At 45.2% G+C, this 42122-nt stretch carries 38 protein-coding genes; 18 read left to right on the top strand and 20 right to left on the bottom strand.

Features of this window, described 5'->3' with window-relative positions:
- Positions 1-165 precede the first annotated feature (165 nt).
- The 4 genes from pyrF to ACEW9J_RS19085 form a co-directional block, all read right to left on the bottom strand.
- Positions 166-903 carry an orotidine-5'-phosphate decarboxylase gene (gene pyrF, locus ACEW9J_RS19100; RefSeq protein WP_373546682.1) on the bottom strand — a complete coding sequence of 246 codons (738 nt, stop codon included), beginning with the start codon at positions 901-903 and terminating at the stop codon, positions 166-168.
- A 247-nt stretch (positions 904-1150) separates the two neighbouring features.
- Positions 1151-1879 (bottom strand): response regulator transcription factor, encoded by a 729-nt coding sequence (locus ACEW9J_RS19095; RefSeq protein WP_373546679.1) that lies wholly within the window; start codon positions 1877-1879, stop codon positions 1151-1153.
- Positions 1880-2596: 717 nt separating this feature from the next.
- Positions 2597-4441, bottom strand: coding sequence for an ABC transporter ATP-binding protein (locus tag ACEW9J_RS19090; RefSeq protein ID WP_373546678.1), 1845 nt, complete (start codon positions 4439-4441; stop codon positions 2597-2599).
- Between the two features lie 145 nt (positions 4442-4586).
- Positions 4587-5180: a hypothetical protein gene (locus tag ACEW9J_RS19085; protein WP_373546677.1), complete on the bottom strand. Its 594-nt coding sequence runs from the start codon at positions 5178-5180 to the stop codon at positions 4587-4589.
- A gap of 670 nt (positions 5181-5850) precedes the next feature.
- Between ACEW9J_RS19085 and ACEW9J_RS19080 the strand changes: the two genes are divergently transcribed.
- Complete coding sequence (locus ACEW9J_RS19080; RefSeq protein WP_373546676.1) at positions 5851-6558, top strand: GAF domain-containing protein; 708 nt, start codon at positions 5851-5853, stop codon at positions 6556-6558.
- Positions 6483-7220, top strand: coding sequence for a GAF domain-containing protein (locus tag ACEW9J_RS19075; protein WP_373546675.1), 738 nt, complete (start codon positions 6483-6485; stop codon positions 7218-7220). Before ACEW9J_RS19080 ends, ACEW9J_RS19075 begins: the two co-directional genes overlap by 76 nt.
- A gap of 187 nt (positions 7221-7407) precedes the next feature.
- Here the strand turns inward: ACEW9J_RS19075 and ACEW9J_RS19070 are convergent, their stop codons facing one another.
- The 4 genes from ACEW9J_RS19070 to ACEW9J_RS19055 form a co-directional block, all read right to left on the bottom strand.
- Positions 7408-8139 carry a PEP-CTERM sorting domain-containing protein gene (locus ACEW9J_RS19070; protein WP_373546674.1) on the bottom strand — a complete coding sequence of 244 codons (732 nt, stop codon included), beginning with the start codon at positions 8137-8139 and terminating at the stop codon, positions 7408-7410.
- Positions 8140-8522: 383 nt separating this feature from the next.
- A complete protein-coding gene (locus tag ACEW9J_RS19065) occupies positions 8523-8759 on the bottom strand; it encodes a hypothetical protein (protein ID WP_373546673.1) in 237 nt (78 codons plus the stop codon).
- Between the two features lie 42 nt (positions 8760-8801).
- Positions 8802-9761: a DUF362 domain-containing protein gene (locus ACEW9J_RS19060; protein ID WP_373546672.1), complete on the bottom strand. Its 960-nt coding sequence runs from the start codon at positions 9759-9761 to the stop codon at positions 8802-8804.
- A 115-nt stretch (positions 9762-9876) separates the two neighbouring features.
- A complete protein-coding gene (locus tag ACEW9J_RS19055) occupies positions 9877-10548 on the bottom strand; it encodes a class I SAM-dependent methyltransferase (RefSeq protein WP_373546671.1) in 672 nt (223 codons plus the stop codon).
- Positions 10549-10637: 89 nt separating this feature from the next.
- Between ACEW9J_RS19055 and ACEW9J_RS19050 the strand changes: the two genes are divergently transcribed.
- Both ACEW9J_RS19050 and ACEW9J_RS19045 read left to right on the top strand, forming a co-directional pair.
- Positions 10638-12269 carry an NAD(P)/FAD-dependent oxidoreductase gene (locus ACEW9J_RS19050; RefSeq protein ID WP_373546670.1) on the top strand — a complete coding sequence of 544 codons (1632 nt, stop codon included), beginning with the start codon at positions 10638-10640 and terminating at the stop codon, positions 12267-12269.
- Positions 12270-12284: 15 nt separating this feature from the next.
- Positions 12285-13883, top strand: coding sequence for a pseudouridine synthase (locus tag ACEW9J_RS19045; RefSeq protein ID WP_373546669.1), 1599 nt, complete (start codon positions 12285-12287; stop codon positions 13881-13883).
- A gap of 212 nt (positions 13884-14095) precedes the next feature.
- Here ACEW9J_RS19045 and ACEW9J_RS19040 read toward each other — a convergent pair whose 3' ends face one another.
- From ACEW9J_RS19040 to ACEW9J_RS19030, 3 genes are all read right to left on the bottom strand, one after another.
- A complete protein-coding gene (locus tag ACEW9J_RS19040; RefSeq protein ID WP_373546668.1) occupies positions 14096-14281 on the bottom strand; it encodes a PEP-CTERM sorting domain-containing protein in 186 nt (61 codons plus the stop codon).
- Positions 14282-14320: 39 nt separating this feature from the next.
- Positions 14321-14788 (bottom strand): hypothetical protein, encoded by a 468-nt coding sequence (locus ACEW9J_RS19035; RefSeq protein WP_373546667.1) that lies wholly within the window; start codon positions 14786-14788, stop codon positions 14321-14323.
- Between the two features lie 171 nt (positions 14789-14959).
- A complete protein-coding gene (locus ACEW9J_RS19030; protein ID WP_373546666.1) occupies positions 14960-15571 on the bottom strand; it encodes a Uma2 family endonuclease in 612 nt (203 codons plus the stop codon).
- Positions 15572-15727: 156 nt separating this feature from the next.
- Here ACEW9J_RS19030 and ACEW9J_RS19025 point away from each other — a divergent pair, with 156 nt between their 5' ends.
- From ACEW9J_RS19025 to ACEW9J_RS19005, 5 genes are all read left to right on the top strand, one after another.
- On the top strand, positions 15728-16717 hold the full coding sequence (locus ACEW9J_RS19025) for an alpha-ketoacid dehydrogenase subunit beta (RefSeq protein ID WP_373546665.1): 990 nt from the start codon (positions 15728-15730) through the stop codon (positions 16715-16717).
- 110 nt (positions 16718-16827) lie between these two features.
- On the top strand, positions 16828-18231 hold the full coding sequence (gene secD, locus ACEW9J_RS19020; protein ID WP_373546664.1) for a protein translocase subunit SecD: 1404 nt from the start codon (positions 16828-16830) through the stop codon (positions 18229-18231).
- Positions 18232-18247: 16 nt separating this feature from the next.
- Positions 18248-19207: a protein translocase subunit SecF gene (secF, locus tag ACEW9J_RS19015; protein ID WP_373546663.1), complete on the top strand. Its 960-nt coding sequence runs from the start codon at positions 18248-18250 to the stop codon at positions 19205-19207.
- Positions 19208-19221: 14 nt separating this feature from the next.
- The gene (locus ACEW9J_RS19010) at positions 19222-19641 is read left to right on the top strand and encodes a hypothetical protein (RefSeq protein WP_373546662.1); all 420 of its coding nucleotides are present in this window, start codon (positions 19222-19224) and stop codon (positions 19639-19641) included.
- Positions 19642-19734: 93 nt separating this feature from the next.
- Positions 19735-21075 carry a (Fe-S)-binding protein gene (locus ACEW9J_RS19005; RefSeq protein WP_373546661.1) on the top strand — a complete coding sequence of 447 codons (1341 nt, stop codon included), beginning with the start codon at positions 19735-19737 and terminating at the stop codon, positions 21073-21075.
- Here the strand turns inward: ACEW9J_RS19005 and ACEW9J_RS19000 are convergent.
- Positions 21064-21807 (bottom strand): SDR family oxidoreductase, encoded by a 744-nt coding sequence (locus tag ACEW9J_RS19000; protein ID WP_373546660.1) that lies wholly within the window; start codon positions 21805-21807, stop codon positions 21064-21066. The two genes, ACEW9J_RS19005 and ACEW9J_RS19000, sit on opposite strands and share 12 nt — an antisense overlap.
- A gap of 92 nt (positions 21808-21899) precedes the next feature.
- Here ACEW9J_RS19000 and ACEW9J_RS18995 point away from each other — a divergent pair, with 92 nt between their 5' ends.
- Positions 21900-22826: a LysR family transcriptional regulator gene (locus ACEW9J_RS18995; RefSeq protein ID WP_373546659.1), complete on the top strand. Its 927-nt coding sequence runs from the start codon at positions 21900-21902 to the stop codon at positions 22824-22826.
- 74 nt (positions 22827-22900) lie between these two features.
- Here ACEW9J_RS18995 and ACEW9J_RS18990 read toward each other — a convergent pair whose 3' ends face one another.
- On the bottom strand, positions 22901-24292 hold the full coding sequence (locus ACEW9J_RS18990) for a dolichyl-phosphate-mannose--protein mannosyltransferase (protein ID WP_373546658.1): 1392 nt from the start codon (positions 24290-24292) through the stop codon (positions 22901-22903).
- A gap of 12 nt (positions 24293-24304) precedes the next feature.
- A complete protein-coding gene (locus ACEW9J_RS18985) occupies positions 24305-25129 on the bottom strand; it encodes a DUF3153 domain-containing protein (RefSeq protein WP_373546657.1) in 825 nt (274 codons plus the stop codon).
- A gap of 387 nt (positions 25130-25516) precedes the next feature.
- Between ACEW9J_RS18985 and nusB the strand changes: the two genes are divergently transcribed.
- The 6 genes from nusB to ACEW9J_RS18955 all read left to right on the top strand — a co-directional run bounded on the left by nusB (position 25517) and on the right by ACEW9J_RS18955 (position 31086).
- Complete coding sequence (gene nusB, locus ACEW9J_RS18980) at positions 25517-26158, top strand: transcription antitermination factor NusB (RefSeq protein ID WP_373546656.1); 642 nt, start codon at positions 25517-25519, stop codon at positions 26156-26158.
- A gap of 85 nt (positions 26159-26243) precedes the next feature.
- Positions 26244-27752, top strand: a complete 1509-nt coding sequence (gene ftsY, locus ACEW9J_RS18975; RefSeq protein WP_373546655.1) for a signal recognition particle-docking protein FtsY — start codon at positions 26244-26246, stop codon at positions 27750-27752.
- Between the two features lie 12 nt (positions 27753-27764).
- Positions 27765-29138: a SpoIIE family protein phosphatase gene (locus tag ACEW9J_RS18970; protein WP_373546681.1), complete on the top strand. Its 1374-nt coding sequence runs from the start codon at positions 27765-27767 to the stop codon at positions 29136-29138.
- Between the two features lie 69 nt (positions 29139-29207).
- Positions 29208-30206 (top strand): sodium-dependent bicarbonate transport family permease, encoded by a 999-nt coding sequence (locus tag ACEW9J_RS18965; protein ID WP_373546654.1) that lies wholly within the window; start codon positions 29208-29210, stop codon positions 30204-30206.
- A gap of 2 nt (positions 30207-30208) precedes the next feature.
- On the top strand, positions 30209-30496 hold the full coding sequence (locus tag ACEW9J_RS18960; protein WP_373546653.1) for a P-II family nitrogen regulator: 288 nt from the start codon (positions 30209-30211) through the stop codon (positions 30494-30496).
- 188 nt (positions 30497-30684) lie between these two features.
- Positions 30685-31086 carry a fasciclin domain-containing protein gene (locus tag ACEW9J_RS18955; protein ID WP_373546652.1) on the top strand — a complete coding sequence of 134 codons (402 nt, stop codon included), beginning with the start codon at positions 30685-30687 and terminating at the stop codon, positions 31084-31086.
- Positions 31087-31363: 277 nt separating this feature from the next.
- On the opposite strand, the gene ACEW9J_RS18950 is transcribed toward ACEW9J_RS18955, so the two are convergent.
- From ACEW9J_RS18950 to ACEW9J_RS18930, 5 genes are all read right to left on the bottom strand, one after another.
- Positions 31364-32380, bottom strand: a complete 1017-nt coding sequence (locus ACEW9J_RS18950; protein WP_373546680.1) for an NAD(P)/FAD-dependent oxidoreductase — start codon at positions 32378-32380, stop codon at positions 31364-31366.
- Positions 32381-32552: 172 nt separating this feature from the next.
- Positions 32553-33158: a DedA family protein gene (locus tag ACEW9J_RS18945; protein ID WP_373546651.1), complete on the bottom strand. Its 606-nt coding sequence runs from the start codon at positions 33156-33158 to the stop codon at positions 32553-32555.
- 167 nt (positions 33159-33325) lie between these two features.
- Positions 33326-34609 (bottom strand): CO2 hydration protein, encoded by a 1284-nt coding sequence (locus ACEW9J_RS18940; RefSeq protein WP_373546650.1) that lies wholly within the window; start codon positions 34607-34609, stop codon positions 33326-33328.
- 178 nt (positions 34610-34787) lie between these two features.
- Complete coding sequence (locus ACEW9J_RS18935) at positions 34788-36266, bottom strand: NADH-quinone oxidoreductase subunit M (protein ID WP_373546649.1); 1479 nt, start codon at positions 36264-36266, stop codon at positions 34788-34790.
- Between the two features lie 106 nt (positions 36267-36372).
- Positions 36373-38205 (bottom strand): NAD(P)H-quinone oxidoreductase subunit F, encoded by a 1833-nt coding sequence (locus tag ACEW9J_RS18930; protein WP_373546648.1) that lies wholly within the window; start codon positions 38203-38205, stop codon positions 36373-36375.
- Between the two features lie 360 nt (positions 38206-38565).
- On the opposite strand from ACEW9J_RS18930, the gene ACEW9J_RS18925 reads away from it, so the two are divergent.
- Together ACEW9J_RS18925 and ACEW9J_RS18920 are read left to right on the top strand one after the other, a co-directional pair.
- Complete coding sequence (locus ACEW9J_RS18925; protein ID WP_373546647.1) at positions 38566-39777, top strand: alpha/beta hydrolase; 1212 nt, start codon at positions 38566-38568, stop codon at positions 39775-39777.
- Positions 39778-39949: 172 nt separating this feature from the next.
- Positions 39950-40531, top strand: a complete 582-nt coding sequence (locus ACEW9J_RS18920; RefSeq protein WP_373546646.1) for a hypothetical protein — start codon at positions 39950-39952, stop codon at positions 40529-40531.
- Positions 40532-40768: 237 nt separating this feature from the next.
- Here ACEW9J_RS18920 and ACEW9J_RS18915 read toward each other — a convergent pair.
- Positions 40769-42122 (bottom strand): response regulator (locus ACEW9J_RS18915; RefSeq protein ID WP_373546645.1); only part of this gene is annotated, 1354 nt, incomplete at its 5' end.

The following is a 42122-nucleotide window of genomic DNA, read 5'->3' as shown; positions in this document are numbered from 1 at the left end:
TGTTCTCTCAACATTTGAGCTGTCTGTGCCCAACGACCATAGTCTACTCTTAACATCTTTGCGTTGACCTCAATTTACTCCTCAGAATCAGATTGTCTCATACTTTGAAAACTATGGGTTTGAAGTTGGACGGGGTTTAGTAACTTTATTTTGATGCAATGTGGGTTAACTAAATAATTCGGCAATGGTATTTTGGATTTCACATGCGGCGATATAAGGATCCGGTGCTGATTTGATCGGTCTACCAACGACGATATAATCTGCCCCATTCATAAATGCTGTTTTGACATCCACCGTTCTTTTTTGATCGTCGCTCTGTTCCTCGGTATTATCTACTGGTCTGATGCCAGGAGTAACTACCAAAAAATTTGCATCCAAATCGGCTCTGAGAGCCTTGGCTTCGCGTCCAGACGAAATCACCCCATCACAACCGATCGTTAGGGCACGTTTGGCTCTAGACAGCACTAGAGCATCAGGATCGCAGTCGAAGCCCAGGTCGTTGAGGTCGCCGCGATCGAGACTAGTCAATACTGTCACGGCAAGAATCTTTAAATCTTTTTTCTCGCGCACGGCAGCTTTTAAGATTTCATCATTGCCATGAACGGTCACAAAACTGATGCCGCGATTGGTTAGTTGTTTGACTGCCGAGCCGACAGTCTGGGGCACATCAAAAAATTTCAGATCGACAAAAACTTTTTTATCGCGGGCGAGTAACCAATCGATCGTTTCAAAGTATTTACCACCCAAAAACATCTCTAGTCCTAGCTTGTAGAACATCACAGCATCACCAAGCTGTTCGACGATTTGCTGCGCTCGATCGCTAGTTTCGACATCCAAAGCAAAAATCAGTCTCTCTTTTGGGTCGATATTTTTTTGAGATAAATAGGATCGATCGTCTGACATGACATTTACGGCAACATAACAAAGATATTCATCTTTTACTTTAGCTGTAAAAGCGATCGCCAGTAAAAAGTTGGGGCAATTTAGAAATTGCCCCAATCTCCCTCGTAACAACTTCACTTGCAATCTAACTTGTCTCGATCGATCTGGAAGGAAGCTCAAGGGCGCGAACCGCAACTGTCAACACTATGCCTATTGCAGGCTGTGCCAACAGCTTCGCGCAAGTCACAAGCTGTCAACTGTCAACTATTTACCCTCTAGCTTCAGCAGCTCTCTGTTCGTCCTGAGTTTGCGGTGGACGATAACCATGCTCGAAGGCAAATCTAACTAGTTGCGATCTATTTTCTAGGTTCAGTTTGGTAAGAATATTGCTCAGGTGAGTTTGGACGGTGCGAGGACTGATAAATAGCCGTTGACTGATTTGTTTATTAGTCAAGCCTTGGATCACTTCCCAGAATACTCGTGCTTCAGCCGGAGTTAATGGTAGATCTTCTTCTGGCTCGGGATCTTTAGCTTTTGCTGAAGATCCTGAGAGATTGTCTCCATATTCATTTCCTTCACTATCTTCAGGGACTTTTTGCATCAAGCGCACCATCTCCGAGTGAATCCGCCGCGAACGTTCTAGTTGGGCTTCAATTTTAGCGAGTAGTTCCAGTGGCTCAAACGGCTTGGTGATGTAGTCATCAGCACCAATATAGTGGCCCTGAATCCGATCTTCGAGATCCTTTTTGGCTGTTAAAAAGATAAATGGTACCAATTGTCCAGGTCTAGTCGCACGAAGGCGACGGCAGAACTCTAACCCATCCATTCCTGGCATCATGATATCTGACACGACCAGATCTGGTGGATCTTGAGCAAAAAGTTTTAACCCCTGGACTCCAGAGATAACTACACGTACAGAATAGCCACGCTTTTCTAAGTAGCGTGTCAGCACGGTTTGGAGAGTTTTATCGTCGTCTACTAATAATATTTTTTTCACGTTTGGATCCTTGGGGTCACAACGATTTGTCAGAGAAACAGGGTAAGAAGATGAATTGATGAATTTAACAGTGGAATTTATCTACTTTAATTTCAGGTCAAGAGTTTGTGTGTGCTAACGATCGTTTTCAATCTGGAAAGACAGTCACTCAGTCACAGCCAGTCAATCCACCGCTGATTATTACACGGTAGTTCTTGGCTAGATTGCAATCGCTTGCTTGCGTACATGTTCCCACATATAACTATACAACCAGGAAAGTTCCCGCCGACGACTGAGTTGCACATCGCCATCGATGTGACCATTCGATCGTTCTTGATAATCCTATCATTCCCTTGATTTAGGGAGATAGCACAGGTGCTGGTATTTGTGTTGCGGCTGGATGGGTGTTTGACATGGCTATGACTAAGGTACATGCCGAAAAAAGTGAGATCGGGCGATCTAAAATATCTGCAAAATGCGCTCTAAGGATTGAGCAATGCCGAACTACGCCGATCGATGGGAAAATTCGTTCGCGTAGCGTGAGCTTTGCTCAATCGTCTAACATCCGATCGCGATAGACTTCCCACTTTTATGCAAATGCTCGAAACCTAAAACCTAAAACCTAAAACCTAAAACCTAAAACCTAAAACCTAAAGCCTAAAACCTAAAACCTAAAACCTAAAACCTAAAGCCTAAAACCTAAAACCTAAAACCTAAAGCCTAAAGCCTAAAGCCTAATCACTGATAACCTGCTGCTTGCAGCGAAAACAGATGAGCATACCGTCCAGCAGCTGCTAATAGCTGCTCGTGACTACCTTGTTCGATAATGCGCCCATTTGCCATCACCAGAATTTTATCAGCCATTCTCACTGTCGAAAATCGATGGGAAATTAACACAACCATGCGATCTTGAGTGAGAGCGCGGAAATGATTAAAAATATTCATCTCTGCTTCAGCATCCATCGCCGCAGTTGGTTCATCGAGGATCAGGATATCTGCATCCGATCGCATAAAAGCCCGCGCCAGAGCGATTTTTTGCCATTGTCCGCCAGATAGTTCTTGTCCGCCTTTAAACCATTTGCCCAGTTGGGTATCAAATCCTTGGGGTAGCACATCGATGAAAGGTTTTGCCATGCCTTTATTGGCTGCGATCTCCCACTCTTGGCGATCTTCGAGATGCTCGACATCACCTACGCCGACATTCTCCCCTACTGTAAATTGATATTGAACAAAGTTCTGAAAAATCACCCCGATTCTGCGTCTCAATACATCGATATCCCAGTCTTTTAGATCCACACCATCTAGTAAGATCCTGCCACTAGTGGGTGTATAAAGATTGGTTAAAAGCTTAATTAGCGTAGTTTTACCAGAGCCATTTTCACCGACGATCGCGAGTTTTTCGCCTAGTGGCAGATGCAATGAGATATTATCTAAAACAAGCTGCTGACTGCCTGGATAGCTGAAGGAAACATGCTCAAACCGAATCCCCTCCTGAATTGTCCCCTGAGTGACTTTTCCCTGAGATTGGGGCATGGGCTGTTCTAAAAATTCGTAGAGATTGGCAAGATAGAGGTTGTCTTCGTACATCCCGCCGATCGATGTCAGTGCTGAGGCAAAGGTTGACTGTCCCTGGCGAAATACTACCAAATACATTGTCATTTCGCCCAAGCTAATTATCCCCGATATCGCTTCAATTACAATCCAAGCATAAGCAGCATAAAAAGCAACTGTACTCAGTAAGCCTAGCAAATAGCCCCACCAGCCCTTCTTAATCGTCAGATTGCGATCTTCCTCATACAGTAGGTTAAAGATATCGCGGTAACGCTGCAACAGCACTGCACCGAGCTGATAAAGCTGTACCTCTTTGGCATAATCTTCTCTGGCGAGTAATGTCTCTAAATAGTGTTGCTGACGGGTTTCGGGCGATCGCCACCTAAACAACCGAAAGGCATGTTCGGAAAATCGAGTTTCGGCAATAAATGACGGAATTGCCGCTACAATTAGCACCAGCACCGCCCACCCCGAAAATTGCCACAGCAAACCACTAAAAGTCAATAATGTCAGCGCAGACTGACACAGCCCAAAGGTACGGGTAATCAGGGATAGCGGGCGACTAGATGCTTGAGATCTAGCCTGACTCATCTTGTCATAAAATTCTGAGTCTTCAAAATGTGTCAGATCTAGTGTTAGGGCTTTTTCGAGAATCAATTCATTGACGCGTTGAGCCAGTAATACCCGGAGTAATGATTGGCACACTACCAAACCCTTTTGAGCAGCGGCTAATAAGACAATCGCGATCGCTTCGAGACAGACATAATTAATCGCTGTCTGGCGATCGATCGTCAAGCCACTCCGGTTTGCCAATACCACGCTATCAACAATTAACTTCCCGACGAGGGCAACTGCACCTGGTAATAATCCACCGATTAGAGCTAAAACTGCTAGGGCTAGAGTTAGCGCATGGCTGGTATTCCAGACTAATGTTAAAGCTTTGCTGCTGTAACGAAATACCGATAGAGACTGACGAATGCTCTTACCTGCTAGTTTCAATCTCCGCCAGTTATTTTTTTTCTTTCTATTCATCTTTTCGTTAGCATCACCGCTGGGCTAAAAAATTATCGCTTGAACCCAGAGCCATCAAGGCTTGATGATAGTTTAAATGAAATCAATGATGTAGGTAGACTGACACCCGCGCCTCAACATCTTCTGAGGGCGTAAATTCTCTGTTTCAGCGAAACCCACTTTGCTCTGTGGTACCGATCGACCACACACCCGCCATCATCAAACCGACTAAGCCCCATTTTATTGGTAACTTTTGGCTAGTTTCATCGAGATCGCGCTGCACTCCCCGCCGATGCCGCCGCTGCAATGTCGTAATCAGCACAGACAGCCCAAAAACATATGCTGGCGTCGAAGCTTCGATCGCCGAAACCAACACGGGCACACCTAATTTGACTGCTGTTTGTCCGGTGTAGAGAGCTACTAAATTAATTAACTCGATCGTGATAAATACGGGTAAAGCCTGTTTAATCTTGGGTAAGTCTTCGAGCAGTGTCGATCGCACTTCTTTTATCGCTAGACTACTCAATCCACTGAAAATAATCCCAGTGGCGATCGATAGAAATGCTCCAAAAAAGTCAGTTCGATCGAAGATATATTTTTCGATCGGTAACACGATAGTTTGAAGTCCGGCAGCGATCGACATTAGGTACAGCGCATCCCACCTATTACTAAACTTATCGATCGAACATAGCCCAACAGAAGCGACTATTAATGAGAAAATCTCCAGATAATTATTTACAGCAATTAAATATCCAAACAACCAATAACTAGTAACAATTAGAAAGATCGGAGTCAGGTTCCAATAAGCAGCAACGGTAACATAATCACTGCAATCTAGAGCACGAAAGTAGAAGAATTGACTCAGTAGGATACGATCTTTCTCAAACGATCGAAGATAGTATCTAGTCTTCTTTTAACACCTTGTCTCTAGCTGAATTTTCCCTCATAATTTAGATAGTGTTATCAATACCCTAACACACTAAATAGCTCGACCCGTTGGCGGAGCCTCTCGGAACGAGAATCGAGCATAAAATATGCCAATTGCTTGATATTACAGATTATGTATATTCCAGGTTATTTATTATCCAATATAAAATTACCGCTCGGAGGTCGGGTTCGAGTTGTTGGGTGGATGATGCCGTCTCCCTCACGAATCGCCCTAGCTCCGATCCGAGAAATAGACGGAGATCGCTCAGTAACATTACTTGCACGAGCTACGCAATATTACTGAGCAGGAAAAATAGATTATGCTACACTATTAAAAAATACGCAATTGTAATCAGACGATCTGTTCGGACATAGAGGAGTCACGATCGAATGACTGTCCGAACAAACCCAGCAAAGCTAATGTATTAAAACATACAAGCTAGTTTGCACTGGTGTTCGCAGTAAATTTGACTATTATTCATTCTGATGGCTCAGTTATAACTATGTTGACCAATCTGATCTCTATAATCCATAATTGTTCGCAAGAGGAAGACATTCTCACTGCTAGTGTAGAAAGCGTCAAACAAGCTCTGGAATGCGATCGTGCCGTAGTGTATAGCTTACAGCCACAGAGTTTAGGGAAGGTTGTCGCTGAGGCGGTAGCTCCAGGATTTCCCCGCACGATCGAAACAACTATCGAAGATCCCTGCTTTCTATCGCGACATATAGATACTTACCGCCAGGGGCGAATCAATGCGATCGAGAATATCTACGAAGCACGGATTGCACCTTGTTATATCGAAACGCTCGAAAAAATTGCAGTTAAAGCTAATCTAGTCGTACCGATTTTGTTACCAGACGGTCAGCTATATGGCTTATTAATTTTGCATCAGTGTTCCCAACCTCGGAGCTGGAAACCCGAAGAAGTTGCCCTCACAGCCCAACTGGGATTACAAATAGGTTGGGCATTAGACAATGCAGTGAGATGGTCGGAGTGCCAGAAAATTCACTCCTCGCTCGATCGGCAAAAGCATTATAGTGACCTATTAGTAACGGCTACCCGCAAGATTCACCAAGGCAACACTCGCGTTGAAGTATTGGACATCGCTACCGCTCAAGCTCAAGCTATCTTGGGGTGCGATCGATCGTCTATGCGTTCTCCCAACCAAATCAAGGTAAGATCGTCGCTGAATCGACATTACCAGCTTTAGCACCGATTAAAGGGATGACGATCCAAGATCCCTGTTTTGAACCTGACTATATTGACAAATATCAGTCTGAGGGAGTCCAGTCGATGGATAATATCAATACAGCGGGAATTAGTGCTTATTTTATTGATATTTTGGCAAAAATTGCAGTCAAGGCAAATATCACAGTTCCAATTCTCGGTAGTTACAACGAGTTATTTGGATTGTTGGTAGTGCATCAATGTTTTAACTATCGTCAGTGGCAAGATGCAGAAATAGAGTTCCTCAGACAGATTGGAATTCAAACTGGTTTGGCTCTGCTCAAAGCACAGTATCAAGAAGAAACAATCGTGATGAAATCTTCGCTCAAGCGAGCTGGAATAGTCAAAGAAACAATTGCTACTGCCGATACTCAAATCCAGCACGTAAAAGAGTCGATAACTAACTCTGTCCAAAATCTAGATGAAGCAAAACATCTGATGCGCTTACTCAGCCATGAAGTGATTAACCTCACCGAAAAGTTTTCTAGTGAAGATATCAACCTAATTCGGATTATCGCCAAAAAATTGCAGAGTAATACTGACACAGCCACAGTTGGAACGCTCTCACTGCAATCCAATGTTGCCGAATTAGAAACAGCGATCGACTCAGCAATTAAAGTATATAAATCCCGAACTTATAATTAGTAGACCCCTTGCTAAAATTCGGGGCAATTCACATACTCTCCCAATCCTTATTTTCAAGCATTATCAAAATTTAAGCCAGCAACAAAATCCGCATAGACGGACTAACTAGATTAGTCTGTGTATGCGGATTTTTTAGGTATAGGTCAGACGTTTTGTCTTCAAATCCAATTTTAGCATCAAACTTATCTTACTTTTGAGTAACTGCCAATTTCTTTCTCATCCGCACAGCGGCTGTCCCACCAACTAGTGTCCCGATAATGGTAAAAGGTTCGGGGACTGCTGTAGTAGGAGGAGGAGTAGGAGTCTCGGTAAATGTCGAAGCCAAGACACTATATCCGCCTGCTCCACTACGACTAGAAATATCATTGAAATTCATATTGAATGAATCTGTGTTCACCGTACCAAAAGAATTGGACACAGTAGTACCCACAGTCCCACTGGCAGCGAAACCTACAGAGTTACCATTAAACGTACGTAAAAACTGGGAACCGTTTCCAGCCTTGACGCTCGTACCATTGGTAAAAGCAAAAATAAGATCGCTATTAAGCGTGTAGGTATTTGAGGAACCAACTTGTGTAAAAGTTGCTGACGGGGAAGAATTAAGACCGTAAACAGTATTAGTCGGGAAACCTGACGTGCCAAAGTCACCAGTAGCTGAACTGACACTGACTATTGGGGGAATGTTATTGCTGAAATTGACAGTAAATGATGGATTACTAGCGTTAGCAAAGAAATCACTTGTTGCGCCTGTAAATGTCAGTGCTCCGTTGTCGAGCCTTACAGCATGAGCTGGTGCCGCCGCAATACCAACGCTTGCGCCGATCGCGAGTGTGCCGATCGCGAACATTTGCGTTAAACTATTAGACTTAGGAGAAGTTTCAGTCGAGTTAGATCCGGTGTTAAATTGTTTAACTTGCATATTTAATCTTAATTCGGGGTTTTCAAGACGTTAGATTCTGGTTCTGGCGCATCTCCACACCTGGACTCGACAATGTACGCGATTGTCAACCCAGAAAGTTTTGCAAGAGCTGAGAGCTTACTCTCAATTACTGCAAAATATCAGTGAAGATATCTACTGTTAGACTTAGGATCGGCTCACTAATTACAACTGCACTGTCGGCATGTAACGTCAAGCTCAACTAAATCTAGCGTATGCAAGCTTACGTTCGCATAAAGTTTAGACATCTACAATGTCTTTCGAGCCAAGTAGGTCTAAGCTGTAAAATTTCTTGGTTGACAACTATACTTGCTGAGATGAATGTAGTCTATTAAATAAATAGCCAGCAAGCAGGGAATCCACATCTAATAATTAGGTAATTCCACACTTGTGCAACCGACAACATCATGATATGCAGCTACGCTAAATTGCCGATCCGAACGTCCGAGATTTGGCGTAATCACCTCAGTAATATTACTGAACTTGGGATGTTCCCAAATTTGAGCGGTAGTAATTGTCGCTACCAAAAAATGTTGGTTTTGGTATGTTGGCCGATCGATCGTGAGATCGATATCCACTACAAAGGGGTAAAGTCTAGGCACAGCTAGATTTTACCCCTTGATTTTTGCAAGATGTAAGTGAACTTATTTTTGATAGGCTCCCATCGGTTCTTTAATCAACCGAATGTACAGATGACGGAAAGTAGATTTAATCACTCGCGGGAGGGCAAAATCGATCGGCATCAAAGCTTCTGGCAATTTCCAATCGCTACAACTGAGATCGGCTGGGCGCATCAGGGGAAACTCGATCGAGTCCAGCGCGGGAGCTAATCCCAAGCGTTGCGCCGCAGCCGCAGTCGGTACCAAGTGCGCCTCCACATTCAAAACTGCTAACATAGCGACATCGAGAGCAAATACATCCGCAGCGGCACCTAAAACGCCCAATAACCTTGGTTCGCCACTACTGGGGCCATTTCCTTCATGACCGACGATCCCATCGATGATAGTCAGATTTGGGTCGATCGCGCGAGCAGTTTCGACGAGCATTTCACCAAATCTCTCGGCACTTTTACCCGCTTCCATGTGCCACCAAGCTTTCATCTTGCCAGGAACGCAACCAAACAAATTTTTTACGCCCAGAGTCATCGTGAGCTGCATGTGTGATTTGACTTTGGGTAAATTAATGACCACATCAGCTTCGATCGCTTCCTTACTCAGCAGCAGATGATTAAACTCTGTACTAGCTGTGTTGTAACGTTTGCCATGAAATTCAACTACAGGTAAATCTAATTCCGCCATCATCGGCAAATAACCATTGGATTTAGCCACTCCCATCGCACTCCCAAAAGCTGGACTATCGCCAAAAAATGGTTTACCACCAGCTTCAATCACTAACTCCGCGACACATCTGACTAATTCGGGACGAGTGACACATTCTTTGGTCGGACGCGCACCAGTTAATAAGTTAGGCTTGAGCAAGACTCGATCTCCAGGTTTGACAAAAGCACCGATGCCACCCAATGGGGCGAGTACTGCTGCTACTGACTCGCGCAGTTGTGCGGCTTCGTAAGATGTAGCGCGAATCAGGCTGACGGTTGGGGACATAGTTAATAGTTGATAGTTGATAGTTGATAGCGAGGGTTTTAAGGTGGGATCTAAATCCCCATCCTAAAAACCCAATTATCAATTATCAATTAATTTAATCAGTCAGTGTAGCCTTTCATCTGGATCGTCGCTCGTAAACAATCCGAAACCGTCTAGCTGGAGTAGGATCGAAGTGGTCGATCGAATCCTCAAAAGATCGCTGCGTTAGCCCAGTATCGACAAATCTATTTAACTCATCCTTGGCAAGTGGAAAGGGTAAATTCTCGCAAGCATCTTCAGGATCGCGACCGCGACAGACTACTAATAATTTACCCTCGATCGCAACAAAAGTACCGATGCACTCGATCGCCTTTGGGCGAATATTTGCAGGTAGTGCTTGAATGGTATAAATCTCAATAACGAGATCGAAACTAAACTTCCACTCGGCTGGAGCGGCAAATAAATCGATGGCTTGATAATTGACTGGCGATGTGGGAAATCGCTGATGACACCAATCAATCGCAGTTGGAGATAGATCGAATGCTGTTACTTTAGCACCGAGTCCAGCTAGATATTCGGCATCGTCACCCAGCCCACAGCCAACAACTAATACCCGTAAATCTTGGAGGCTTAATTGAGATCTTTTAATCCAGTCTAGCAGCCACGGATTGACAGATCGATCGGCCCACGGAATGGCATCGAGATTTCCTTGAGCTTCGGCATATAGAGTTTCAAACCATCCTGTGTAGTCGCTTCGACTATAGGCTGTGGTAGATAATTCACGAACGCGCGATCGAGAGTTAGTCATATCTTGTTTTGAGTAGCATCATGCAGCAACTCTAACCATTGTGACAAAATAAGAGTAGATCTCGCCCAACTGTCCAGGATAAAACGTTCATGCTCCGCCTCTCTGAAGTCAAACTCCCACTCGATCGTACTGAAGCAGATATTCAGTCGGCTATTCTCAAGAAACTATCGATCGCTCCTAAGGATCTAATTCGCTACACCATCTTCAAACGTAGCTATGATGCCCGTAAGCGTGGCGCAGTTTCATTTGTCTATATTATCGATGTCGAGACGACTAGAGAGCAGCAGTTACTTCAAAGGTTCAAGAAGGATAGTCACGTTGTCCCGACACCTGATACTAGCTATCGCTATGTCACCCAAACTACTAAAATAGAACAACGTCCGATCGTGATTGGCTGTGGGCCATGTGGGATGTTTGCGGGGTTATTATTGGCACAGATGGGATTTCGGCCGATCGTTTTAGAGCGTGGCAAAGCGGTACACGATCGATCTGTCGATACTTTTGGCTTCTGGAGCAAGGCAAAATTCAATCCAGAATCCAATGCTCAATTTGGCGAAGGTGGCGCGGGGACTTTTTCTGATGGTAAGCTGTATAGCCGGATCAAAGATGCCCAACATCATGGGCGCAAAGTCCTCGCGGAACTGGTTAGTGCTGGTGCTGCACCAGAAATCCTCTACATCAATAAACCCCATATCGGCACCTATCGACTAGTAAAAATAGTTGAAAATATCCGCCACACGATCGAATCTCTCGGTGGTGAAATCCGCTTCCAAAGTCGGGTAGAAAATATTCAGATCGAAGATGGGCAAGTCTGCGGCGTTACGCTGGCAAATGGTGAATATATCCCTAGCAACCATGTGGTTCTTGCCGTCGGACATAGTGCCCGCGATACCTTTGAGATGCTCCATCACGCGGGAGTATTTATCGAACCCAAGCCCTTCTCGATCGGGTTTCGTGTCGAACATCCCCAAACAGTCATCGATAAATGTAGACTGGGATCTCAGGCAGGACATCCGATGCTCGGTGCGGCTGATTATAGCTTGGTACATCACTGCAATAATGGTCGATCGGTTTATAGCTTTTGTATGTGCCCTGGGGGGCAAGTTGTCGCCGCAACATCCGAGGTGGGGCGAGTTGTCACCAATGGGATGAGCCAGTATGAGCGTAGTGGCAAAAATGCTAATAGTGGCATCGTTGTCGGGATTACACCAGCGGATTATCCTGGTAGTCCGATCGCTGGGATTGAATTTCAGCGTCGATTGGAGGAGAAGGCTTTTGAGTTGGGAGGCGGTACCTACAAGGCTCCAGGACAACTGGTAGGTGACTTTTTGGCGGGGGTGCCCTCTGTGCAACTAGGAGCTGTCAAGCCGTCTTATAAACCAGGTGTAAATCTGTGCGATTTGAGTTCGTGTTTGCCCGATTATGCGATCGAGGCGATTCGGGAAGCTATTCCCGCTTTTGACAAACAGCTCGATGGTTTTGCCATGCACGATGCGGTGCTAACTGGCGTGGAAACCCGCACTTCATCACCGATTTGTATCAAGCGTGGGGACGACTATCAAAGTCTCAACACCAAAGGTTTATACCCCGCAGGTGAAGGGGCTGGATATGCGGGGGGTATTCTTTCTGCTGGTGTAGATGGGATCAAAGTCGCTGAAGCTGTGGCTCTGAGTATTCAAAAAACAGTCAATGTTTCCCGTAATCGATCGACAATAATTTAGGAACAGAGCCTTTTCATGATGCTCGATCGTCACTTTTCTGAGCTAACACCCAATCCTAACCCAACTTATTACTACACAGGTTATTGTCCCCAAAGTGGCGAACTATTAAGATTGCCACGCACACAGGAAGTAGAGCAGATTGCGCGTAATCTCATGGCGCAATTGTCACGAGATCGTCGTTCCACTCGTGAAGGTAAAATGTATGGCGTGTTATTGGTAGAGACAAATACAACCGAACATTACTCGATTAAGGCTTTTTCGGGGCTACTCAATAGTGAGGCTGTCGTGGCTGGATGGGTACCGCCAATTCCTGGGCGCGATCGAGTCGCGATCGATGAAGCTGCTACGCTGGAAGATCTAGCGACGATGAAGCAAGAATTAATCGATTTAGATCGAGCGACAGAAAGAGAGCAGTATCGATCGTTAACAGTAGAATTTACAGCCAAACTAGAAAAATTAGCGATCGCACATCGTCAGCGCAAGGCATTTCGACAGCAAGAGCGCGAAAGATTCGATCTCGCTGAGAGGATCGAACTAGTAGCAGCTCTCGATCGACTAGCAGCCCAAAGCCGCCAGGACGGACGAGAACGCCGTCAACTCAAACAAGAGCGCGATGCAATTTTACAGCCACTCCAGGTAGTTATAGACCAGCATGACGATCGAATTCGCCAACTCAAACAGCAGCGTAAAATCCGATCGCGTCAACTTCAGGAGCAGATGCACGATGCCTATCGGTTGATGAATTTTTTGGGGACATCTAGCTCGTTGCGAGAATTAATGCCCGCAGGTATTCCCACAGGGACGGGCGACTGTTGTGCGCCCAAATTGCTTCACTATGCAGCTACCCATCAGCTTAAACCGATCGCGATGGCGGAATTTTGGTGGGGCGAGGATCGTCAAGATAAGATTCAGGGTGAATTTTATGGAGCTTGTCAGGATCGGTGTCAGCCGTTGATCGGGTTTATGCTGGCGGGGTTGTCAACGCCATCTAATTTGGATTTGTCGATCGTTTATGAGGATGAATATCTAATTGCTGTTGATAAACCTGCGGGATTATTGTCTGTACCTGGGCGGACGATCGATCGACAGGATAGTGTGGTGACTCGGTTGCGATTATATCCCGAAATTTATGCCGTTCATCGACTCGATCGAGATACTTCGGGGCTATTATTATTAGCACGAGATAAAGTCACTTATCGCCATCTGAGTCAGCAGTTCGAGCAGCGACAGACATATAAGGTATATGAAGCAATTTTGGGCGGGAGAATTGACGTAGAGCAAGGATCGATCGAGTTACCATTATGGGGCGATCCTGTCGATCGACCGCGCCAGAAAGTAGACTTTAATTTAGGTAAGCCCAGTCTGACGAAGTTCCAGGTATTGGGGCAAATCGACGGCTACACGCGAGTCGAGTTTTTTCCAGTCACGGGACGGACACATCAATTGCGCGTCCATGCAGCCGATCCTCAAGGGCTAGGGGTGACGATTTTGGGCGATCGGCTCTACGGCTGTCAGGCAGATGTCGAACGATTGCATCTCCACGCCAGAGAACTGAGTTTTATCCATCCGCAGACATTTACACGAGTTGAGATTCAAACTCAATGCCCGTTTTGAATATAGGATCTAATTGACTATCGGTGCAATCGACATTGATGAAGGGCGGGCATGAAGCGGCGTTTTTATGCGGGGGTTCCCCCCGCATAAAAAAACGACAAGACAGCACCGCCCCTACCGGTTAACTTTACTCACTAAGCTTACTCACCAAGATGTGTAGGGGTGCCCCTCGTGGGTACCCTCACCATCTAGAACATAGCACTTGTTCAGATCTATGAGATATCTTCTTTATCCAGCTTGGCTTTGGCTAGCTTCCGCTTGAGCGCGACACCATATCCCGCACTAAAAAGTGTCCCCAATACTGTAAATGGTTCGGGAACAGCCGTAGCACTAGCTGCACTAACATTGATATTGTCAAACTGATGGAATGGGCGAGCTTGAGTCCAGTCAACAGACACTAAATCAGTGAAGTTACTAAAGTTGAATGTTGTCAGACCTCATGCACTACTGGTAAAGGTTTGAGCGGTAGTACTATTATCAGCGCTCAAACCGCTAAAGGTGACAGGTGTTGAGGTACGACTATTAAGAAGATTCGCTAGGTCGATCGATGATAGTGTAAACGCACCACCACCAACTTGGGTTAAACGAATTACTCCATTAGCAGGATTGTTAAAAAGAGCTGTCGAGCCTGGGGATGCTACCGATTGAGTACCCCAAACGCCGAGTTGAAAACGTTGATTGCCGACTTGACTAACTGTAAAACCATTTTCAGTGTAAGTGGTTCCTACATCATTAAGAATAGGATTGTTCACTGCTAAACTTTCAAAATTAAGAACGGCAGATTGAGCGGGAGCGGCAGCAACGACAGACAAAGCTGAAAAACTAGTCAGCAACAAGGCTTTAGCGATTTTGGGCGGGTAAGTTGTTGCATTGTTTTTCGGGGGATTAAGCGTAAAACGGGACAAAATTGAGCTGTGCTGCAAGAACATCAGGCGCGGCAGATCGAAGATCCATTCGGAGCCAAGTTTTTGTAGCGTCTAAAGGATACTATACCCACGTTGAGATCGCAAGTATCCATAAGACTTCGACAATCAAACAAGGATAACTAATAAACTTTGTGGTACGCGAGGATCGAATTACCATATTCTGCTCAGACTTAGCACAAAACCTGGCATCACATCCTCACAGCTAATTGACAGTGGTGATTCTAACACTTCTATAGCTTGCTCTAAGCGATAGATCTCGACCTTTCGATCCTGGGGATTGACAAGCAGCCCCAATCTTACACCCAGCCGCTGGTATTCAGTCATTTTGGCTCGAACGGTGCTCAACCTGTCAGTAGTCGAACGTAACTCAATCACAAAATCGGGAACTACTGGAATAAACCCGACGATATTTACGCCTTCCAAACGAGACTTTTCAATCCAAGATACATCTGGCGATAGTTTCCCCCCATCGATTGCTGTGAAATCATAGCCAGTTGAAGAATCAAATGTTTCGCCTAGATTGGTGAGATCGTTCCAATTCCAAACTCTGGCAAACAAACTCCCATTTCTTTTACCAGTCTCACCACCAGTCGGAGCCATTACAATCAATTCTCTATTTCGGGTCAATTCAAGGCGTAGATCGGGATTATCAGCACAGAGAATATCAAATTGTGCTGGAGTAACCATCAGAGTTGTATTGCTGACATCAAGCAATAGCGATTTAGTATTTAGGGGTGGGGTAGGAGTAGTAGCAATCGTCATAAAATTACCAAACGTTTGCGGTCATCAAATTATATCACTTTTCCCCTTTTCCCCTTTTCCCCTACTGCACCATCCAATTTAACCGCCCACGAGCTGATTAGCCACTCGGTTTCTGTTAGAGTGAGATCTGAGAAATTCAAATATTGTAAACCTAGCATGGCAGAAACTCTATTTTTTAATGCCCTACGTGCCGCGATCGATGAAGAGATGGCGCGGGATTCAGCAGTATTTGTGATGGGTGAAGATGTCGGACACTACGGCGGTTCGTACAAAGTTACCAAAGACCTCTATAAGAAGTATGGAGACATGCGGGTACTAGACACCCCGATCGCCGAAAATAGTTTTACAGGGATGGCTGTAGGTGCTGCAATGACTGGATTGCGCCCGATTATTGAAGGGATGAACATGGGCTTTTTGCTCCTTGCCTTCAACCAGATTTCCAATAATGCGGGGATGCTCCGCTACACATCTGGTGGTAATTTTACAATCCCCCTAGTCATTCGCGGGCCTGGTGGTGTGGGCAGACAATTGGGTGCAGAACACTCTCAACGGTTAGAAGCTTATTTCCAAGCCGTGCCTGGTTTGAAAATTGTGGCTTGTTCGACTCCCCGCAATGCTAAAGGACTCCTAAAATCGGCAATTAGAGACGAGAATCCGGTCTTATTCTTCGAGCACGTCTTGCTCTACAACCTCAAAGAAGACTTACCAGATGAAGAGTATCTATTGCCGCTAGATCAGGCTGAAATCGTCCGCCCAGGCAAAGATGTCACCATCCTTACTTACTCGCGGATGCGTCACCACTGCACCCAAGCGATGAAAACCTTGACAGAGAAAGGTTCTGATTGCGATCCAGAAATTATCGATCTAATTTCACTCAAACCGTTAGATATGGAGACAATTGGGGCATCTATTAAGAAGACGCACAAAGTAATTATCGTCGAGGAGTGTATGCGGACGGGGGGCATCGGCGCAGAATTAGTCGCCTCGATTAACGATCGTTTCTTTGATGAACTGGATGCACCTGTCTTGCGGATGTCGTCACAGGATATTCCCACGCCTTACAATGGAAAGTTAGAATACCTGACAATTATTCAACCACCACAGATCGTTGACGCGATCGAAAAAATGGTTGATGGCAAACTGTAGCACAGCAGGGAGTCAGTAGTTCGGAGGGATAGACAAGTAATTTTCGATCGATCGTCTGCCCCTTCCGAACTTCGAGCTACATTTAAAATAACTAAACTTTTATATTTATTATGCAAAAACAGCGAGTTATTTTAGGCTTAATTATAGTCTTACTGATCGCTGCGATTACTCTGCTAGTCAACAAGCCCATGCGCTTGGGACTCGATTTACAAGGAGGTTCGCAACTAACTATTCAGGTGAAACCAACCAAAGATCATCCTACTATTACGCAACTAGATCTCGATGCCGTTCAAAAGGTGGTCGAAAATCGGATCAATGGTTTAGGTGTATCTGAAGCACTGATCCAATCTGCTGGGAATAATCAGATTTTAGTCCAGTTACCTGGTGTCAACGATCCTCAACAAGCAGAAAGAGTTTTGGGCGGTACCGCCCAACTCGAATTTCGCGAACAAAAAGCGGGGACAGAGGGACAACTAGGTGCAGAGTCGGCTGTATTGAGAGCAGCCAAAGACCAGCAAGCAATCCTCAAAAAAACTAAATCTACAGATAAGCAAGCGATCGCCGAAACTCAAGCAGCGATCGAGAAGCAATATACTGAAATTGATAAATTATTCAACAAAGCAGTAATTACTGGTAAACAACTTACAAACGCCAGCCCGCAACCTTTATCTGCGGACTCCTGGGAAGTGGCACTAGAATTTGATAGTGCTGGGGGTGAGGCTTTTGCGAAGATGACAAAAAGCCTAGCTGGAACTGGTAGATCGATCGGCGTATTCTTAGATAATGACCCAATTAGTACCCCAACTGTCGGCCCGACATTTGCTGGGACTGGGATTACTGGTGGTAAGGCGGTAATTACCGGAAACTTTACTACCGAAACAGCCCAAAATTTAGCCGTTCAGCTCCGAGGTGGTTCGCTCCCAGTCCCCGTCGAAATCGTCGAGAACCGAGTAGTTGGTGCCACATTGGGACGAGATAGCATTCAAAGCAGTATCTATGCTGGCATCGGTGGATTGGTATTGGTCGCCATCTTTATGGGTGTCTACTATCGCGTACCAGGGCTAGTAGCGGACTTTGCGCTGGTGATTTACTCACTGCTATCGTTAGCCGCTTTCAATCTGCTGGACGTAACCTTGACACTCCCAGGGATTGCTGGGTTTATTCTCAGTATCGGGATGGCTGTAGATGCCAACGTCCTGATCTTCGAGCGTACCCGCGAAGAGCTTCAGACGGGTAAAACTTTGTACAAGTCGGTAGAATCTGGTTTTCACCGCGCTTTCGATAGTATTTTGGACAGCCACGTTACAACACTGATTTCCTGTGGTGCCTTATTTTTCTTAGGTTCGGGACTAGTCAAAGGATATGCCGTGACTTTAGCTGTTGGGGTCGCAATTAGCTTTTTCACCTCTCTAACTTGTACGCGGACATTTCTGTTGTTATTAGTATTAGGTTTTCCAGCTCTGCGCCAAAAAACCCAACTATTCGCACCAAATGTACCCAGTTTAACTAAATAAATAAGACTCAACTCCCATGAAGAAATTCAGTGTTACTAAACAACGTAAATGGTGGTGGCTTTTATCCAGTGCTGTGATTTTGACAGGGATTATCTCGATGATCTTGTCATGGACAAATCCCGAGATTGGATCGCCGTTACGTCGAGGATTAGATTTTACAGGTGGATCGAAATTACAGTATGAATTGGACTGTTCTATTCCCAATAATTGTAAACGAATCGAAATTGCCACTGTTCGCGAAATCGTCAAAAATCAAGGTATTGTTGACCCGATTATCCAATTAGTAGGTAAAGATTTAACTGGACTGTCGATTAGAACCAAGGATCTGAAGGTTGATGCTAGAACTAAATTAGAAGCAGCTCTCAGTGAGAAAATCGGCAAATTCGATCCCAACAAAACCCAGAGTGATACTGTAGGGCCAACCCTGGGTCAAGAATTGTTTCAAAATGGGTTAATCGCGATCGGCTTGTCATTCGGATTGATCTTACTATATCTCACCTTCCGCTTCAAATTTGATTACGCTTTCTTTGCCTTTGTCGCCCTGTTCCATGATGTACTAATTACAACCGGAATTTTCTCGATTTTAGGTTTAGTTGGCGGCGTAGAAATTGATAGTTTATTCGTCGTCGCGCTCTTGACAATTATCGGTTTTTCTGTTAATGATACGGTAGTTATTTACGATCGCATCCGGGAAGTTATTAGTATCAATCCCGACCAACCGATCGATAAAATTGTAGATGATGCCGTCAATCAAACCATGTCTCGATCGATCAACACCACCCTGACAGTTCTGCTCACCCTACTATCGATCTACTTATTCGGTGGTGATACACTCAAGAACTTTGCCTTGTGCTTGATTATCGGCTTTACCGCTGGAGCGTACTCCAGCATCTTTATCGCCAGCACCCTGTTTGCATGGTGGCGCGAAAGTCATCCTCCCACACCTAATCCAGCCGCAATGAGTTCTGAATCTTAGCAGCCGATGGAAATATGTCTAGATTCAATCCTCCCGAACATTCACTATCCACATCAGATCCAGTTGAACTCGATCCGATTTTTAAAAACCAGATCGAGAATCTCTACCGTCTGACTATCTATCGCAGGTGGCTGATAATCGGGCTATTGTGGCTGACTGTCGGTGCCTATAGCCTCTGGGATCTCCGCTACCCGATTAGTCTGATCCAAGAAGATTTTACCTGGGCGGCGGTTAGATATGGACTTGCTTTTCAGCCAATTCCAGCTTTCGGCTTGTGTCTGTGTGTGGGGATGACGGCTACCACCCTAGTTTGGCAAAGTCGGAATCCGATTTGGGGCATACCCCAAAAGGAACAACAACGTTTAGCCCAACAAGTTTGTCATATTCGCCAGCAAGGTAGTTCTCACCCTCTATGGAAATTAGTCATAAAATAATAGATCCAGAGGGGCTTTGTCGATCGAAATCACTCGTGTTTTTATTAGCAAGCAAAACTCACCCATCCCGCAGGTAAATAACCAACAAACCTCATGCAATCCCCCACCCTCGACACCCAACATCCGCCCGAACCCAAACTAATCGATGCTTGCGTGCATTGTGGCTTTTGTCTCTCCACTTGCCCTAGTTACCGCGTCTTGGGGACAGAAATGGATTCACCACGGGGACGAGTATATATGATGGATGCCTTGAATCAGGGCGAAATAGACCTCACTCCTGCGGTTGTCAGTCATTTTGATAGTTGCCTTGGTTGTTTGGCTTGCACCACGACCTGTCCATCCGGCGTTCAGTACGATAAACTGATCGCATCGATGCGTCCTCAAATCGAACGCAATCATCAACGCCCGCTCGTCGAACGGTTATATCGACAATTTATCTTTGGATTATTTCCCTATCCAAATCGGCTGCGGTTATTGCTGATTCCGCTATTTGTCTATCAGAAACTTGGGTTACAAAAACTAGTCAGACAGACAGGAATAGTTGAAAAAGTTTCGCCCCACTTAGCGGGAATGGAGTCAAATCTCCCTGAATTATCGCTGAGTACATTTCAGGATACTTTACCCGCATTAATTCCCGCTCAAGGCACTCAAAGATATCGAGTAGGCATGATTTTGGGTTGTGTCCAACGGCTATTTTTCGATCGCGTAAATCAAGCTACTGTGCGAGTCCTCACCGCCAATGGTTGTGAAATTGTCATCCCTCAAGCTCAAGGCTGTTGCGCCGCCCTACCGCACCATCAAGGGCAAGAAGAGCAGGCGAAAGTGATGGCGAGACAGATGATTGACAATTTTGCCGATACAAATGTCGATGCAATTATCATCAATGCTGCTGGTTGTGGGCACACCCTAAAAGAATACGGCGAACTGCTCAAAGATGACCCCGAATATCTCCAACGAGCGATCGATTTCTCAGCAAAAGTTAAAGATGTCCAAGAATTCCTCGCTGACATCAAACTTACCACACCATTATCGCCTATCTCTACCGAAAAACTGACCCTAGTTTATCAAGATGCCTGTCACTTATTGCATGGTCAAAAAATCAGCGTCCAACCCCGCCAACTCCTCAAACAGATTCCAAATATCGCACTAACTGAGCCGTTAGATGCCGCACTCTGTTGTGGTAGTGCAGGTGTCTATAATATGCTCCAACCAGAAACAGCCAACGAACTAGGCAGCCAGAAAGTTAGAAATTTGGTTAATACCGGAGCGACGATTATCGCTTCGGCAAATCCTGGCTGTACCCTCCAAATTGCCAAACATCTGGAGCTGCAAGGACATCAAACTAAAATACTACACCCGATCGAGCTTTTGGATCTATCTATTAGAGGGGAATTAGTTGATTTGTCTTGTCAGTTCGATAAATTACCAAGTTAGTTCTACTGCACCCCCAAACTTCCGCATTTCCGCAAAAAACTTGCCCTGTGCGCCACCCTCTGGAAGCGTTGCCAGATAGACGGCGGTTTCAGCACCCTCCTCGGCTGTGAATGGCGCGTTAGATCCACCCATGTCAGTTTGCATCCAGCCAGGAGAGTAAGCATTTACCAAAATATTGGTGCCTTGGAGTTCCTTTGCCCAGAGTGCTGTCAGAGCATTCAGCCCAGATTTGGAAAGGCGATATGACGGAGCCAGTGGATAGTAATCACTCCCCATAGACGTGAGGGAAGCCATCTCAGTAGACACATTGACGATCCGCCCGTAGTTTTGCGCTTTCATCAACGGCATTAGCACCTGAGTGATTCGAGCCACGGCTAGAACATTGGTTGTCAAGGTTGCCAGCATCGTTTCTATTTTAACCGTGAGCAGGCTAGATTCTTCTGGTTGCATCGTGGGATTGACACCCGCATTATTAACCAGAATATCGACTCTGCCATAAGTCTGATGCACCCAGGTTGCAAACTGCTGCACACTGGTATCAAGCGTGACATCTAGAGGATGAAAATCCACTTGAATATTTTCCCTGGATAGCCGCTGTTGAGCCGCAAGTCCATCTTGCTCCTGCCGACTCGTCAGCACTACTTGAATATTCTCTTGCTGTGCTAGCTGGCGAGCGATCGCATAACCTAACCCTTTGTGGCTACCTGTGATTACAGCAATTTTCTGTGTCATGAGCGTTAAGCTTCCTTGAATAAATGGCTGCACAGTTATAGTAACAACCCCTAAAATATTAGACAAGTCAATATTTTAGATAGTTAGCATCAATGAAATCGATAAAACTAGCCGCGATCGACTTAAACCTTTTGGTTGCCTTTGAAGCCCTTCTAGAGCAGCACAGCGTTACAAAAGCTGCCGAGCAGCTTCAGATTGGTCAACCTGCCATGAGTGCAGCACTCAGTCGTTTACGTATTTTGTTTGAAGATGAATTGTTTGTGCGGTTGGGGCGACAGATGCAGCCGACGCTCAAAGCCCAAGCGATCGCCCCAGGTATTCTGACAGCATTGCAACAAATTCGCCAAGCCGTTACCGCCAGTCAAACCTTTGAACCATCGGTTAGTAGTCGCACCCTTACTATTGGTAGTTCAGACTACACCAGCTTTGTCCTGATGCCGCCATTACTGGAGTTTAGTCTTCAAAAGGCTCCATCCATCAACGTTCGGATGATTGGATTTGAGAAGGACAGTATTGGGGATTTGCTAGAACAGGGGGAAATCGATGTGGCATTGGGTGTTTTTCCCGCTCCACCCCGACAAACGCAATGGGAACCGATCTTTGAAGAACGATTTGTGGGAATTGTGCGTCAAGGACATCCGGCTGTCCAGCAAGGAACCATGAGTTTAGAAACCTTTGCCCAGCTTCCTCACGCCCTCACAACTCTACGTCGAGATACTACGGGTGCCATCGACAAGGCGTTGAATGAGCAAAACTTAGAGCGTCGGGTTGCATTCACAACTCCGCATATGATGGTTTTGCCATTCGCGATCGCATCTAGCGATCTAGTTGCAGCAATTCCTCGACGCATTGCGCTTTGTTTAGCAACTGTATGCAATTTAACAATTTTTGAACTACCAGTCGAAACAAAGCCCTGGATGGTTTCTATGCTGTGGAGTACTTTGAGCGATCGAGATGAAGCCAATCGTTGGTTACGCAGTGCAATCAAAACAATTTCTCAAAAGATGGAGACAAGTTAAGCCAAAAATAATCAACCGACAGAAGTCGCAATAATTTGATGCTTCCTTTGGGTTCTATCTGACTATCCATTAATTTAGATCCACCGAAATATCCAGAAATTCCAGAGCCGCAGAGCTAAATCTGATTTTTCGATCGATAATCCCAGATAAATCGGCAACCAAAATACAAACGCAGCAGCAATACTAAAAATTGTAGTCAATCCGGCTGCTTGCCAGAATTTAGAACTACTCCGCAACCCCAAATCTACCAGCCATGCTAACCCCATAATGGCAAATAAGACAGCACCCATATAGTGATAAATATACAAGCAGCGAGTAACTTTTACCCAGGGTAATAAGTTGGCAGCATAGTTAACTACTATAAATATTGGCACATTTAACCGATCGATATTTAGTTCTCTAATTGGTTTTACTGTAAAGCCTTTGATAATTAACCAAACCGAGCCAAAAATTGCCACTAGAGCAAACCACCATAGGAGGGGATTTCCCATCGCATGGACATCATAATAATAGTCAGGTTTATACTGTTTAAAATAGTAAGCTAAAGGACGCATCATTAGCAGCCAAGTATACCAATTTGCACAGTAGGGATGGATTTTAACTCCATTACCAACTTTTTCATGGTAGTTGAGAATCGACCACTGGACATCGATAAAATTGGGTGTGGGGTTTTGAATCAGGTGGGGAACCCATAGTAAGCTATAGATAGCAATCGGGGTAACTACTAGGCAAATGACGATCTCAATTATACAAATGGTGGCGAATCGATCTAAGATTGAATTAGTAACAATTGAAGAGCGACGATCTGACCTAATTATTTGCCATAGCTTCGCGATAATTATTAGTACATATATACCCAATAAAAACCATAAACCATTCCATTTACATGCGGCTGATGCTCCAAAAGATATGCCAGCACCTATGAGTAGCAAGCGACGATTTTGAGTAGTCTTGCTAGCCATCACTACCAATAACTGTCCCAATAATCCAAAGAAAACTAAATAGATATTATTTAGAGCATAGCGAGAATCAACCAGAAATAATCCATCTAAACTAATAAATAATGCAGCTAAAAAAGCATAGCTCATTCGGTGACTTAACTGATAAGCTAAAGCTGCAACTATGGGCGGAATAAACGAACCAAACAAGGCATTCATCCACCGATAACTAAAAGTTGAATGCAGCGAACCTGTGAGAGTATTCGTGGTGTCCTGTCCGATCGGCAATCGATCGCCAATCCAAATGCCGATCGCGATTAAATATTGACTGAGGGGCGGATGTGAATTGAAGAATTTGGTATTAGTGAGATAATTATTCGCAAATTTAGCATAGTAAAATTCATCAAATACAAATACATTAAATCTCCCCAATTCCCAAAATCGTATCCAGAGCGATCCTAAACAAACGATCGCGATTCCCCAGGCAGCTAGCTTTTTACTACTTTCGGTGTCTAAATTTAATAACATTAATTAATTTATCTATTTAGATTGGAGCTGCCAAGGTAGCTGATGGTATTTGAGATAGTAGCCAGCACCGCTAACTAACACAATTAATACTGCCCCAATTCCTAGTGAATTCGGCAGCCAAAAGATGGCATCGATATGATTTAGTTCTCCAGGCTTTAAGTGCCAAGTCATTTGTCGATCGCTAATAGCTTTGACGCTGACGACATTATTAGTATTACCATTCTTGATACTCCAAGGACTTTGAAGACTAAAATCGAGATCGATAAAGTTATTTGGGGCAACAGAGAATTTTGGTTTGGGAGCGATTGTCCCTGTTAAAGGCTCTGCTAATGATAGAGAGCGGAGATCGATATCGTAGGTGAGATGATTTCTGACTACTAATAGGAAGTTGCGCTGATTTACCTGCATGTGAGCATTGAACTTCGAGCGGGTTTCCGCATTAGCCGCTGGATTAAAATATCGATCGATCTTAGTAACTAACTCCTGAGCATTATTAAAAGGAATAATTACTTGAAGTTCGCGATCGTTTACATGTTCTAAATGACCTTGTGCTTCGATTGTCCGCTGCTCGATACTGGCGATCCAGACTTTTACCGCATTTTGACTAAAACTATTTAATTGTTCGCTCAGTTGGATATGTTCGACAATTTCTCCAGAGTTGAGACTAGAAAAATTTACCCCAGTATCATACTTAACACAACCAGATAAAGCGATCGCGATCGCCCAAAACCCGATCGCTAGTTGTCGATCGATTAGGCTCAATAATCCTACTCGAACCGCGCCGATCCAGCAATCTATAAATCTGACAAATTTAGATTGACTAACTATAATTTTCATGTTTTGTCTCCTCATTGACAATCTTATCAGATTCGACTATTTTTATGACGGATTGACTACAAGTAATCAGCGTAGATCCAGGGTACCCATGAAGGGTACCCCTACACAATTAACCTGTAGGGGTGCCCTGTCTTGTCGTTTTTTTATGCGGGGGGAACCCCCGCATAAAAACGCCGCTTCATGGGTACCCTCAGATCTCTGCTATTATCTAGTTCTTATGTATTGATGCAAGATGTGAGCATACTCCTTTCCCGATCGAGAAACCGTCCATTCACCATTCACCATCCACCATCCACCATCCACTCACCACCCTAAATAATTTGTCACAAGCCAGAAAGTATATGGTATAATCGGGAGCTTTGCTACTGCTACCTGCGCCCTTCGTCTATGAAAGCTCAAACCATCGCTCGTGAGTTAGCTCTGCTAGCTCTACCCCAGTTATCGAAGGCGCAAAGGAAGTTGGCGCAAGCACAGCCGCGCGAATTGCAGTTGACGCTAGAAGAAATGATGCTCAACGCGATCTCTACCCTGCGCGAAGAGACTCAAGAGGCACTAGAAGCCGCCACCGCAGAATTGCAGCGCAGTAATGACAGACTGCTAAATAGTCAAACTAGAGCTAGTGACGTTGAGAGTGCTAGAGTGATGACCACAGCAGCCAGCGAATTAGTTCAAAAAGCGATCGACAGGTTGGGACACGCCTTAGAAATGCCTGAATTAATTAACAATTTCAATCGTCCTGATGTCCGTAACTATGCTCTACAATTATTGGTCAAAACTACCGAACAAACCGCCGATATCGACACACTTTTAGGTAAAAGTATTGTAGATTGGCAGCTAGGTCGTTTACCCAAGATCGATCGAGATATCCTCAGATTGGCAGTAGCTGAAATAGTTTATCTCGGATTGGAAGAACGGATTGCCATTAATGAAGCGATCGAACTCGCAAAACGCTATAGTGACGACCAAGGACGGAAGTTAATTAACGGTGTCCTGCGTCGAGTCACAGAACAATTAAAATCAGAGGTTTAGACTATAGCAACGGTTTCACCCACTGCTAGTATTTCCCCCGCCTTGGTAGCCGCCATAATTCATCCCTTATCCCTCATAATTTACTATGGTTTTCAATTGGTTTCGTCGGAAGTTCGATAAATCCGAATCCGAGCAAGTACCAGATTCAGAGCAGGTAGAAATACCTGCTGTAGTTGAAGACGAGCCAATAGAACCAGAGACTAGTGAGGCGGGGGCGACAGACTATTTAGCCTGGGCAAAAGCTGCTTATCAGAATATTCAGCAGCAGCAGGAATCATCATCAGTAGCGGTAGTCGAGGCGGACGAGACTAGCTCAGATACATCAGCTCCAGTCGAAACTACCGATCCTGAGTTACTAGAAACCGCAGGCATCAATGATGTCGAGCCAGAAACAACCGCACCTGAAGGTGAAATCGAGGTAGCGGTTGACAATTCTGCTCCAGTGAAGAAGGAAGCACCCGAAGCAACGCCAGTAGTCACCGAAAACATCCCCATTTGGGCGCGAGATGACCGTCAGCAGCGACTAGAGCAGCTCAAGGCAACGGCGATCGAAACCCTCGAACCAGAGGCACCCACGCCCGAAATCGCGCTCGATGATGACTTTTTGTGGTCGGCAAAAGTCCTCGCAGATCAAGGACGGACACCGGAGCAAGTATCTTTAGATGAGATTAACTGGCTCAAAAAATTACGTCAAGGTTTAGACAAAACTCGGAGAGGATTTGTCAATCAATTTAAAGCACTAATCGGACAAGGCCCACTCAATGCTGATGCGGTAGAATCGATCGAGACTCTACTCCTACAAGCAGATGTCGGTGTCGAAGCAACCGACTATGTAATTGAAACATTGCAGGCAAAATTACGCCAGGAATCCTTACCGCCAGAGGAAGCAGTCGCTTATCTCAAGCAAATTTTGCGCGACTTGCTCGACAAACCCCTGCAAGAAAACTACACTCAAGAATTTCTACCCATCCAGAACCAATTAAATATTTGGCTGCTGGTGGGAGTCAATGGAGTAGGCAAGACTACGACTATTGGTAAACTCGCCCATATGACTCAAGCATCGGGTTATAAATGTCTGATTGCGGCTGGTGATACCTTTCGCGCCGCTGCCGTTCAACAAGTACAAGTATGGGGACAACGCAGCGGTATTGAAGTAATAGCCAACCCCGGACAAAATACCGACCCCGCCGCAGTTGTTTATGATGCCATTAGTGCAGCTCAAGCGCGAGGAACTGAGCTACTATTAGTCGATACCGCCGGACGACTACAAAATAAGAAAAACCTGATGGATGAGTTGAGCAAAATCCGTCGGATTATAGATAAACAAGCAACCAATGCTCAGATAGAATCTTTACTTGTACTGGATGCTACTCTGGGGCAAAACGGTTTGCGTCAGGCGCAGGTATTTGCTGAAGCAGCAAAGTTGAGCGGAGTGGTATTGACCAAGTTAGATGGCACAGCTAAAGGTGGCGTAGCTTTGGCTGTAGTTCAACAACTGGGGCTACCAATTCGGTTTATTGGTGCTGGCGAGGGGATTGAAGATTTGCGACCATTTTCCAGCTATGAATTTGTTGAGGCTTTATTAAGTGGTTAGGAATGATAAATGATGAATTATGAACCACAAATTGCGTCAGTAGCTGCTCTTCAAGAACTAGTGGCGAGTCTCAATCGCCAACAAAAGAAAACCCACGAGTTACTGAGCAATTTAGGTTTTGCCCTACGGAGCTTTAAGAATCTCAACCAGTTTTTAGAATTAATTCCCCTGATGGTAACGCGGGTTACAGATAGTGAAGGCGGGGCAATTATTCTATTCAAAAAAACTGGGCAATTACAGATTCAACAGCTACATTGTCAGGGTGAAGGTAGCTGTAACGATTTGCGCCGACAGATCGAAGTAGCGATTATCAAAACCCTGACAGATGTATCTCCAGGCAAAGATATTAATTTTCAGGCGGACTTTTGGGACAAACTAGAAAGCAGAATTGAGCTAAATCTCGACTTTAGAATTAAAATTTTTAGAACGCCAATTCTACTCGAAAGTGGCGAGCGCGGTCGATTATATGTATTTTCGCGCAATCCCGCTTATGAATGGACTAGCGATCGCCAAAAGCTATTACAATTAGTTGCCGATCAAACTGCCGTAGCCATCCATAATGACGAACTAACTGTAGAATTACGCAAAAAAGAACGACTCAATCGCGAGTTGGAAATCGGTGCCGAAATTCAAGAACGGTTATTACCCAAGAAATTCCCCGATATTCCAGGTTTAGAATTAGCCGCTTGTTACCTCAATGCCAATCATGTTGGTGGGGACTACTATGATTTTATCCCGGCTAATTACGATCGACTCACCGACAAACCCAGCGAGATCGAGATCGCCAATAAATGGAGTATCACCATCGGCGATGTGATGGGTAAAGGTGTCCCAGCAGGGCTAATTATGACCATGACGCGTGGGATGTTACGGGCGGAGGTACTAAACGGTCATTCACCCGCACGCATCCTCCAGCACCTCAATCGGGTGATGTACGCAGATCTGGAAAATTCTAGTCGGTTTGTGACGCTGTTCTATTCCGAATACGATCCGGCTACTCAAATTTTGACTTATACTAATGCCGCTCACAACCCGCCCCTGCATTGGCAAGCAGCAACAGATCGGATGACGCAGCTAGATACCCCAGGGATGTTGATTGGGTTAGATGCCGATTCTCGCTATGAGGAAGCCCAAGTCCAACTGCAACCAGGGGATACAATTATTTTTTACACTGACGGCTTCACTGATGCCGCCAATCAGGATGGGGAAAGATTTAATGAGGAAAACCTGATCCAGACCTTTCAGACTGCCTGTCAACAGCAGCTAAGTTCCCAAGCTACCCTCGATCGCATTGTCGCGACGATCGATCGCTTCACGGGCGAAGATCGGTCAAATGGCGATGATATGACAATGGTAGTTATGAAGGTTAAATCGATCGATCTCTAACAGCCGATTATCGTTTGCCACCGGATTCAACCGATAATGAACAGACATTGATAACGAAACTTTGAACCGATGGATAGTAGCTTAATCCTGTCTAATATCTTGAACCCGCCAGTTTTATTCTTTTTCTTAGGAATGCTGGCGGTTTTTGTGCAGTCCGATCTGGAAATTCCCAATCCCTTACCCAAACTATTTTCGCTCTATCTGCTAGTCGCCATTGGTTTTAAAGGCGGACATGAATTGTTTGAAAGCGGTTTGAGTCCCCTGATTATCAGCACCTTAATCGCTGCGATCTTGATGGCCTCAATCGTCCCAGTCTACTCCTTCTTTATTCTCCGAATTAAGTTAGATAACTATAATGCTGCCGCAATTGCCGCCACCTACGGCTCGATTAGCGCGGTGACATTCATCACAGCAAGTTCCCTCCTTGACAAGATTGGGATCGCCTATGGTGGTCATATGGTAGCAGCTTTGGCACTGATGGAGTCACCCGCGATCGTGGTGGGCTTAATTCTAGTGCGAGTGTTTACAAAAAAACAAGCCGAGCTAGCTGCTGATAAAGACGAAAGCTCAGAAACTCCTTGGGGTGAAGTGTTGCGCGAGGCTTTTTTGAATGGTTCGGTCTTACTATTAATAGGTAGCCTAATTATTGGCGTCCTTACAGGTGGCGATGGCTGGAGCAAAGTCCACTTATTTGTCGAAAAAGATCTCTTTTATGGCGCATTAATGTTCTTTTTGCTAGATATGGGATTAGTAGCTGCCCGCCGGATTCAAGATCTCCGCAAAACTGGGATGTTCTTAATTAGTTTTGCAATTTTAATGCCGATTGCTAATGCTTTGATTGGGATTGTCATCGCCAAAGTAATTGGGATGGGGCAAGGTGATGCGCTATTATTTTCCGTACTTTGCGCCAGTGCTTCTTATATTGCCGTACCAGCAGCGATGCGGATGACAGTACCCGAAGCCAACCCCAGTTTGTACGTGTCTATGGCTCTGGCGATTACATTTCCGTTCAACATCGTTGTGGGAATTCCGATTTATCTACAAACTATTAAGTTATTGGGAATTTAGTTATGTTACAGAACGTCAAGAAAGTTGAAATTATCGTCAGCTATTTAGAAGTTCCCGCCGTATTAAAGATTCTTAAAAAGAATTCGATCGAAGGTTATACCGTGATTAATAATGTCTCTGGTAGTGGCGAACATGGCTACTCTGGCGATGACTTAATCACCAATAGCTATATTATGATTATTTGTACCAAGCTAGAAATGGCAGAACAACTATCGATCGCGATGCAGCCCCTACTCAAAAAACTCGGTGGGATTTTCATCGTTACCGATGCCCAATGGATTGCCCATTAAATAGTTGATAGTTGATAGTTGACACATAAGAGCCGAGGTAAACTCCAGGATCTTGTGTGTGAAGATAGATAGGGAGTTTTTGCGATCGAGAATTAGACATCGATCGTAAGAAGTTATTGATGGAGTGGACATTATTTAATTACAAAGACCAGCTATAATTACATAAATAATATTCAAGGATAGAAATTATGGCTGATATTGTTGATATCGCAGTTAGTGCAGACAATTTTAAAACTCTGGTAGCAGCAGTACAAGCTGCTGGTTTAGTTGAAACTCTAAAAACACCTGGCCCCTTTACAGTTTTTGCACCCACCGATGAAGCCTTTGCAAAACTACCACCTGGCACAGTCCAAACTTTAGTTCAAAATCCGCCCCAATTAGCCAGAATTTTAAAATATCATGTCGTCGCAGGTAGACTCACACAAGCAGATCTCGCCAAAGTTGATACTGTCACATCAGTAGAAGGATCGCCAATCTCGATCGATTGCACTAATGGATTTGAAGTGAAAAATGCCACAGTAATTGCTGCGGATATCGCAGCAGACAATGGCATCATTCATGTGATTGATAATGTGATTTTAATGGGGTGAAAGCAGCTAGCATCGAGAATGACAACGATTAAAATCGTGGCTAATGTTGCCTAGTCCGCCTGTCTTGTCGTTTTTTTATTCGGGGGTAACCCCCTAATAAAAACGCCGCTGTCTTGAAAAGGTGCTCTACTTGGGGAGACCCCAAGACCGCACTTTTCGCTACGCGGACTAATAAACTAGTCCACATCGCTCTCATCACTGGGAGAAGGGGAGCAATAAATACTCCGGCTCCCTCTCCCAGTATTTGGAGAGGGCAAATTTGCATTTTATTTAATCTTTATCCCTCACTAGCACTAATTGCCTCGGCTACCGCCAATCCAGCTAGATAAGCATCCTCCACTTTCCGCCCACGGCACCAATCCCCAGTACAAAATAGCGGCGCGGGGGTGTCGATCGATCGGTAAGAATCAGAGCGAGGGGACTTGGGAAAGGCATACCGCCACAGGTGGGGTTGCTGCCATTGACAATCTGGGAACCACGGCAAAAATCGCTCTTGGGCACGTTCTAACATCGCTCGGCTGGCAGATTCCATATCCGCTGGATTTGGGTATTGAGCGGCAAAATTTGCCGTACTCTGGAGCACAAAAACTGGCGGAGCTGGCTGGTGGCGTTTGCTACTATCCAATCCGATCCAACCCAAGATCGGATCGTCAGTACAAGTAATCGATCGCACTTGGGGATAGGCTGCTTCCCACTCAGCTAATTGAACGTCTGTATAGCCCGCAGCAACTGCGATCGAGGGATAATATTCGATCGCTCTCAAGTCATCTAGAAATTCTTCAGGCAAAATACTCGCCAAGGGCGCGAGTACATCTACCGCTTGGGGTGCCGGGATAGCGAGGATAACCGTACGGGCGAGAATTTCGGTGGGGGCACCTTCAAGTGTCAGTCGCCACAGGTTGCCATCGGCTTGAATCGAGATCGCGCGTTGCCCAAATCTGACATCGAGATCTTTGGCTAGGTATTTAGCAATTTGATTCATGCCACCTGGGGCAACATAGCGGGGGTAAATATCTGCATCGGCAAGCAGATCGCCACTTTTAGTCAAGGTATGAGTAGTATCCGTCCATGTCTCGACTATATTAGCAGCGATGAGTCGATCGAATAATGCTCTAAATCGATCGCCTTTGGGTGAAATATAACAAGTCCCTCGATCGACACACGTATCAAACATCCGCCGTGTCGTCAACCTTCCACCGACACCCCGCGATTTCTCAAAGATCGCGATACCTTCTCGCCCAGCAGCCTGAAGTTGATTTGCACAGGCAATTCCAGCCATACCAGCACCGACGATCGCAATTTCTAGAGGAGTAGTTATATTCAGGGATGAGGAGTTGATATTTATTAAACCTCCTGCGAAAGTAAAAACATCATTTTTTTGAGTATTATTTTCATCTATTATTTTCCCTCAAGCCTCAAGCCTCAAGCCTCAAGCCTCAAGCCTGACTTTCTTTCATGATTTCGAGCTAGGAGGGGTTTTGACGCATTTTTTTGAAGACAAAATAACCACCTAAACCCACTAATCCCAATAAAACCAACTTAGAAACAGGAGCTAAATACTGTTCGATCGAAGCGTAGTTTTCACCCAACAAAAATCCAGCAGTAGTCAACGCCAATGTCCAGATCGCAGTCCCCACCAGCGAATAAATAGTATAAGTGGCTAAGGGCATATTATTTATCCCCGCAGGTAGAGAAATCAGCGTACGGATACCTGGTACCATCCGCCCAAAAAATACTGCTTTCGAGCCATATTTATTAAACCAGTCATTGACTCGATCGATATCTTTAGCAGTTACTCTAATCCACTTACCATAACGATCTGTCCAAGTTTGCAATCGCTGATAATTTACCAATCGTCCTAGATAATACCAAGCATAAGTTCCTGCCATCGTGCCGATAGTACCAGCGAGAACGGCTAACCAAAAATTCATTTTGCCTTGAGCTACTGTAAAGCCAGCTAATGGCATAATTAACTCCGAAGGAATCGGCGGAAATAGATTCTCCAAGAACATCAACAGCCCGATGCCCCAGTATCCTAAACCACTCATTAAGCTATTAATCCACTCGACCATCTTAAATTAGTTGATAGTTGATAGTTGATAGTTGTGTGGGCGGGTGACATGCCCAGTATAGTTGATGGCGATTCGCTCGTTTTTGTGTAGGGTGTGTTAGGCGGTAGCCGTAACGCACCAAGATCGATCCCATCAGAGCTAATTGAGGATTGCCATCACACCCTTAATTACCGATAATCCTGACTTTGAATATCACTCAATCGTGCTTCAGGACGTTTGAACCTGTCGATTTGAGCCTCAAAAAATTGACGATTTTTCTCTAGATGTTTGGGATTGGGGTCATCCAATGGATAGAGCAAAGCACCGCGTAGAGCCTGAATTACCGCAGAAGTAACACAGTACATCGATCGCTGAAAACTCGTCCCTAACTGTACCAGCATATCATCCTCACCTCGACAATGTTGTTGATAATAATCGACCAAGTATTGGGGGAGGAAATGATACATATCATCCATCAATAATGTCGGGGGAATTCCCGCACTCCCCACGGGACTTACATCAGCGTATAAAATGCCGTAATGGAAATCTGCTTGCTCGGCAGGTACTTGCTCGGCTTGAGCATTGTAAGACTTAGTTCCTCTAAAAGGAGCAGTCCGATAAAATACTGCCTCGATGTACGGTAAAGCCGCTTCATATAGCCAGGTAAAGCCGCAGGATTTGGGGATGATTTCGTACATTTCCCCATTAATATAAACATGGTGATAAATCGGTCTCCCAGCAACGGCAAAAATCCCATTGATGAGGAAATTCATGGCATCGGGTACGGATTTGATTTCACCCGCATCATAGAGATCGCTCATTTCAAAGAAGACGGGAGCCATCACTTCCCAAAATAATCCTAAATTGGAGTAATAGGAAAGTACGCGCACCTGCTCGATAAACATCTCAGGAAATAGCTTGTATAGAGCCAGCATGGCGGGGTTGCCTTGAAAATAGGCTTTAATGGCTCGATCGGCATTTTGGCGGTATTCCTCTGTATCTAAATAGGGATCGAATTTCCCACCCATACCGCGATGCCAGTACATTGCCTGCATACAGGCTTCCGCAAACTCCATGTTAATCCGATCGTGCAATAAGTGATGGAAGAGTTTGGGCATTTTGCTACTGCGCCCGTTTTCGATGAATTCGAGCAGTTCGGGATGCGCCGAAGCTACACCTTTTTGCTGGATGCGTAAGTCGGCGGTGTCTCCTGCATAGTGGTTGGGTAAATCTAGGTATTCTTGAGGGAGGAAGTATTTGAAAGCGGGGAGGGGATTGAGGAAGACGCGCTCGGCGATGTAGAGCAAGTCGCGCCAGTAGAAGTCCATCGGTACGGCGTATGCTTTGTACAAACCGATGATTTGCATCAGGTTTTCGGGGGTGTCAGGGAGCATCGCGCCACCAGCTTCGAGGCGATGGATGATGTCGGCGAATTGGTGGGTGGAGGGGGGGAGTTTGGTTGCGGTTATCATGATTTTTTTAAGGCAGGCGCGGAGGGTTGGTTGGATGGGGTGCGGGGTATTTTTTAACGCAAAGGGCGCAGAGGGTTGGCTGGATGAGATGCGAGGTATTTTTTAACGCAAAGGGCGCGGAGGGTTGGCTGGACGGGGTGCGGGGTTGGTGATTTTTGACCGCGAAGTTCGCGGAGGGTTATTTGGTGATTTCGGCGATTTGGGTGGTGGGACGAGCGATGGTGGCGACGATCGCATCGGTGGTAATTTGAGTGTGAGAAATTAAGATATTTGGTTGGATGCCGAGGAGCACTATTAATGTGGCGAGAATGATTGCGGGAATCCGTTCGGCGGTGGTGACTTTGGGGAGGTAGGTGAGGTCGTCAGGTAGTTTGCCGAAGAAGGCACGATTGATGATGATGATGAAGTAGACGGAGGTTAAACCAGTACTCGCCAGACAGATGAGTGTGGCGATGGGGAAGGTGGCGTAGCTGCCTTGGAAGGATAGGAATTCACCGATGAAGCCTACCATACCAGGGATTCCAGCACTTGCCATCATGGTGAGGATCGACATTGCTCCGACAAATGGTAAGCCGCGTTTGGGGTTAAGTAAGCCGTGGAGTTTGTTGAAGTCGCGCATTCCGGTTTTGGCTTCGATAATGCCAACAAGGTTGAATAAGAGGGCAAGGATCAAGCCGTGAGCAACCATTTGGTAGACTGCGCCTAATACGCTCAAGGGAGTTGCGGCGGCGGTAGCCAGGAGTACATAACTCAAGTGGGCGACGGAACTGTAGGCGATCGTTTTTTTGATATCGGTTTGGACAATCGCGATTAAGCTACCGTAGATAGCAGTGAATACAGCGATAATTGCCAACCAGGGAGCCACAATTACCCAAGCATTAGGGAATAATCCCAAGCCAAAGCGAATTAATCCATAAGCCCCCAACTTTGAGACAATCCCGCTCAATAACATCGAAACAGGTGTAGATGACTCGACATAGGCATCGGGAAGCCAAGTATGAAAGGGCACCAAGGGCATTTTGATACCAAAACCAAGCAGGATGATACAGAGAAATAAAAGTTGTAAGTTAGCTGGTAGATGAGTTGCTGCTAAAGACTCATAATTAAAATTACCAGTCTTGGTAAACCATGCCCAGCTCAAAAAACCAGCAAGTAAAATCACCCCCGATAAAGCCTGATAGATCAGAAACTTTGTCGCTGCATAACCGCGTTTTTCTCCACCCCAAATTGAGATCAGGAGATAGAGCGGAATTAACTCTAACTCATAGAACAGAAAAAACAACATTAAATTCTGGGCGAGAAAGGCTCCAGTAACTGCTGTACTAACTAACAGCAGTAAAGCATAAAATAATCTGTCTCTTTCGACCTCCTGACTAGTTGCTTGCACCGCTAGCAAAACCAGTAAAGCATTGAGAACTATCATCGGTAAAGATAAACCATCAACTCCCAACTGATAATCCAATCCCAACGGCTCGATCCAACTAAAATGTTCTACAAACTGTAATCCCGCGTCCTGATAGTCGAACATAATTGCGATCGCGATCGATATCGCCAAACTCAACCCCGAAATAATCAACGCGATCGATCGACTAAAACTAGGTAAAATCCCGATCGAAATCGCCCCCAAAATTGGCAACCAAACAATAGCACTTAACACAACTCCAACTCCTCCTAAATAAACAACCGATCCTCACAAACCAACCCCTCAGTGCTCCTCCGTGTAACCTCCGTGCACCTCTGTGTGAAACCTCATACCCTCAGCATCACACCAATAAACCCATCATCAAACCCAAAACTATAATTCCAGAAAACGCCACCAAAATATAAAACTGAGACTGTCCCGAAGTCGTATATCTGAGCGTTTGTCCGCCAAATAAAGTCCCAATCCCAATGAAATTAACAAATCCATCGACAATATATCGATCGAACCAATTAGTCACCCGCGCACTACTCGCCACCAACAACACGATCGTTAACTGATAAAATCGCTGCACGTAAAAGTCATTGGCAAAAAAGTTCTGAACTGCTGGTATTGGTAACTTAACAGGCTTAGGAATACTATCGACACTATAAATTACACTGCTAATTGCAATCCCCGAAATACTCGACCAAACTAACAAAGGCGCAAACATATTATCCAATGCGCTCCAAGTAGGTAACATACCTAAATTTCGTAAAATAATCGGCAGATGACAGATCAGCACAGCCGAGCTAATTACGGGTAAACTAATCAACCAAAATGGTTCGGTCGATCGTTCGCTCATCGGTTTGACTTTACCTAAAAAGATCAGACAGAATAATCGTGTCAAACTAAAAGCAGTTAGAGTATTTACAATTAAAATCACTCCCACCAACCAAGGTTGCTCCAACCAGAGATGATCTACTAATTGTAAAAAGCCCCAAAATCCACCTAAAGGAGGCACTGCAATAAAAGAGGCGATCGCTACTAAGATCGCAGCACCTGTCAATGGACGGCGCGACCATAAGCCACCTAATTGCGTCAAGTCTTGAGTAATATTCGTCCAAATAATCGCCCCAATCCCCATATATAACAACGCCATCCCAAAAGATTCATTAAAGAGAATAAATCTAGCCGAATCTAAATTTTGGGTACCAATGGCAATAAATACCAGCCCGATATAAGCACTCAATGTATAGGAAAGTACCCGCTTCATATCGATCTGCGCGATCGCAATTAACGAACAACAAATTGCTGTTGCTACTCCTAAAACAACGAGCGTAGTTAATAACAGTGGCGATAGCGATATGACTGGGGCCAACTTAATTAATACAAACGCTCCCGCACCAACAACTACTGCATTCCGCAACACCGTCGCCGGAATTGGTGCTTCCATTGCTTCATCCAGCCACAGTTGGAATGGAATTTGGGCGCATTTACCCAACGGCCCCGCACTGAGGGATAAACCGAGTAAAAATGCCACTGTCGGGTCTAATTTAGCCGTTTGTGCCCAAATTGCTAACTCTGTAAAATTCCACGTTCCCGCGATAGGATAGATCGCAATTACCCCCATCAGCAAGATAATATCGCCGACCCGCTTTGTCCAAAAAGCATCTCTAGCTCCAGTAATAACTAACGATTGGGCAAACCAAAAGCCAACTAACAAGTAGGTAGCTAGAGTGAGCAGTTCGAGAAAGACATAGGTGAAAAATAGCGAATTTGATAGCACTAAGCCACAAATCCCCGCACCGAAACAATTCATCAGCGAGAAGAACCGCGCCCAACCCCAATCCAGCTCCAGATAACCTACTGCATAGATCTGGGAAACAAAATTGATGCCTGTGACGACAGTAATAGCCGTGAGCGTAATGGCGGAAATCTCGATCGGAAAATTAATATCTAGGGTGCTAGTATGCAGCCAACTATAGCTAATTTCTTGTCTGGGTAAATCCCAACCAGTCGTCAAGGCGAGTAGCGCATGAATAAACGCAACTCCTGCCATCAAGATATTAATATAACCTGCTGGTCTAGTTCCCAGTTGTCCTGTCCAACCAAATGACCACGGAAGTGCCAAAGCAGCTCCAATCAGTGGGTAGCAGGGAATTAACCATATAGTGTTGAGGGCGATCGAATCCATAGAGTTTATTCTATATTGTTTTGATTTAAGTCTTTTTTATTTCTATATTAGAGCGTAATCGAAAATTTATCGAAAAGATAGTGCCCGCAAAGACTTTTAACCGATACTTGCTCTAAGTTTTTCTTATTAATACTATATATATGCGCTGGTGCGTCACAGCTCGCACCTAACACACCCTACATCAACTTCATCCGCTTAGGATTGCTGTGCTTGGTCGATCGGTTAATTAGTATTGAGATCGCTATGGAGCGATCTTAGATCGGTAGCAAAGAGAGTGTAGGGTGTGTAGGGCACCTTGGGCACAGAGGATCTGATTTGGGATTGTTATATTTAGGATAAAATTACACTCGATCTGCCAAAATGAAAAAAGTGACAATCGCGATCGGGACATGGTTCCTCGGTATTCTGCTATTGATGGGACTATTTTTGAGTATTTGGATCGTCCTTCCCGCACCGATTTTTTCGCTGCTTCCCTTGAGCGTCGGCGCACCAGAGATTAGTCCTGGTTTAATTATTTTTAATGTTTCCATACCGATCTCATATTGGGTAATTCTCAGAATTGGGGATTACTACCAACCACGATTACTTTTTGTCAGCTTATGTTTGAGCGGTTTAGCTACGATCTTGAGTGCTGCACCATTAATCCAATTTTCCTCAGCGCAACAACAAGCCCAACGATCGATTGTTGCTAGTTTAGGGCAAGATTATCTCAACGATCTGCCGCCATCACTAACTGATAAAATGCGATCGCAACCCCTGATTATTTCAGATATCTGGGGCGGTATTTCCAGTCCCAAAGTGAGGGTCGATCGAGATATTCTCTTTGCTAATCCCGATGGCGTTCCACTCACCCTAAATATCTATCGACCAGCTCAAGTTGGTAACTACCCTGCGATCGTCTCGATTTATGGTGGTGCATGGCAACGCGGTAATCCCGATAGTGACGATACTTTCAATCGTTATATTGCTGCTCAAGGTTATGTCGTCTGGGCGATTTCTTATCGTCACGCTCCAACCTACCATTTCCCGATCCAAATTGAAGATGTGCGTCAGGCATTGACATATATTCAACATGCTGCGGACACCGAAACCAATCTCGATCGAGTTGCCATGATTGGTCGATCGGCTGGCGCACAATTGGCCATGTTAGCAGCTTACCAAGATCCACCTTTCCCGATTAGGGCCTTGGTAAATTACTACGGGCCTGTCAATCTGACAGCGGGTTATGAGGATGTACCGACTCCCGATCCGATCGAGTCTCGCGCTACACTTCGCGCCTTCTTGGGCGGTACGCCCCAAACTGTGCCCAAACTTTACCGCCAAGCTTCACCCATCAATGCCGTCAAATCCGCCTTACCAGCGTCTCTATTGATTTATGGTGGCAAAGACCACATCATTGAATCTAAGTATGGCAGCTACCTCGCCCAACAATTGCGATCGGCAGGAAATCAAGCCGTTTTTATCGAAATTCCTTGGGCGGATCATGCCTTTGATGCCGTATTTTCAGGCATAAGCAATCAACTTGCACTTTATTATACAGAGCGATTTTTAGCTTGGGCACTGGTGAAGTAGTCCGAGCGATAAGGGTAGAAATTAGACACCATCGCCCTCGGATTACTATTTAGAGGTAGAGTAATGCTCAGACAAACAACCAAAGTTATTCCTTTTGATAGATAGGTTCCGTAAGTACCGTCGGATAATATGAATTATATTATACAAACACTTTGCAAATAGGAAATCGATCGTGCCCAACCAATCCAACAACCCACAAAATAGAACCGAAGAAGAACGCAATCGGATCGGTGAGGAAGAATTGCAGTTTCAGCGCGAACGAGCAGCAGAAAATAGTGGTACTTCTAACGGGTTAATGATTGGTGGTCTACTTGCCTTGGCTGGAATCGGTGCAGCGATGGCTTATTACCTGAGCAGACCTGCGCCCACACCGACAACCATTATCAATACTCCCCCGAACCCCACCGCTGTGGTGTCACCTCCACCGCAGAAACAAACAACAATTATCGATCGAACGGTGGAGAAAGCTGCACCGCCACAGGTCAAAGTGGTGGAAGTAGAAAAACCTGTATTGGTTCCTGTCCCCTCTAAGCCAAAAGTCGTAGAAGTACCAAAAACAGTTATCGTTCCAGGCCCGACTAAAATTATCGAAGTGGAGAAGCCTGTTGCCGCACCTGCAACACCTGCCACGACTGATAAATCAGAGCCTGCAAAACCTAGCTTTAACCCTTCAGCGGCACCTTCCCCTACTGTTAGTGATTCTGAGCCAGTTAATGTTCCTTCCCCTGGCAATACCAACACGGGAAATAATTAACCCAAGTTGCTATAGATCGCAATGCCACCGATTAAAATCGGGGCTAACGTTGCAAAGTCCGCCTACGCGGACTAATACTAACAAAGAGCAGGAGTTTAAATCTCCTAACTTTTAGATGGATTGTTTTTAGGGTACTGGGCTGGTTCCCCACTGGTCTGGAGACCCGTCCAGTTGCCCATTAACACTGTTCGCTGTCAACTGTCAACTGTCAACTGTCAACTGTCAACTGTCAACTGTTTAAGGAGACGAGTGTGTACTGTCAAAAAGTATCTGCAATAAATCCTTATTCGTGTAGGGTTTGGGCAGAAAATATCGGCACCCAAAGCGTTTTGCTTGAGCGACTGCTTCCACTGAGCTAAGTCCGCTCATTGCTATTATTGATAAATCGGGATTGAGTTGGTGGAGGGCGGTGACGGTGGTAAGTCCGTCCATGACTGGCATCATCAGATCGATTAGGACACTGGCGATGTCGCGATGCTGGTTATAGATGGCGATCGCTTCGGCACCATTATTAGCAGTTAAAACTCGGTAATTATATGTCTCTAGCGTGGTTTTAATCAGCTCGGAAATGGCGAGTTCGTCATCCACTACCAAAATGAGCTGTTCCTGACCGGAAGGTAGTTCTGGCTCATTTTGGAGGGGCAGATCGAGGGCGTCGCTGGTGGGTAAATAGATCTGAAATTGGGTACCCTGACCTACTTGACTTTGGACATCCAAAAAGCCACCATGACTTTTGATAATGCCGATTACGGCTGATAAACCTAAACCAGTTCCGATACCGATTGCTTTGGTAGTAAAGAATGGATCGAAAATCCGATCGAGCAGTTGGGGCGCAATTCCCGTTCCGGTATCGGTGATGGTAATCTCGACATAATTTCCCACTTTAGCACTGAGATGAGTGCGGACAAAGGTATCGTCGATCGATCGATTTGTCGCTTGGATCTTGAGGATACCACCTTGGGGCATGGCGTCGCGGGCATTGACACACAGATTCATCAGTACCTGATGGAGTTGAGTCATATCGCCCGATACCGTCGCTAGATCGGCAGGAATATCTCGCTCGATCTCGATCGATTTGGGTAGGGTTTGCTCGACGATTTTTTGAATGTCGAGGAGGAGATGAGCGGGTTGGATCGAGACGTGTTTACCTTCGATGCCTTGGGCAAAGGAGAGAATTTGTTTGATGAGATCTGCACCTCTGTAGGCACTAGATTCGAGGATTTTGAGCAGATTTTGGGTGCGATCGTCGAGATCTGGCAATCTTAGTGGTAATAGTTGAGCGACTGATAAAATCGGTGTGAGGACATTATTTAAGTCATGGGCGATCCCACTCGCCAGGGTGCCGAGGCTTTCTAAGCGTTGCGCTCTAAAGAATTGAGCTTCAAGTTGTTTTTTTTCGGTAATATCCATGTGGATACCGATGGTGCGCGTCGGATGACCATCTCGATCGAGAAAGATACTACTTTTGACAGCAATCCAGCGAATGTGAGTCTCCAAACCGCCGATCCTAAATTCCAAATCTAACCCCTGCTGGAGTTGTAGTGATTCTCGATCGGACATGTTACTAGCATCAAGTGAAATGAGTGGCGGG

It is taken from the genome of Chamaesiphon sp., assembly GCF_041737865.1.
Classification (GTDB): Bacteria; Cyanobacteriota; Cyanobacteriia; order Cyanobacteriales; family Chamaesiphonaceae; genus Chamaesiphon.
Note: the sequence above shows the minus strand (reverse complement) of the source record. Positions and strands in the feature narration are given on the sequence as shown.

Excerpts from the sequence above, each read along its gene's own strand:
- ACEW9J_RS19090 (WP_373546678.1), bottom strand. The coding sequence starts at position 4,441 with ATGAATAGAAAGAAAAAAAATAACTGGCGGAGATTGAAACTAGCAGGT.
- ACEW9J_RS19050 (WP_373546670.1), top strand. The coding sequence starts at position 10,638 with ATGCTCCGCCTCTCTGAAGTCAAACTCCCACTCGATCGTACTGAAGCA.
- ACEW9J_RS18945 (WP_373546651.1), bottom strand. The coding sequence starts at position 33,158 with ATGGTCGAGTGGATTAATAGCTTAATGAGTGGTTTAGGATACTGGGGC.
- ACEW9J_RS18990 (WP_373546658.1), bottom strand. The coding sequence starts at position 24,292 with ATGTTATTAAATTTAGACACCGAAAGTAGTAAAAAGCTAGCTGCCTGG.
- ACEW9J_RS19045 (WP_373546669.1), top strand. The coding sequence starts at position 12,285 with ATGATGCTCGATCGTCACTTTTCTGAGCTAACACCCAATCCTAACCCA.
- ACEW9J_RS18925 (WP_373546647.1), top strand. The coding sequence starts at position 38,566 with ATGAAAAAAGTGACAATCGCGATCGGGACATGGTTCCTCGGTATTCTG.
- ACEW9J_RS18965 (WP_373546654.1), top strand. The coding sequence starts at position 29,208 with ATGGATAGTAGCTTAATCCTGTCTAATATCTTGAACCCGCCAGTTTTA.
- ACEW9J_RS18960 (WP_373546653.1), top strand. The coding sequence starts at position 30,209 with ATGTTACAGAACGTCAAGAAAGTTGAAATTATCGTCAGCTATTTAGAA.
- ACEW9J_RS19000 (WP_373546660.1), bottom strand. The coding sequence starts at position 21,807 with ATGACACAGAAAATTGCTGTAATCACAGGTAGCCACAAAGGGTTAGGT.
- secD (WP_373546664.1), top strand. The coding sequence starts at position 16,828 with ATGCAAAAACAGCGAGTTATTTTAGGCTTAATTATAGTCTTACTGATC.
- ACEW9J_RS19060 (WP_373546672.1), bottom strand. The coding sequence starts at position 9,761 with ATGTCCCCAACCGTCAGCCTGATTCGCGCTACATCTTACGAAGCCGCA.
- ACEW9J_RS18970 (WP_373546681.1), top strand. The coding sequence starts at position 27,765 with ATGAATTATGAACCACAAATTGCGTCAGTAGCTGCTCTTCAAGAACTA.
- ACEW9J_RS18930 (WP_373546648.1), bottom strand. The coding sequence starts at position 38,205 with ATGGATTCGATCGCCCTCAACACTATATGGTTAATTCCCTGCTACCCA.
- ACEW9J_RS19055 (WP_373546671.1), bottom strand. The coding sequence starts at position 10,548 with ATGACTAACTCTCGATCGCGCGTTCGTGAATTATCTACCACAGCCTAT.
- pyrF (WP_373546682.1), bottom strand. The coding sequence starts at position 903 with ATGTCAGACGATCGATCCTATTTATCTCAAAAAAATATCGACCCAAAA.
- ACEW9J_RS19025 (WP_373546665.1), top strand. The coding sequence starts at position 15,728 with ATGGCAGAAACTCTATTTTTTAATGCCCTACGTGCCGCGATCGATGAA.
- ACEW9J_RS18985 (WP_373546657.1), bottom strand. The coding sequence starts at position 25,129 with ATGAAAATTATAGTTAGTCAATCTAAATTTGTCAGATTTATAGATTGC.
- ACEW9J_RS18955 (WP_373546652.1), top strand. The coding sequence starts at position 30,685 with ATGGCTGATATTGTTGATATCGCAGTTAGTGCAGACAATTTTAAAACT.
- ftsY (WP_373546655.1), top strand. The coding sequence starts at position 26,244 with ATGGTTTTCAATTGGTTTCGTCGGAAGTTCGATAAATCCGAATCCGAG.
- ACEW9J_RS19010 (WP_373546662.1), top strand. The coding sequence starts at position 19,222 with ATGTCTAGATTCAATCCTCCCGAACATTCACTATCCACATCAGATCCA.
- secF (WP_373546663.1), top strand. The coding sequence starts at position 18,248 with ATGAAGAAATTCAGTGTTACTAAACAACGTAAATGGTGGTGGCTTTTA.
- ACEW9J_RS19070 (WP_373546674.1), bottom strand. The coding sequence starts at position 8,139 with ATGCAAGTTAAACAATTTAACACCGGATCTAACTCGACTGAAACTTCT.
- ACEW9J_RS18995 (WP_373546659.1), top strand. The coding sequence starts at position 21,900 with ATGAAATCGATAAAACTAGCCGCGATCGACTTAAACCTTTTGGTTGCC.
- ACEW9J_RS19080 (WP_373546676.1), top strand. The coding sequence starts at position 5,851 with ATGTTGACCAATCTGATCTCTATAATCCATAATTGTTCGCAAGAGGAA.
- ACEW9J_RS18940 (WP_373546650.1), bottom strand. The coding sequence starts at position 34,609 with ATGATAACCGCAACCAAACTCCCCCCCTCCACCCACCAATTCGCCGAC.
- nusB (WP_373546656.1), top strand. The coding sequence starts at position 25,517 with ATGAAAGCTCAAACCATCGCTCGTGAGTTAGCTCTGCTAGCTCTACCC.
- ACEW9J_RS19030 (WP_373546666.1), bottom strand. The coding sequence starts at position 15,571 with ATGACGATTGCTACTACTCCTACCCCACCCCTAAATACTAAATCGCTA.
- ACEW9J_RS19005 (WP_373546661.1), top strand. The coding sequence starts at position 19,735 with ATGCAATCCCCCACCCTCGACACCCAACATCCGCCCGAACCCAAACTA.